Consider the following 57,671-nt stretch of genomic DNA (forward strand, 5'->3'; position numbering starts at 1 on the left):
CCAATTGTAGAGCGTCGTCTCCGAAACCGCGTATTTGCGCGCGAGGTCCGCCGCCTTCGCGCCGGCTTCCTGCTCCCGCAAAATCCCGATGATCTCCTCTTCCGTGAACCGTTTCTTCTTCATCGTGTCCGTCCTGCAATCGGCCGGACTCTAATCGATGCTGGTGGAGTTTTTCAGGGGCAGGTCAGTTGCAGACCAGGGGCGAATTGCTTCCAGCCCAGCAGTTCTATGCGCTCGCGGAGTGAGCCGCGTCACTCTCACACGCCCGCGTCCAAAAAACAAAATTTGCGACAAAGCGCCTCGGCCTCACGCCCGCCCGCATCCATTTGACGTGACATCGCCGAAAGCCGGCGTTGTCGCCACGGCTTCGCCGAGCGACCGCGCCAGCTCGTTTACGAAAAAGTCTCGTGATTAATGGCTGATCATCCAGGGCCTCGCAGAAGGGAAAGACTTGGCCCCCTCCCCAGAGGTTTTCGACGCCCCGCCGCAACAGGCGCAGCCGGCTCCGTGCGACGATGACCGCCGTGGCGCATAGCGGCTCCGCTCATTCGCCTCGAACGCGCCTCGGCTCGCCGAGCTCATCAGCGACGTGCGCGGCGCCGTCAGCACGACACGCGGTGCCGAGGCGCCGCAATCGGGACAGTCGCAAGGCTCGAGATAATCCGCCATCGGGCGCATTGTCGTGAACGGTCCACAGGCGTCGCAGAGATATTCATAGATCGGCATGACCGCCTCATTTGTCGGGAACGATCGGCATCTGGACCGAGCCGTCGAGATATTTGATCGGACCCGCCGCCGACGGCGAGATATCGAAGTCGAAGATTTGGGTCGGCAGCCACAGGGTCGCGCAGGCGTTCGGCACGTCGACGACGCCCGAGACATGCCCCTGTACCGGAGCCGTGCCCAGGATCGAATAGGCTTGCGCGCCCGAATAGCCGAACTTCTTCAAATATTCGATCGCGTTCAGACAGGCCTGGCGATAGGCGACCGTCACATCCAGATAGTGTTGGCCGCCGTGCTCGTCGACAGAAATGCCTTCGAAGATCAGATAATCATTGTAGGTCGGGGTAATCGGGCTCGGCTTGAAGATCGGATTTTTGATTCCGTATTTCGACATTCCGTCCTTGATGACGTCGACCTTCAAATGCAGCCAGCCGGCCATCTCGATAGCGCCACAGAAAGTGATCTCGCCGTCACCCTGGCTGAAGTGCAGATCGCCCATCGACAATCCACCGCCCGGCACATAGACGGGAAAGTAAATTTTCGAGCCGCGCGAGAGATCCTTGATGTCGCAATTGCCGCCGTGCTCGCGCGGCGGCACGGTACGCGCGGCCGTCGCCGCGGCCCTCGCCTTGGCCTCGCCTTCGAGGCGGCCGAGATGCGCCGTCGGCGCGAAAGGCGGATTGGCGAGCCCGGGAATGCGCGTCGGATTGGTCGCAATCAGCGCTTCCTCGCGCGTGTTCCATGTCTCCAGCAGCTTAGGGTCGGGCAAGCAGCCGATCAGGCCGGGATGGATGAGGCCGGCGTAGCGCACGCCCGGCACGTGACGGGATTTGGTGAACAGTCCCTCGAAATCCCAGATCGATTTCTGTGCGAGCGGAAACTGATCTGTCAGAAAGCCGCCGCCGTTCTGCTTGGAGAAGAAGCCGTTGAAGCCCCATTGACTCTCCGGCTTCGCGCCGATGTCGAGCAGATCGACGACGAGGAGATCGCCGGGCTCCGCGCCTTTGACGCCGATCGGTCCCGACAGGAAATGCACGATCGATAGATCGATGTCGCGCACGTCCGAGGCGTCGTCGTTGTTCTTGATGAAGCCGCCGGTCCAGTCATAGGTCTCGATGATGAAGTCGTCGCCCGGCTTCACCCAGGCGACGATCGGTATGTCCGGGTGCCAGCGATTGTGCACCATATCGTTTTCGAATGCGGATTGGGTCAGATCGACCTTGATCAATGTTTCGGCCATTGTTCTCTCCCTTCGTGGTTAGCCGGTCAGACCGACAGAAAGTTTGCGACCTTCGTCTCGTCGATCGTCGCCCGGCTCTCGGAATGGACGATCTCGCCGTTCTCGAGCACCAGCACGCGATCGGCGATGTCGAGCGCGAAGGACAGGACCTGCTCGGAGACGACGATCGACAATCCGCGCGTATCGCGGATCTTCTTCAGCATTCGCGCCATCTCGCGAATGATCGAAGGCTGTATGCCTTCCGTCGGCTCGTCGAGCAGCAGCACTTTGGGTCGCGAGGCGAGCGCGCGCGCGATAGCGAGCTGCTGCTGCTGGCCGCCGGAAAGATTGCCGGCCTTGCGCCGTCTCATATCCAGCAGCACGGGAAACAGCTCGTATATGTCTTTGGGAACCTCGCGCTCGCCCGTGACCGTCAATCCGGTCTCGATGTTCTCTTCGACCGTCATCGCCGGAAAAATCATCCGGCCCTGCGGCACATAGGCGAGGCCGGCGGCGACGCGCTGGTGACTCTTCAGCGCAGTGATGTCGCGATCGGAGATTCGCACGGCGCCGGCGGTCGTGCGCGCAATGCCCATCAGCGCCTTCATGAGCGTCGTCTTGCCCATGCCGTTGCGTCCCATGAACGCGACGATCTCATTCGGCGCGACCTCCGCCTCGAGGCCGTGAATGACCTCGCTCTCGCCATAGGCGACCCGCAATCCTTCGATGGCCAGCATGGCGCTCCTCAATGTCCGAGATAGACTTCGACGACCTTCGGGTCTGTCTTCACATGCTCCATCGAGCCTTCCGACAGCACCTTTCCCTGGTGCAGAACGGTGACGCGATGTGCGATGTCCTCGACGAACTTCATGTCGTGCTCGATGACGAGCACTGATCGGCCGACGATGATCTTGTTCAAGAGCTCCGCCGTGTTGCGCCGTTCGGAGACGCTCATTCCTGCGACCGGCTCGTCGAGCATCAAGAGCTCGGGGTCCTGAATCAGCAGCATGCCGATTTCCAGCCACTGCTTCTGCCCATGGCTGAGATATTCGGCGCGCTCGGCCAATTGATCGGCGAGATAGATCGTCTCGGCGATCTCCTCTATGCGCTCGCGAACCGCCCGATCGCGACGAAACAGCAGCGCGCCGAGCACGGAACGGCCGCGCGGATAGGAAATCTCCAGATTTTCGAACACGGTGAGATCGTCATAGATGGACGGGTTCTGGAATTTGCGTCCGACCCCCGCCTCGACGATGCCGTTCTCGCTCATGCGAGTGAGCTCCTTGTCGCGAAAGCGAATCGACCCGGAGGTGGCGCGCGTCTTGCCGCAGATGAGATCGAGCACCGTCGTCTTGCCAGCGCCGTTCGGGCCGATGATGACGCGAATCTCGTTCGGCTCGACATAGAGCGACACGTCGTCCACGGCCTTGAAGCCATCGAAGGAGACCGACAATGCTTCGACCGAGAGAAGGAAATCCTGATGTGTCGACAATGGCGTCACTCCGCGAGTTCATGATCGAGAGAGCGCGTCATCGGCGTGCGCCAGAGAGCCCGCAGCTTCGCGACGAAGCTTCTCGCGAGGCGCGGCGCGGAGCTGCGATAGACTCCCGCAAGGCCCTCCGGGAACGACAGCACCACGACGACGAACAGCGCTCCCAGTCCGAACAGCCAAAGTTCGGGAAAGCTTTCGGACAGTCGCGTCTTGGCAAAATTGACCAGCAGCGCCCCGCATACGGAGCCGAGGATCGATGAGCGTCCGCCGACCGCCGTGTAGATCACCATTTCGATCGACGGAACAATTCCGACGAAGGACGGCGACATGAACCCGACCTGCAATGTGAACATGGCGCCGCCGAGCGCCGCGAGCGCCGCCGCGAAGCAGAAGGCGAATATTTTGAAGCTCGAGACGGAGTAGCCGGAAAAACGCACGCGGTCCTCCTTGTCGCGCATGGCGACGAGAATGCGGCCGAGCTTCGATCGCGTGACGAGCTGCGTTGCGACGATGGCGGCGAGCAGCAGCCCGCATTCGATATAATAGAGCGTGAGCTTGGCGCCATCCGAGCGAATGTCCCAGCCTTTGAGCGTGCGCAGATCGGTGATGCCATTGATGCCGCCGGTGTAGCCCTGCTGGCCGACGATCAATATTGTGAGGATCAGCGCCACCGCCTGAGTGATGATCGCGAAGTAGACGCCGCCGACACGTCGCTTGAACATCGCCGCGCCGATGATGAAGGCGAACAGCGTCGGAACCAGCACCACCGCCGCGAGCGTGACGCCGAGATTCTCGAACGGCTTCCAGAACCACGGCAGCGCGGTGAGCTGATTCCAGTCCATGAAGTCGGGAATGCCGGGCGTCGATTGGATTTTCGTGTTCTCGACGCTCGACGCTTCGAGCTTCAGGAACATGGCCATGCAATAGCCGCCGAGACCGAAGAAAATTCCCTGGCCGAGGCTCAGAATTCCGGCATAGCCCCAGCATACGACGAGGCCGATCGTCACGAAGGCGTAGGTGAGATATTTTCCGACGAGATTGAGCCGGAAGATGTCGAGAGCAGCCGGCAGCATGACGAGGATGAGCGTCGCGAAAGCGAGGAGGCCCAAGAGCTCGGACCGGCGGAAAAGCGCATTGTCTCCACGGAGTTTCATCGCCGCACCTTGGTTGCGAACAGGCCCTGCGGACGCAGCATCAGAATGACGACGACGCCGATCAGCGTCGCGACCTGCGCCATGGAGCCGGAGGTGAAGAATTCGAGCGTCGATCGCGACTGCGAGATCGTGAAGGCGGATGCGATGGTGCCGATGAGGCTCTGCGCTCCGCCGAAGACAACGACGAGGAAGGAGTCGACGATGTAGAGCTGGCCGGCGGTCGGCCCTGTCGATCCGACCATGGTGAAGGCCGACCCTGCTATTCCCGCGATTCCGCAACCGAGCGCGAAGGTCGCGCGGTCCACTTTCTGCGTGTCGATTCCGACAGCGCCCGCCATCACTCTGTTCTGGACGACCGCGCGCACTTGGCGACCGAGGCGAGACTTGTAGATCAGCAGAGCGACTCCGGCGGTGATGACCGCTGTCAGCGCCATCACGAACATACCGTTGATCGGCACCTCTATGGTGGAGGTGATCTGCCAGGACCCGAGCATCCAAGGCGGCAGCTCCACGCCGACCTCGCGCGCGCCGAAGATGGAGCGATAGAGCTGCTGGAGAATGAGGCTGAGGCCCCAGGTCGCGAGCATCGTATCGAGAGGGCGCTTATAGAGACGGCTGATCAGCGCCCATTCGACCATGGCGCCGAGCAGCGCCGCAGCGAGAAAGGCGACGATCATCGCAACGAAGAAATAGCCTGGAAACAGCGCCGGAAGATACGTCTCGAAGAGCTTGGAGGTGAGATAGGTCATATAGGCGCCGAGGATCATGAACTCGCCATGCGCCATGTTGATCACGCCCATCTGACCGAAGATGATCGCGAGGCCGAGCGCCATGAGCAGAAACACCGAGAACAGGATAAGTCCGGCGAATCCTTGCATGACGAAGATCGAGCCGAGATCACTGAGCGAATAGTCGCCGAGCATCCGAGCCTCCATATGTCGTGAGGAAAAGGGGCGGCCGAAGTAAATCGGCGGACCAGTCGCCCGGTCCGCCGATCCTTCATTGATAGCCTTTCGGGAACGGATCCGGCTGAACGAGCTCGGCGGTTTCGTAGATCACCTCATATTGTCCATCGGCGCGCGCGCGCCCAACGCGCGTCTTCGACCAGAGATGATGGTTCTCGTGAATCCGCACATAGCCTTCCGGCGCGCCTTTGAATTCGACACCGGGCGAAGCGGCGGCGACCTTGTCGATATCGAACGAGCCGGCCTTCTCCACGGTGAGCTTCCACAGCCAGGGACCGAGATAGGCGGCCTGGGTAACGTCGCCGATCACGGTTTTGTCGCCCCATTTCTTCTGAAAGGCGGAGACGAAGCCCTTGTTATTGGCGTTGTCCAAGGACTGAAAATATTTCATGCAGGCGTAGGCGCCGGCGATATTCTCACCGCCGATGCCGTCGATCTCGTCCTCGGTCACGGAGATCGTGAGCAAGGTCTGCTTCGACAGATCAATGCCAGCCGCCTTGAGCTGCTTGTAGAAGGCGACATTGGAGCCGCCGACGATGATGGCGTAGATCACATCGGGCTTGGTCAGCTTGATCTTGTTGATCACCGAATTGAACTGTGTGTGCCCGAGCGGGAAATATTCCTCGCCGACAACCTTGGTTTTCAGCACGTTCTCGATATGCTTGCGGGCGATCTTGTTGGAGGTGCGCGGCCAGATGTAATCGGATCCGAGCAGGTAGAAGCTCTTGGCGCCCTTCTGCTTGGTCACCCAGTTCAAGCCGGCGATGATCTGCTGCGTCGCCTCCTGACCCGTGTAGATGACGTTCTTCGACTGCTCGAGCCCCTCATAGAAGGTCGGGCAATAGAGCATGCCGTTGTACTGCTCGAACACCGGCAGGACCGCCTTTCGCGAGGCGGAGGTCCAGCAGCCGAACACGGCGGCGCATTTGTCGTTGACCAAAAGCTTCTTGGCCTTTTCGGCGAAGGTCGGCCAGTCGCTGGCGCCGTCCTCCTGCACAAATTTGATTTTGCGGCCGAGCACGCCGCCTATCGAGTTGATCTGCTCGATGGCCAGCTTTTCCGCCTCGACGGAGCCGGTCTCGCTGATCGCCATGGTTCCCGTGACGGAATGCAATATTCCGACAGTGACCTCGCTATCCGTCACCGCCAGCCCAGTCGTGTTGGCGGCGGAGGCCGCCAGAGCCGGCCGTCCGATGAAGCCGAGCGCAGGTGTCGCCGCGAGCGCCGAAAGCATTTGACGGCGGGATAGATTGCGCGCGTCGCCGGATTTGGTGGTCATAAAGTCTCCCCTCACACTGTCGGGACGAGCCCGTCCTCCGGCAAAGACTGGCTCTCCGCCGGGCCGCGCGGCCATACGTCGATTCGCGTATTCGCCTACGCATATCGCGCCGCTATCCTCGCGATCGGGTCGAATGGCGCAGGGCGTGGGGTCCGCGTCGGCGCCGCGGAAACGGGCGTCGCGAACGAAATACGGGCGGTGGATTCGTCGTGGCGAGGCGTAGTTTCGTCGGCGCCCGGCGAAGCGCGGGGCGCAGGGGCGATCGGAGATGACGGCACAGCAGCGGATCGTTCGGGTCCGACGCGAATACAATAAATGGGTCGCCGATCAGACCCTCGAGGACTACGCTCTGCGCTTCACCGCCGAACGCGCGCGCCGATGGTCGCCGTTTCGCGTCGCCAACACCGCCATTGCGTCAGTGTCCTTCCTGGCTCTCGAGGCCATCGGCGCCGCGATCACTTTGACTTGCGGATTCACCAATGCCGCGGCGGCGATCATCGTCGTCAGCGTGATCATCTTCGTCACCTGCGTGCCGATCGCCTATTATGCCGCGCGCTATGGCGCGGACATCGATCTTTTGACCCGCGGCGCAGGCTTCGGCTATCTCGGATCGACGATCACCTCGATCATCTATGCGAGCTTCACCTTCATCTTCTTCGCCATCGAGGCCGCGATCATGGCCAAGGCGCTGGAGGCGGGACTCGGCGTGCCGGATGCTCTCGGCTATCTCGTCTGTGCATTCGCCGTGCTGCCGATCGTCACGCATGGGTTCACATCGATCAGCCGATTCCAGATGTGGACGCAGCCCCTTTGGATCGCGCTCCATGTCGCGCCTTTCGCAGCGATCGCGCTGCAGGATCATGCGACGCTATCCGCTTGGACGAAATTCACCGGCCGCATCGGGCCGCTCGACGGGAAGCTCGATCTCACTTTGTTCGGAGCCGCGTCCGGCGTCGTCTTCGCGCTCGCCGCTCAAATCGGAGAGCAGGTGGATTTTCTGCGTTTCCTCCCCGGAGCCGCGACGGTCGGAAGGGCGAGGTGGTGGGCGTCGCTCATCGCCGCCGGTCCCGGCTGGATCGTCGTCGGCGCGGCCAAAATGCTGGCCGGGTCGTTTCTGGCCTATCTCGCCTTCAAGCACGGCGTCCCGCCCGAGAACGCCGGCGATCCGACGCAAATGTATGTCGTCGCCTTCGGCTATGTGGTGCGCGACGAGACGATCGGCCTCGGACTCGCCACCACTTTCGTCATTGTCTCGCAGCTGAAGATCAATGTGACCAACGCTTATGCGGGATCGATCGCCTGGTCGAACTTCTTCTCGCGGCTGACGCACAGCCATCCCGGCCGCGTCGTGTGGCTGGTGTTCAACATCGTCATCGCGGTCGTCTTGATCGAGCTCGGCGTCTATCGTGCGATCGAAGGCATTCTCGGCTTCTATTCACATGTGGCGGTCGCATGGATCGGCACGCTGTTCGCGGATCTCGCCATCAACAAGCCTCTCGGCCTCAGCCCGAAGGGCATCGAGTTCAAGCGCGCCTATCTCTATGAGATCAATCCGGTCGGCTGCGGCGCGACGCTTTTCGCCAGCGTTTTGTCGATCGCCGCGCACGCCGGGGCGCTGGGCGAAACGTTGAGCGCCATGTCCTGCTATCTCGCTCTCGCTGCGGCGCTCGTCGCCACGCCTCTCATCGCCTATGCGACGAAAGGCCGATTCTACATCGCCCGGCGTGAGCGGACGCCGGCCTCGGCGGAAGCGCAAAAATGCTGCATCTGCGAGCATGAGTTCGAGCCGCAGGACATGGCGAGCTGTCCCGCCTATGCCGGCCCGATCTGCTCGCTATGCTGCACGCTCGACGCGCGCTGCGGCGACGCCTGCAAGCCGGAGACGCGGCTCGCGGACCAGCTGCGACGCTCGCTCGCGCGTGTGCTGTCGGAGCGTGCGGCGGAGATGCTCGGCTCGAATGTCGGGCGTTATCTCGTCATCTTCGTCCTCATCATTTGTCTGCTGGGCGGCGCGCTCTGGCTCGTCTATTGGCAGGCGGTTCTGGATGCGCGCATCGCACCCGCGCTCATCGGACCGCCTCTGCTCAAGGCCTTCGTGATCTTGAGCTTGATCTCGGGAATCATCTCCTGGTTTTTCGTGCTGGCGCAGGAGAGCCGGTTGGTGGCGCAAGAGGAGACGCAGCGCCAGACAACGCTGTTGATGCAGGAGATCGAGGCGCATAAGAACACCGACCGCGCATTGCAGAAGGCGAAGGAGGCGGCGGAGGCCGCCAATATCGCCAAAAGCCGCTATGTCGTCGGCTTGAGCCACGAGTTCCGGACGCCTCTCAATTCCATTCTCGGCTATGTTCAGCTGCTCGAGCGACGGACGCCGTCGGTTCCCTCCGACCCAAACGCTCTGCGCACGATTCGTCGTTCGGCGGAGCATCTGGCCAGTCTCGTGGACGGACTGCTCGACATCGCCAAGATCGAGGCCGGCCGCATGGAGGTGCATCGCGACCATGTGCGTCTGCCGGCGGTGCTGCGGCAGGTCGTCGACATGTTTCGGCTGCAGGCGGAGGCCAAGGGCGTGGCGTTTCGCTACGAGGTTCGAGGCTCGTTGCCGAAATGGGTGCGGATCGACGAGAAGAGGCTTCGGCAGATTCTGCTCAATCTCCTGTCGAACGCTGTGAAGTTCACCGAGGTCGGCGAAGTTCGATTCACGATCGTCTATGACCGCGACATGGCGACATTCGAGGTCGAGGATACAGGTCCCGGCATAGCTTCGGATCAGCACGAGCGAATATTTCGTCCGTTCGAGAGACTCGAATCCGTCGGACGAAAATGGGCGCCGGGAACAGGGCTCGGCCTCACCATCACCAAGCTCATGACCGAGGTGCTCGGAGGCGCGATCTCTTTGCGCAGCAGCGTCGGCCACGGCAGCCTGTTCTCGGTCAAATTCTATCTCCCGCAATCGGCGCCGCCGATCATTTCGGCGCGGCCGGATTATTCGCAGATCAGCGGCTATGACGGCGCACGCGTCACTGTGGTCGTCGCGGATGACGAGGCGAGCCATCGGGAGCTGGTCGCGCGCCTGCTCGCGCCGCTCGGCTTCGTCGTTTTTACTGCGCGGGACGGGACGACCTGTCTCGATCTGGTCGAGCGCGTCGCTCCGCAGCTCGTGCTGCTCGACATCAACATGCCCGGGCCATCGGGTTGGGAGGTCGCTCAGACGGTGAGGCGTCGCAAAGGGCGAGACGTGGCGATCGTCATGCTTTCGGCGGACGCCGAAAAGGAGCTCGATGTCGACATCGATCGATGCACATACGAAGGCTATCTCGTGAAGCCTTTCAAGCTCGGCGATCTGCTCGACCTCATCGCCGCGACCTGCGATCTCGTCTGGCGATTCGGCGCGTCGCGGCCTGACGCGGAAGCCCGCGACGCCGGGGCGCGACGGCGGCTGCCGGTCGATGATATCGTCGCGCTCGCGGAGATCGGCCATGCGCGCGGTGTGACTGCGTTGCTGAAGAAGTATCGAGCCGAGTTTCCAGAGGAAGACTCGCTCGTCGAGACGCTGAGCCGGCTGTCGATCGAGATGAAATTCGACGAGCTCGTGACCGTCGCGCGGAGGTCGCAAGTGCGCTCGGATCAGCGAGATCAGATGGAAGCGAGAGATGAAGTCTAGTGTGATCCTCATCATCGACGATGACCCCGGCGCGCTCGCCTTCCTTGCGACGGCTATAGAGGATCGCGGCGCGACGGCGCTCGTCGCGCGAAGTGGGGAGTCGGCTCTCGCCATTTTGGAGCGCTTGACGCCCGACATTATCCTGCTCGATGCTGTAATGCCGGGGCTGGATGGATTCGAAGTCTGCCGCCGTCTCAAGCGGGACGACCGTCTCGCCGGCGTGCCCGTCATCTTTATGACCGGGCTCAGCGACACCGATCACGTCGTTCAAGGTTTCACCGTCGGCGGCGTCGACTATGTGACCAAGCCGATCGTCGTCGAGCAATTGCTGGTGCGGCTGAGTGCGCATATGGCGACGTCCCGCATGGCCCTGCGCGCTCGATCTGCGCTGGACGCCTCCGGCCGTCATCTTTTGGCGACGGACCGACGCGGCTCGGTGATTTGGAGCACGCCGAAAGCCCGCTCGCTGCTCGATCTCGACATGGAAGACGACGACGTCACGGTCTCGCGCCGAGCCGCGCAATTGCGCGCGCTCATGCCCGATGGGCGCGCGAATGCGCAGAAGGAGGCGATCATCACCACCAGGGCCGGCGTCAGAATCCGCATTCTCTATCTCGGCCTCGTCAGCGGGGACGAGCTGCTGTTCTGCCTGACGGAAGCCGATGAGAGCGGCGCGGAAGGCGCGCTGTCGCGCGCTCTGTCGGTCACGCCGCGCGAATCCGAAGTGCTGCTCTGGCTGTCGCGGGGAAAATCGAATGCGGATATCGCCGCAATTTTGGGACTGAGCCCGAGAACCGTGGACAAGCACCTCGAGCAAATCTACAAAAAGATGGGCGTCGAGAACAGAACAGCTGCCGTTCGCATGGCGATTCAGATTATCGAACGCCTTTGAGAAGCGTCATCATGCGGCGCAGCGCCGAGCTGGTCGCAATTTTGGACCGCGTCCTACCGATCGGCAGGAGACGAGGGCGGACGCGTCCTCATCGGGCTTTTTGCTCCGCGAGCGCGAGGCAGTAGGCTCGCCAGCCGCCGTGGCCTGTGACGTCGGCGGCGTCGCTCAGAGCGGCGGGCTCGACGAGAAATCCCTTCGGCGCAGACCCGTCTGCGAGGCGGATTGTTCCGATGCAGAGCGGCGGCGGAACGGCCGCGACGAAGCGGCCGAAAGCGGCGACGTCCAGCGTCCAGACCTCGATTTCCACGCCGCCCGAGCCGGTTTCGTCCCGGATGAGACCTGGCTTCGGCGGCGTTTGGCCTGCAAGCGCATAAAGCCGGTAGCCGGGTTCCGTGCGTGTCGCGCGCGCGAATCTCGCACCGAGCGCCGTCAAATCGCCATTGAGCGGCATGCCGGAGAGATGCGCGCCGACGACGACGATCTCGATCCGCTCTCCATCGTCGGGCGGAGTCGCAATGCGCGGCCGCCTTCGCCAGCTGGTCGCGCCGAGCCCTTCGTCTGCGTGCAAGTCGCGCGCGAGCGCCGCGACGAGGGCATCGCGATTGGCCTGCGCCAATAAGGTGACGCTCGCCGGGCGGCCATCAGCGAGCGCGCCGACGGGAACGGCGACGCCGCAGAGATCGAGCAAATTGACGAAATTCGTGTAGGTTCCGAGCCGCGTGTTGGCGTCGAGCGGCTCCGCCGCGATTTCCGCGAGCGTGTAATGGGTCGGCGCCGTGGGGACGCAGAGAAGATCGACCGACGCCAGCAGCGGCTCGATGCGCGCCTGCAGCGCCCGCAGCGCATAGGCGCTCTCGAAAGCGTCGACTGCCGACAATCCGCTCGCGCCGCAGATGATGGCGCGAGTGACGGGATGCAGCGCCGCCGCATTGGTCTCGATGAACGCGCGAATCGCGGCGTAGCGCTCGGCGACGAAAGCGCCGCTGTAGAGCAGATCGGCGACGGCGTGGAAATCTTCGAAAGGCAGCGGCATGATTTGGCAGCCGAGCTGCTCGAGCCGCCCGAGCGCAGCGTCATAGGCCGCTCGCATTCGCGCGTCGCCGAAGAAGCGCGGCTCCGCCGGGACGCCGACGCGCAGCCGCGGAGGCCGCGCGCCGAGCGGAGCTTTCGGGACTCTCTTGGAAAACGGATCGCTGGCGTCATGCGTCGCCGTGATCTCGAAGACGCGATAGGCGTCCTCGACAGTGAGAGCGAAGATGGAGACGCAATCGAGCGACCGGCAGGCCGGCGTGACGCCCGAGGTCGAGAGCGCCCCTAGGGTCGGCTTCAAGCCGACGATATTGTTCAGCCCCGCCGGTATGCGCCCCGAGCCCGCCGTATCCGTCCCGAGCGCGAAGGCGACGATGCCTCGAGCGACGACGACGGCCGAGCCCGAAGACGAGCCGCCTGGCGCGAGCGTCGGATCGATCGCGTTGCGCGGAACGGGGTAGGGCGTTCGGACGCCGACGAGACCTGTCGCGAACTGATCCATGTTCGTCTTGCCGATGCAGAGCGCTCCCGCGCGCTTCAGCAGAGCGACGACGGTCGCGTCTACCTGTGGGACATGAGAATAGGCCGGGCAAGCGGCGGTTGTCGGCATTCCGGCGACGTCGATATTGTCCTTGACGGCGAAAGGAACGCCCCAGAGCGGGATGGCGGGGTCGAAGGCGCCGAGCGCGGCCGCCTCGCGCAGCAGCGCCTCCTTAGGCGCGAGATGGATGAAAATACCTGGATCCGCCGCCGCCTCGAGCCGGTCATAGACGGTCTCGACGACCGCGAGCGGCGAGAGGCCTCGCGCATAAGCGTCGAGAAGGCTTTCGATGTCGAATTGCAGCATCATCGCTCCGAATCGAGAATCTCGACAGGCTTCGTCCAATGGATCAGCACGACGCAGCCGTCCTTCGACCAGACCGAATGCGCGGTGCCGGGGACGTTCAGCGCCACGGAGCCGGCGCGCAGCTCGCCGGTCTCGTCGCTCTGCGCGCCGTCGAGAACGACGATGGTCTCGAGGCCCATATGCCTATGTCTGGGGACGCACGCGCCCGGCGCGTAGCGGAGCACGGCGAGCGAAGGGTCGTTCGGTGTCTCGCCGCGTTCGAGCCAGCAAATGTCGACGCCATCGCGAAAAGGCGAGAAGGTGAGCGCGCGCCAGCCGCCGGCGAGGAGATCGGCGTAGCATCGATCAGCCATCGCGCAGCCCCGCGAGAATTTGCTCGGTCTTCGCTGTCCATCCGATGATCGCGCCTTGGGCGCGGATCATCTCCAGCGTAGCGGTCTCGAAATGCGGAAAATAGCTCGCGGTCGCATCTTCGGCGAGGAGGCATTCATAGCCGCGGTCATTGGCTTCGCGCATCGTGGTCTGCACGCAGACTTCCGTGGTGACGCCGGCGAAGACGAGCTGCCGAGCGCCGAGCTGCGTCAGCTCTTCTTGTAGTGAGGTCGCGTAAAAGGCGCCCTTGCCTGGCTTTTCGATCACGATCTCGCTGGGGAGAGGGGCGAGCTCGGGCAATATGGCGGCGCCGGGCTCGCCGGCGATCAGCACACGGCCCATCGGACCCGGATCGCCGATGCGCAGGCGCGGAGCGCCGCGGTCGCGCTTGGCGGGAGGGCAGTCCGACAGGTCGGGACGATGACACTCCATCGTATGGATGACGGGAAGGCTGCGCGCGCGAAAGCTCAGCAGCAAACGCAGCACGGTCGGCACGATGGCGCGAAGCCGGGAGACGTCGTTGCCGAGGCTCTCGCCGAAGCCGCCGGGCTCGATGAAGTCACATTGCATATCGATGATGACCAGCGCGAGCGCGCTCGGCTCGAACTCGAAGGCGAACGGCTCCGCCATGATTTTCGCCATCAGCACCTCCCCGCCATATGCCGGCCGATCTCATGCGCATCGGCGGTCGCGATCGGAGTCTCGTAGACGATCGCGCCCTCCGACATGACGAGAATTCGATCCGAAAGCTCCAGAAGCTCGTCGAGGTCCTCGGAAACCAGCAATACGGCGGCGCCGGCGTTGCGGGCTTGCATGATACGAGCGCGAATTTCCGCCACCGCCGCGAAATCGAGGCCGAAGCAAGGATTGGCGACGATGAGGAGATCGACGTCTCCGGTCAGCTCGCGTGCGAGGACGGAGCGTTGGACATTGCCGCCGGAAAGCGTCGCGATCGGCGCATCAAGGGAGGCGGTCTTGACCTCGAAGCGATCAACGAGCCGTTCCGCGTCGCGACGGATCGCCCGACCGTCGAGCCAGCGCCGTGACCTTCCGTCGCGATCGAGATCGAAAGTTCGGAAAGCCAGATTTTCGGCGACGCTCATCAGCGGCGCGCAGGCGTTGCGCAGCGGCTCCTCGGGAATGAAGCGCACATTGAGCTCCTTCATTTCGGCGCGCGTCGCGCCATAGCGCGAGCCTTTGACCCTGATCTTGCCGGATTTCGGCGCGCGCTGGCCTGCAAGGACGTCGAGCAGCTCCCTCTGCCCATTGCCGGCGACTCCGGCGACTCCGACGATTTCGCCGGCGTGAAGGACGAGATCGTCGATTTCGATCGATTTCAGCCCGGCGCTGTCCGGCGCCCGGAGCGTTCTTATTTCCAGCACGGGCTCCGCCGATTCGGCGACGGCGGCGCGGGCGTCGAGCGTCGCGATCTTCTGCTCGCCGATCATCATCGCCGCGAGCGCGGAACGGTCGAGCGCGCTTATCGCGCCGCCGCCGGCGCGCCTGCCTTTGCGCAGCACGGTGACGTCGTCGGCGAAGGCGAAGACTTCGCGGAACTTGTGCGAGATCATCAGCGCGGTGAGCGCGCCGCTGCGCGTCAGCGCGCGCACATGGCCCAGAACTTCTTCCGCCTCGTCAGGCGTCAGCGCGGAAGTCGGCTCGTCGAGGACGAGAAAGCGCCGTCCGAGATAGAGCTGCTTCGCGATTTCGAGCTTTTGCCGCTCTCCCGCGGAAAGCGCGCCCACCGGCCGGTCGAGCGGGACGCGGAAGGGCATGGTTTCCATGAATTGCGTGAGCGCGGCGCGCTCCTTTCGCCAATCGATCACGAAGGGCGCATCGGCGCGCGCGATCACGAGATTCTCGGCCCCCGTCAGCGACGGCGCCAAGGTGAAATGCTGATAGACCATGCCGAGCCCGAGTGTCGCCGCGTCGCGCGGGCCGAGGATCTGCGCCTCGCGGCCGTCGACGAGCATCTGCCCGTCGCTCGGCCTCTGATAGCCCAGCATGCATTTGACGAGCGTCGACTTGCCCGCGCCATTCTCGCCGAGCAGAGCGTGGAAGGAGCCCGCGGCGACGCGCATGGACACGTCATCGAGGGCGAGGAAGCCGCCGAAGCGCATCGTCATGCCGAGCGCTTCGACCTCGATCGCGCGTCCTGTCGCGGAGCCACTCATTCGAGCCTCACGGAAGCGCGGCGAGCAGCGCGGCGGAGGTCGCCACCGCGCCGAAGACGCCGCCTTGCATCTTGATCATCTCGACCGCGGCGCGATGATTGCCATGGTCGGTGGCGCCGCAACAGTCTTCGAGGAGCAGACATTCGAAGCCACGGTCATTGGCTTCACGCATCGTCGTGTGGACGCAGACATCGGTGGTGATGCCGGTCAGCACGATGTTTTCTATGCCGCGCTGCTTCAAGATCAATTCCAGATCGGTCGCGCAGAAGGAGCCCTTGCCCGGCTTGTCGATGATCGGCTCGCCGTCGAGCGGCGCCAGATCCTCGATGATTTCCCAGCCCGGCTCGCCACGCACGAGAATGCGCCCGCACGGGCCGGGATCGCCGATGCCGGCGCCGATCCGGCGCGAGCGCCACCGCTTGTTGGCCGGCAGATCGGCGAGGTCGCGTCGATGCCCTTCGCGCGTATGGATGACGTGATAGCCCTTGGCGCGCATGGCGCCGAGCACGGATTTTATGGGCTCGATCGGCGCGCGCACGAGCGAGAGATCATAGCCCATCGCATCGACGTAGCCGCCCTTGCCGCAGAAATCGATCTGCATGTCGATGACGACGAGCGTCGTATTATCGGGACGCAGAGCGCCATTATAGGGCCAGGGATAAGGGTCGGCGGCGATATATCGTTCCGCGGCGGCGCGCTCGTTCATGGCGTCGTCTCCTGTTCATCTCGTGATCGACAATTCGCACGGCGCTCCGGCGAGCGCTCGTCCGGGAGAAGAGGTCGCGATCATGATCGCGAGCGTCAGCGCGTAAGGCGCGGCGTAGAACAGATAGTAGCCATGGGTCACGCCGACCGATTGCAGCGCCGGGCCGAGCGCGCCGGCCCCGCCGAACAGCAGGGCCGCCGCGAAGCAGCCGAGCGGATTCCAACGCGAGAAGACGACGAGCGCCACGGCCATCAAGCCTTGGCCGGACGAGATGCTCTCATTCCAGCTGCCGGGGTAATAGAGCGAGAGATAGCCGCCGCCGATCGCCGCGAGGCCGCCGCCCGCCGCCGTCGCGAGCAGGCGCACGCGATCGGGGTCGATTCCCATGGCGCGCGCCGCGTCCGAGCTGTCGCCGACGGTTCTGAGAATGAGGCCGGCGCGTGTGTTGCGAAAGGCCCATTGCAGGAAAACGGCGAGCGCCGCGCCGATGACGAACAGCGCGTTCACGTCGAGCGCGGCGCGCAGCTGCGGAATGTCGGACCAAAAGCCCAAGGAAATGGCTGGCAAGCGCGGCGCGGAAGGTTGGATGAACGCCTTGCCGAAGAAGAAGGCGAGCCCAGTTCCCAGCAGCATGAGCGCAATGCCGATCGCTATGTCGTTCACGCGCGGAAACTTGCAGATCCAGCCGTGCAGCAGGCCGGCGGCGATTCCCGAGACGCCGGCGGCCGCGACGCCGAGCCAGGGCGAATTCGATAGCACGGCTGTCGCGTAGGCCGACATTGCGCCGAAGATCAGAATGCCTTCGAGCCCTATGTTGGCGCGCCCGGCGCGCTCGGTGATCGTCTCGCCGAGCGACACGAAGATGAAGGGCGTCGAGACGCGGATCGCGCCGCCGACGATGGCGAGCGGCACGCTCCAATATCCAATGTCGGTCGTCTGCATCGCGTCAGCCTTTCCGCGCCCAGCGCTCGGGCGTAAAAATATGGAATCGCCCGTAGAGCGTCTCGGCGAATAGAACGACGATGAAGACCATGCCTTGCAGGACGAGGATCGTGGCGTCCGGCAGCTCCATGCGGCGCTGGATGAGCCCTCCAGCGGCGCCGACTCCGCCGAGCAGCATGGCCACGGGAATGATCGCGAGCGGATTTTGCCGCGCGAGAAAGGCGACGAGGATGCCCGTGTAGCCATAGCCGGAGGCGAGCGACGCATTGGCGGCGCCATGGACTGCGGCGACTTCGATCATTCCGCAGAGGCCCGCAGCGGCGCCCGCGAGCGCGCAGAAGGCGACGATCAGCGCGCCGACCGGCAATCCCTGTATGCGCGCGGCGCGCAGGTTTCCGCCGGAAATTCGTGCGGCGAAGCCCCAGGAGGTCTTCTCGATCAGGACGGAAGCGAGAAAGCAGCAAGCAATGCCGACGGCCAATCCCCAATGCACATCGGTTCCCGGAATGGCGCCGATGCGGTCTGCGTCCGGCAGCGGGGCGGTGGACGGCTTGTTGAGCGAAGCGGAATCTCGCAAAGGGCCTTCGACGAGATGATTCATGAGCGCGATCGCGATATAGGCCATCAGCAGGCCGGAGATCGTCTCATTGACGGCGCGGTAATGACGGAGAGCGCCGATCGCGCCGATCCAAGCGCCGCCGGCCGCCATGCCGGCGAGGGCCATGGCCGCGATGACGAGCGGCGCCGGCGCCGATGAGAGAGCCGAGCCTGTCGCCGCGGCGGCGACGCCGCCGAGCGCGATAGCGCCTTCGCCGCCGATGATGAGAAGCCCGAGCCGCGCCGGAAGAGCGACGCAAAGTCCGGCGAGTAGCAGAGGCGCTGTGCGCGACAACATGTTCTGGACGGAGAACCAGCTGCCGAAGCCGCCGCGCCATAGCAGCTCGAAAAATTGCGCCGGCGATTTGTCCAGCGTCAAAAGAAGCAGGCTGAACAGCCCGCAGCCCGCGAGCAAGGAGGCGGCGACGATGACGAGCGGCTCGGCTCGGCGAGCGATCCAGGCGCGCTCCGTCGCAAAGTCGCGGCGCTCGCCTCGTCTCGCCGGGTCGTCGGTGATCGTCTCGGTCATGTCGTCCGCTCCATGCGCGCCCGAGGCCAGGTCAGGAGATCGCCCCGATGACGCCTTCGACGAGATAATTCATGCTCTCGAGCTCGACGGCGGTCTCGAGATATTTCTTGCCCGCGGGCACGACCAGCGCGCCCTTGTTGTCCTTCAGCGGGCCGGCGACGATCGCGTAGCCGCCCTTGGTCATTTCGGCCTTTTTCGCCTCGAATTGCCGCCTCGCCGCATCCGGCGCCATGGCGCCGAGGGGGCTCGTCTTGACGAAGCCCTCCGCGAGGCCGCCGCGCGTGAAATTCGGCAAAGGCTGGCCGGCCAAAAATTTCTCGACATATGTTTTATAGACTGTCGCCCAGTTCCATTCGGCGCCGGTCAAATAGCGCTCTGGCGCGAGCGGACGTTGGTCCGCGTGATAGCCGCAGACATAGGCGCCGCGCGCAGCCGCCGTCTGAACGACGACCTTGGGGCTGTCGACATGGCAGGTGACGACATCGACGCCCTGATCGAGCAAAGCGTTGGCCGCTTCCGCTTCTTTGACCGCGAGCGACCACTCTCCTGTGAAGATCACCCTGCAGGTGATGTCGGGATCGACGGAGCGCGCGCCGAGCAAAAAGGAATTGATGTTGAGAAGCACCTGCGGAATCGGCTTGGCGGCGACAAAGCCGAGCTTCTTGGTCTTCGTCATATGGCCGGCGACGACGCCATTCAGATATTGGCAGGAGCCGATATAGCCGAAATAGGAGCCAGCATTTTTCGGATTCTTGTCGGTCCACAGTCCCCCGCAGTGGCGGAACTCCGTCTGGGGATATTTGCTCGCGGCCTGCAGCACGAAGGGATTGAAATAGCCGAAGGACGTCGGAAACAGCAGCGACGCGCCCTCGAGATTGATCATCGACTCCATCGTCTTGACGACGTCGATCGTCTCCGGGACCTTCTCTTCCTCTATGACGGTGACGCCACGCAGCTTCTTCACCGCCGCGGCGCCCTCGGCATGCGCCTGATTATATCCATAGTCGTCCTTCGGGCCGACATAGATGAAGCCGATCGTCACGGTCGCCGCGGCCGCGGGCCGCGCGCCCAGCGCCGAAGCCGCCAGCCCCGCCGCTGCGCCCTGGAGGAGATGCCGCCTGTCGAAAATCATGCGTCGCGTCATGGAGAGCTCCTTTCCGCCCCGCGGCGGCTCTGCAATGTGTATGCAATTGATAGTCCATACGCAGAAATCTAATTGTTTCAATAACTGTAATAAGTTATAACTTACTCACTGCCCTATCATTCGGCATTTGCATGCAGTTTATGCCGAAGATTTGGTCATCAGCGCACGGAAGCGGCGATGGAGGATCGGCTCATTGTCATCGGAAGAGGAGCAGGCGAGACCGAGCGAAAGCCGACGGAAGCTCGTGCGCGCGGGCACGACCGTCGACCAGATGGTGCGGGCCATTTCGGATCGCATCGTCACCGGCGGCATGCATCCGGGCGAAAAGCTGGACGAAGCTTCGCTGGCCGACCGTTACAAGGTGTCGCGCACGCCGGTGCGCGAGGCGTTGAACCGACTCTCGGCCATGGGTCTCGTCGAACGTCGTCCCAATCGCGGCGCCATCGTCGCCGTCGTCTCGCGCGCGCATCTCGCATCCATGTTCGAGAGCATGGCCGAACTCGAAGCGATCTGCGCTCGCTTTTGCGCCGAACGCATGACCGAACAAGAGCGCCGCACGCTGGAGATCGAGCATAGAGCCGCCGCCGAGCTTGTCGCGCGAGAGGCGGAAGCCGACTATGAGCTCTTCAATTCGGACTTCCACACGCGTCTCTATCGCGGCGCGCATTCGCCGCATATGTGCGAGCTCGCTTCGCAGACGCGTCGCCGGTTGGCGCCGTTCCGTCGCGCGCAATTTCGGTTCGACGGGCGGTTGCAAAAATCCTGGCGCGAGCACGACCGCATCGTCCAGTCGATACTCGCGCGCGACGCGGCGGCCGCCGGATCGGCCGCCCGAGATCATTTGACCGTCGTCGGCGCGGCGAGCGTGATTTTCGTCAACGACGATGTGATCGCCACGAACTCTTGAGCAGGCCCGATTAAAAGACAACGCGACACGGGAATACGACCGCCGCTTCCGCCACCACACGTAGACCCCGGTAACCGAAAGCGATGTGACCGAAAGGCCACTGGTGAAGATGAAGAGCCTGTAGGGAAGACCGAAGGGCTCTGTCGCGAATTTTTCTCGCGGGTCCGTTGGGGCTATGATCGCCGGGCTGGGGCAGGCTGAATAGTCCGATGATCGATTTCAAGGGCAGCCATTTTGAACGCGACGTGATCCTATGGGGCGTCCGGTGGTATGTGGCGTATCCGATGAGCTATCGTCAGCTCGAGGAAATGATGGATGAGCGAGGCGCCGAAGTCGCCCATTCCACGCTCAACCGCTGGGTCGTCAAGTATGCGCCTTTGCTGAAGAAACAGTTCCGTGCTCGCAAGCGCGCGATCGGATCCAGCTGGCGTCTCGATGAGACCTACGTGAAAGTCAAAGGCTGCTGGAAATATCTCTATCGGGCGGTCGACAAGGCGGGCGCGACGGTGGATTTCCTGCTGACAGCCAAGAGGGACCGCAAAGCTGCGTTGCGCTTCTTACGCAAGGCGATCGGCCGGCATGGCGGGTTTGTCGTAAATTTTTTGTCGCGGGTCATTTTGGGCTATGACCTCCGGCATCAAGCACTTCAGGCCGTCGACCACGGCGATCAGTATGTCGCCGACGCAGCGGTTTTTCAGCTCGTTCATCCCCCCAAGCCAAAATTTGGCGCCCTCCGCGGTTTCGATCCAAAGCCCCAAAATGTCCTTCGTTCCGTCTGCCGTGACGCCGAACGCGAGATAGACCGCCTTGTTCCGAACCAAGCCCTCATCGCGGATTTCACGCGCAGCACGTCGAAGAAGACCAAGGGATACATCGCCTCGAGCGGCCGGTTCCGCCATTCGGCGACGGTCTCCAGCACGGCGTCGATGACCGTCGACCAAGCCACCCTTGGAAAAAACCTCCTTCGGATCGCGTCCCGACAACAATTGGTCCAATGTGTCCTTCTTAATCGCAATAGCTCGCCTCCTGCGGTTCTACTATGGCCTCACACACAAGATTCCTGACAGTCCCGGACTTTTTGCTGCACGCGAAGCAAGATGTCGCCGCCGCCAAAGCGTGTTTCCGTGGCGCGTTCGCGCGCCACGGACCGCCGCCGCGCAAAATCAGGCTCGACGGATATCAGGCGTCACATCGGGCGGCGCGTGAGGTTCTCGCACAGCATCGTCGCGGCGCGCCGACTCGAATTCGATCTTCGAAATACCTGAATAACCGAATTGAACAGGATCACCGATCCACCAAGCTTCGTTTGGGGCCGATGCTCGGGCTCGAGCGATTCCGACATGCGGCGATCACCATCGTCGGCGTCGAGCTCATGCATCGCATCAGAAAGGGGCGATCCGCGCTGAGCAGATCTAGAACCGCCGGGACGACTGCGCCGAAATCTGGAGTGCGGTGCTCGCTGCCTGATCCTAACGAACTGCCTGACCCCATCGCGTAGCTATCGGCAAAAATTGCACGGAAACCGCTTTAGTCATCGCCGCCAAGGTGGTGCGCCGGCGCTTTCCGAAGCGTCAACAGCGCAACAGATATGATAGAGCGAACTCGCAGGAGCAAAATCGTTCTTCACGCATCCGTGGGCGTCGAATTCATCGATCCAGCTGCCCGAGAGAGCTGGCTCGAGAAACCGTTCGTGCATCGCGTCCAGGAAGTCCTTCGCCGTCGGGCCGCAGAAACGCTCCTGTCGCGCACTCATCACCAAGGCGGCCTTTGCCGCCTCCGTATAAAACCAGAGGCGCGTCGAACGATCCACGGCTCCGCCAATCGTCCCGCGCGCGAAGATTTCGCAGTTGGAGTCGACGCCAACGTGCAGCGCCGTGTCCCAGAGTCGATCCAAAGCGTTCGCCAGATCGAACCGTTGCAATTTTTCGTAGCGATCCAATAGCCAGATCCACTCGAAGTGATGGCCGGGCTCGAAAGGAAAGTGAGGGCTGTCGAGGGGACGCCATTCATTGTCGAAAAACTCGACGACGACCGAGCCTTGACTTTGAAGAAAGCGCGCAAAGAACAGGTCGCGCACTGCCGTCGCGCGTTCGAAATAGCTCGATCTTTTTGTCGCATCGAAAAGCGCAAGTAGCGCCTCCAGCAAATGCATGTGCGGATTTTGACGACGGTGGCCGCGGGAGTCCGGGAGCGTCTCGATATATCCACCATGCGCCGAGGCCATGTATCCGTCCAGGAAATCCAGTGTCTTATCCGCTAGCGCAATATAGGCGCGATCCTGTGTCGTCTCATAGGCCGTCGCCAAGCCTAGCAGGACGAACGCATGCGTATAGAGATCGCGACGACTATCGACGACTGCGCCGTCACGCGCGACAGAAAACGCCCAGCCACGCGCGCCATCGACGCCGTAATATCGCCTGACCATCGAATCGGCCGCCCGCGAGACCAAGTCCTCGCTGTCCGAAAGCCAGCCGTTTCTATGCGCTGTCCCAAAAGCGTAAATCTGGCGAGCTTGCACCATAGCTCGCCTCGGCGTGTCGAGCAGAGGCTCTCCTCGAGAGGAGAGACGTTCGACAAACGAATCCGTATCCCGATCCCATCCGACCGACGACCATAAGGGAAGAGCTTTCTCCTTCAACCAGGCGCAGACGGAGCACGGCGCCACCACTCTCGTCATATCATTCCTCTCGGGTTCGTGACGTTCGGCGTAGGCGAATAGACTTGCGCGCGATCGACGCATGTCGACGGTAGGTTCTCTGAGCCGCCGGGCGAGCACGTCTCCACGCCGATCGGCGCCCCTACGATTTCGCGCGAGCATGACGCTCGGCAACACGCTCGATCTCCGGTCGTATAGACTCATAGAGATCGCCCCCTGGGAACAATAGTCCTCGGATCCCTGCACGCCGCGCCGCCTCTACGTCACTTTCTTTGTCGCCAACGAGAAAACTCATAGCGACGTCGATCGGCCAGTCTTCCAATGCCTGCAGGATCATGCCCGGATTGGGCTTACGATCTGGATGATCCGGGTGCCGCCATTCGATATCGATGGCTTCGGGGTGGTAGGGGCAGAAATAGAACGCGTCGATGTGCGCGCCCGCCGCAGCGAGCTGCTCGGACATGGCCGTATGAAAGCGTTGGACATCCTCGATGCGAAAGAGCCCGCGCCCAACGCCCGATTGATTGGTGACCACGATGACCAAGCCCCCCGAGTCATTGACGCAACGAATGGCTTCAATGGCGCCCGGAATCCAATCGAACTCCTCCGCACGATGGCTATAGCCAAAATCGCGATTGAGCACCCCGTCGCGGTCAAAGAACACGGCAGGACGACGTCGAGCGGAAAGGTCACGACGCGCTTCGAAGAGAGAGTCTGGCGTTCCGATATCGATGAAATAGCCTTCGAACTCTGCCCCGGCCAGCGTGCGCGCTTTCGCGAGTCGAGGATAAACGTTCAACTCCATCGAGCTCGGCCACTCTCCGACGCAGCCTAATATCTCCCGTCGAAACACGCCGACGCCGCCATTGATCAACGCCGCCCCGGCGCCACACTGCTTTTCGTGAAAGGCGACGACATATCCATTCTCCGTTACCACGCTGCCGTAACGGCTCGCATTCGATGTCCGACGGAGCGCGAGCGCGCCCATGAGGTTTGGATCGCTCTCTATCAACGCCGTGAGCCGCCGCAAATTGACGTCGAACAGCGTATCGCCATTCACCAGCAAAAAAATCGGGTCGAGCAATGGCTCCGCATTCTTCAATGCGCCCGCTGTTCCCGCCGGAACGCTCTCGACGATCACACGGACAGCCGCTCCGTGAATGGAGCGGCCATCGTAGCGCTGCGCTATTTTGTCGGCCAAATGTCCCGCGAGCAATAGAATATCCTGGAACCCGTGGCGAGCGATTTCGAACAGCAGAAGGTCGAGAAACACCATATCTTCGTCGATGGCCATGAGCGGCTTCGGAGTTGCGGCCGCTAAGGCGCCGAGACGAGTTCCCTTGCCGCCGACCAATATTACCGCCTGTTTCGTCACCATCGCGCCGCGAACCTCTCGTCTGGGCATTCCATCGAAGGTCAGGTCGTTCGCTTCTGAAATTTGGACCAGGCCGCTTTCGAAAGCTCTTTCCAGGCGCCAGCGAATATATCGTGTGACGGAAGAGAGAGCGCTCCCGCCCAATGCGCCAGATAAATCTCTTTGCCATCGGGATCGAGCGGCTTGCCATCTCGGAAGGTGATTCCGGGCGCCTTGTAGAAATTCTCATGCGAAGCATTGTCGACGCAATGTGGCAATAGCGCCGTCTTCAACCCACGCCGATGCACGACAAAATTCATCAGAGGCTGCGCGAACAGCTGACCTCGCTTGCGAATGTCGTGAAACATCTCGACGTCGCTGTCGATCGTTGCGAGAACATCGGAAAGCGTGAGGAAGCGGCTCGACGTCACCCAAAATCCGTCGTTGAATAAGAGAGCGTCGTCCAAGAAGGCGTGTCTTTTTCGATTCTCGTTGTAGACATAGTCGAAGCTCGGCGATGCGACGATGAACTCGACCTTCCCCCTTTCGAGCCGACCGAAAACCGGCCTCAGATCCCGAAAAAGGATCACATCGACGTCCACGTAGGCGACCTCGTCGAGAGGCAGTACGAGCGCCTGCAGCTTACGAAGCCGGCGTCGATTCGCGTTGAAGATCCCGGGATAGAGTTGATAGGACAATCGATCGATTTCAACCGGCTCGCTTTCGACAATCGTCGCGCCATATAGTTCCGCCGCGCGTTTGGTTAGAGACATATTGTCATCGTAGGGGATGAGATAGAGCGGAAGCGAGGAGTTCGTGACGCTATAGCTCTCCAAGAACGGTAGCAACCAATCGATCACTTTGTCATTGGCGACAATCGAGACTCCATATCGTCGGTCGGCGGCGGGCGATTGATCGAACTCGGTCTCGTTCATCTGTAGTTCCGTATCCTATGCGGACGAATATCCCATTTGATCGACGCCAGGAATCGCGGCTCGAAATTGCCGCTGCGTTCCAACCGCGAAAGCCCCGACGTTCGAGTAGAGGGTACGCCGCGCGATGCATCCGTCACACCAATTTCAGCTGAAGCAGAAAGTCCTGCGTATGGCGAAATTAAGACTGCATCCCGAAACAATGTCGCGCTTTTCCGACTCTCTACAAGATGTCGCTTTTAACTCGAATGCGACATCATCTGGAAACACAGTTCCCCGGCTAAGGCGCTAAAGGGGCGCGGGTGGCAGTTCCAAAGAAGGCTTCTTGAACGACATGCCGCGCTTCGAGAGAACGAACAATCCGAGCCCCACCCGGTTATTCGGCCGGAAGCTCGATGGGAAAACGGTCGCCATCGTTCATCCAGCTTGGTCGTCATGTGGAACCTATCGCGTCATTTGCGCCCAGGCCCTGGCCTATCGCGCGCTCGGCGCGCGCGTCCTGTCGATCGCTCTGATGGATGCGCCGACCGCCCAGGCGCCTCGCGGAAAGCGGTGGCGGAAGTATTTGAGCGAAACTCACGATCTGCCGGTCGACGAGCGCTATTTTTCCGGTCCGCCCACTCGAAGCTTGGCGAGCCTCTCCTTGCTCAAAGACGGATGGTGGCCGCTCATCCACGGGGACCAAGCGTCGTGGCTGATCGAGCTCGTCGAGCGGACGCCATTACCCAACGGCCTCGACGACGAAGCGATCGACCTGGTTCACGCCAATCACTTCTTCACATTGCCGTTCGTGCGGCGATTGGTAGGAAAACGTCGAGCGCCCGTGGTTCTCGAGACGCATGACGTCCAAGCCTCTCAATTCCTGCTTCGTAACCGAGATGGGTTCTTTATTTCCCCGCAAATTGGATTCGACGCGCTTCTCGCTATCGAGCTCGAGTGGATGAGAACAGCGGACATTTGCGTGCATCTCAATTACGAAGAGTGCGAGCTGTTCGAGCGCTTGCTGCCGCAAATGCGTCATGCGCTCGTCTACCCTGCGGTTCCGCCGGCGGCGCAATCGCGAAGGAGCGAGAGGATCATAGCTGTCGCGAGCGGACACTATCCGAACTATCTTGGAATCAAATGGCTGTTGGAGGAGGTTCTGCCTCTGGCGCCGCAGGTTTCGATCGACATCGTCGGCGATATCGATCAAGTGATCAAAGCCCGCGACAAGCGACTGTACGACGCATATCGACATCTATTTTTGGGTCGCGTGCCGGAGATCGAGTGGGTCTATGAACGCGCAGCCTGCGTTTTGCTGCCCACACTGGGAGGATTCGGGCTGTCGATCAGGACGGTGGAAGCTCTTTCCAGCGGTGCGCCCCTGATTGCGACGCCGCTTGCATTTCGTGGCCTGAATGTCGATTTGCAAGAGATTCGCAACGTCACCGTCGCCGCGGATGCGCCGAGCTTCGCCGCTGCGATGCGGCACGTTCATGCGCGCTCGAGCTGCGGCGATGGCGTCACGCCGAATTGCACGAGCGACACCCGCCGCTTTTTCGATCGAGTGTTCGGTTTCGATGCTTATGTCGAGGCGCTCTCGGGAATAGCTGCAGAGATGTTAGTCGCATGAACCAGTCCTTCTTCTTCCGTCCGGCGCACTCGGCGTCACTCGTCGACAAGGAAGTGGCCGTGGTGCATCCGGCGTGGCATTCCTGCGGAAGCTACCAGTCGATCCTCGGTCAAATCGCCGCGTATCGTGCAATGGGCGCACATGTTTCGACTATCGCGGTCAGCACCGATCCCGGTTTCGTTCCCGGCCGCTCCTGGATATGGCGGTCCTACCTCGAGTCGACGTCGGAACTCGAAAGCGATGCGCGCTTCGTCGGCGGCGCCCCCCTCCGCACGGTTTTGCACCCCAAATTCCTTCGCGATGCCGTTTGGCCGTATGCGCATGGCAATCAGGCAATCATCCGCACGGCTCTTGCGGAGCGAGCGCTGTTCTCCAAAGATCTCGAGAGACGATCGTTCGATCTCGTGCACTGCAATCACTTTTTTTTGATGCCTGTGGCCGTGCGTCTCTCCCGGGGACGCTCGCCTATTCTTCTCGACAGTCACGATCTGCAAGCGCGTCAATTCATGCTGATGAATACGAAGATCGGGTGGCTGCGTCCACATGCGAGCTACGAGTCGATGCTCGCAGTCGAGCTCGAGAGCATGCGGCGCGCCGATCTGCTCTTGCATGTGAATGTGGAAGAGCACGAAGCTTTCGCGCTACTGCTTCCGGAGAAGCGCCATGCTCTCCTCTACCCGGCAGGTCCAGAGGCGCCGGTCGGCCCGGGTGGCGATGACATCGTCATCGTAGCGAGCAACAATACCGCCAATGTCGAAAGCGTCGTCTGGTTTCTGCGGCAGGTTGCGCCGAAGATCGCGGGGATCAACATCAGAATCGTCGGCAATGTCGATAGCGGCGTGCGATCGGAAGCGCCCGAGGAGTTCGGACGCTATCGCGATTGGTTCGTCGGACGCGTGGACGATGTCCGAAGCGTCTATGGAACCGCTCGCCTCGTTCTTCTACCGATGGTCCAGGGCTTCGGGCTGTCGATCAAAACGCTGGAAGCGATGGCGAGCGGATTGCCAATGATCGCGACCTCCGCCGCTCTACGTGGAATGCACGATGACGCCGCCTCTCTCGGAGAGGTGACAGTCGCCGACGACCCGGAGGCATTCGCACATGCGCTGCGGGAAAAAGCGCGAGAACGCAGTCCGTCAGAAGCGCAGCGACGAATGAGCGGGGTGAGAGCCTATTACGACGCGAATTTCTCCTTGTCGGTCTATGAACGAAATCTCGAGGCTCTGGTGGCATCGACCCTGGGGAACGGATGTCAGCCATGAAATCTCTCGCTAACGGCTCAGACCTCCTTCGGCCCGGAATACGCAGCGTCCAGGCGACGGCCGTCTCGACCATTCGTTCGCGCGCGCCATTGCGCTTGGGGTTCGGTGGCGGCGGCACGGATCTTTCGCCATTTTGCGATTTGCATGGCGGCGCGGTGTTGAACTGCACGATCGATCGCTACGCATATTGCTATGTCACTCCGCGGAACGATATGAAGGTGATCTTCGACGCGCGCGACAAGGGGGTAACCGAATGCCACGCGTTCGGTACGCCGATCGACAGCTCGTTTGGTTTGCGGCTCCATAGAGGGATATTCAATCGATTTCTCGAGGATGGCGTCCTATCGCGATCTACAGGCGTCACCATAGTGACGACGGCGGATGCGCTCGCAGGTTCTGGGCTCGGAACGTCGTCCGCGCTCGTCGTCGCTATGTGCGAGGCAATGCGGGAATATGCGGGCGCGCCGCTCGGACGTTACGAGCTGGCGCATTTGGCGTTCGAGATCGAGCGTCGAGAGCTTCGGCTCGCAGGCGGCAAGCAGGATCAATATTCGGCCGCCTTCGGAGGGGTCAATTTCATCGAATTCTTCGACCAGGATCGCGTGATCGTGAATCCGCTGCGCGTGCATAGGAATATCTTGCTGGAGCTCGAAGCGTCGCTGGTGATTTGCTTTACCGGGCTGTCCCGAGATTCCGACGCGATCATCGACGCCCAGATCAGCAGAATCGTGTCGAAGGACGCTGGCGTCGTCGAAGCAATGCTGTCGCTCAAAGAGGCGGCGTTCGCGATGAAGCGCGCATTGCTCGCAGGTGATTTATGTGCTTTTGGAGACACGTTGAATCGGTCTTGGCTGTCGAAGAAAAGCACCGCTGCAACGATTTCGAACGATCTCATCGAGCGACTGCTGAAGATCGGGCATGACGCCGGCGCCTATGCCTGTAAGGTGTCGGGAGCCGGTGGAGGAGGTTTCCTTTTGTTCATGACGCCGCCCGAGCGCAAGTCGGAACTGATCGGTGCGCTCAATGTTGCCGGCGGGGAAGCGACACCGGTGCGTTTGACCGAAGATGGCGTCGAGGCTTGGACGCAGCCTTGAGATAACGACTTCCGCCGGTCCTGACGGCGTCGCGGCTCGTCGCGCGGCGGTCGCACCCACTAGATCGGAAATACAATTCTGGCGATGAGGCCGTGCGGCTCGCGGTGGCGGAGGTCGAGCCGGCCCCGATGCGCTTCGACGATTTCTTTGACGATAGAAAGTCCGAGGCCGACGCTTCCGGGCCGCGCGGAGCGCGAAGGGTCGAGGCGAACGAAAGGTTCGAGAATTTCCTCGATGCGTCCGGCAGGAACGCCGGGACCGTCATCGGCCACGTCTAGCACGATGCGAGTTCCGTCCGTCGAAGCGGAAACGTCGACGCGATTGCCGAAATGAATGGCATTTTCGATCAGATTGGTCAGGGCGCGATTGATCGCGTTGGGTCGACAGAAAAAGCGAATGTCGGCGCCGCCTTCATAAGCGATCCGGGCTCCCGTTTCTTCGAATTCGTCACACAAGGTCGACAAAAGAGCGCCGAGATCGAGCCATTCCTTCTCTTCCTCGTCGAAGGCGCCGTTGAGAAAGGAGAGTGTCGAGGCGACCATCGAATGCATCAGATCGACATCGCGCAGAAGCTTGCTTCTGAGACTTTCCATTTTTCCAGCTTGCAGCTGTAGGCGCATGCGCGTGAGAGGCGTCCTGAGGTCATGCCCGACAGCCGCGAGCATGCGCGTGCGTTCGCTCATAGAGCGCATGACGCGCTCCTGCATCAGATTGAAGGCTCTCGCCGCGCGTCGTATTTCCAGCGGCCCCTCTTCCTGGATGGGCTCCAGCGTGATCTCGCGTCCGAAGGCGTCGGCCTTGTCGGCGAGACGACGCAACGGTCCGGTGACGCGCCAAACGGCCCAAGCGGACAATGCGGCGAGCGCGACGCAGAGAAACAGCAGGGCTCCCACGAGCGGAAAAGTGAGCCACGGAAAATATTGTGCTCCCGGGTTGCCGGTTCGGACCTCCAGCGTTCGTCCATTCAATGGTAACAGCGCTTGAAGATCGGTCACCGGGTCGCCGGAGCCGCAAGAGCGGACAGTCGGTTCGGAAAGAGCATGGTCGAATTTCGATCGCAGCGCCGATTGGAGATTCTGAGCGTCCTTGTCGTTGCCGTCGCAAATGACCGGCGCGGACGTCAATTGGACGACGAAATCACTTCGGCGCGCGCGGGCGACGATAGCCGCACGCGCATCCTCCGGCGCTCCGAGGACGCTCTCGAAGAGGAACGCGATTCGATAGGCGCTCGGCCAAGGCCATGGCGGCGGCGGAGGGAGATTGGTGTTGATGGTCGACAGAATGGCGAGGAAGAGAAAGAAGGTCGTCGCGGAAGACACGGCGATGATCGCAATGATCTGACCGAGCGTCGTCGCGAAGAAGCGCTGAATCATTCGATCGAGACTTCCGGCTGGAAAGCGTATCCATCCGCGCGCACCGTATGGATGACATCGGTGAACGGATCGTCGCCAGAAAGCTTGCGGCGAAGACGGCTGACAAGGAGATCGACAGATCGCGGCGCAATGGCGAAACCTTCGCCACGCGAGAGATTTATCAGCTCCTCTCGTGAGAGAATTCGGCGCGTGTTCCGGCAGAACACCAGCAGCAGATCGGTCTCGGCGCCGGTGAGTGGCACGCGCAAGCCGGTTGGCGAGCGCAGGAAGCGGCGCTGCGGATGGAAGGCATAGCCGGAAAAGCGCAAGACCAGCTCCGCGTCGAAACGTTCGCCGACCGGTGGGCGGCGAAGCACGGCTCGAATACGCGCCAGCAGCTCGCGAAGATCGAAAGGCTTGCCGACATAATCGTCGGCGCCGAGCTCCAACCCGACGACTTTGTCGACCGGCTCGCTCAGCGCCGTCAGCATGATGATGCGCGGGCCGCCAGACAAACGCAGGCTGCGGCAGAACTCGAATCCATCCGCGCCCGGCAGCATGACGTCGAGGAGAACGAGATCGATTTCCTCCCGCGCCAGGATCGGCCCGGCTTCCTCGGAGCTGCCGCAAGCCATGGCGACGAAGCCCTTGGCTTGCAGAAAGCTGGCGAGAAGATCGCGTATCTCGAGATCGTCTTCGACAATGAGGATGTTGTGGGTCTTGTTCAACGCTACTTCGGACTCCCGAGACCGCGCGCCGAGGTCGCCGAGGCGACACACATGGATAGGCGCGTTAGGGCCGATCGGCAATATTCGACCTGTGTCGATACTGACACATTGCGTGAAAATATCAAATAAACAAGCAATTAGTTGAGAACTGCCGAGGCTTGGTTTCATATGTGGGCCGATGACCGGGCAGCGTCGCCTCGGCCTTGGGTTTCGCCCGTTCTCATGGAAAAGCGCCTCTCATTCTACAGAACTTCCGATCGCCCGGCCCGTGCGATCGGAGCGACTGCTCGCCGGTGGCTGAGCCCGATCGTGGCGTTCGCCGTCATCGCGGGGATTGTGCTTCTGCGAGCGCCATGGAAAAGCCCCGGCATGGGCGCGCCTGGCGGCCTCCCCCCGGTAGGGTCCCCGGGCCTCGCATCCGCCCAATCGGTCTCCGTCGCGACCGTGACGAAAGGCGATGTGCCGATCATTCTCACATCGCTCGGCACATTGACCTCGATCGCGACGACGACTGTCAAATCGCAGATCAGCGGCTACCTCACCGAAATCCATTTCCACGAGGGGCAGATGGTGGAGAAGGGCGAGCTGCTCGTCCAGATCGATCCTCGCCCCTATGAAGCGACGCTCGCCCAATACCAAGGGCAGCTCGAGAAGGATCAGGCGCTGCTCGACAATGCGCGTCTCGATCTGCAACGCTACCAACGTCTGATAAAACAGGATTCGACATCCAAGCAGACGGTCGACACCGCAGCGGCCACGGTCCGCCAATATGAGGGGATCGTGCGCAGCGACCAGGGGCAGGTCGACGCGCAAAAGCTGAACCTCGCCTATTGTCGTATCGTTTCGCCGATCCGAGGCCGCGTGGGACTGCGCCAGACCGACCTCGGCAATTACGTCACGCCTGCGGATACGAACGGCTTGGTGGTCGTCACTCAGGTCGATCCGATCTCGGTCGTCTTCACCTTGCCGGAAGAGAGCTTGCGCAAGCTCATGAAGCGTTTGCGCGAAGGCGCGCGTCCGGCCGTGACGGCCTATGACCGCGCCTTTGCGGAAAAGCTCGCCGTCGGCGTTCTCGACGCGGTGGACAATCAGATCGACACGAGCACCGGAACCGTCAAGCTCCGCGCCTTGTTCGAGAACGCCGACGGCTCGCTGTTTCCCAATCAATTCGTCAATGTCGAGCTGCTGCTCGACACTCAGCGCGACGTGATCGTCGCGCCCGCGGCCGCCATGCGCGCCGGCGCGCCGGGGACCTTCGTCTATCTCGTCAACCCCGACGACACGGTTTCCGTGCGCAAGATATCGACCGGTGCGACCGCCAGCGGAAGCGTCGTGATCCTGTCCGGTCTGGCGCCGGGCGATCGCGTGGTCGTCGAAGGCGCCGATCGCCTGAGCGAGGGCGCGAAAATTTGCATCCCCGGCGCGCAGTCGGCGCGCTTGGGTCTGGCGCTCCCATGAATCCGTCGCGCTTGTTCATTCTGCGGCCGGTGGCGACGACGCTACTCATGACGGCCTTGCTCTTCGTCGGCGTCGTCGCCTGGCGTTATCTTCCCCTCTCTGCGCTTCCGACCGTCGAATATCCGACGATCCAGGTGCAGACCTTCTATCCGGGCGCCAGTCCGGAGGTCATGACCTCCGCCGTCACGGCGCCGCTCGAGAAACAGCTGGGGCAGATGGCGAGCCTGCGTCAGATGTCCTCGAAGTCCTCGGCCGGCGCCTCCGTCATCACGCTACAATTCGATCTGTCGCTGTCGCTCGATATCGCCGAGCAGGAGGTGCAGGCGGCGATCAACGCCGCGACGAATCTGTTGCCGAGCGATCTCCCGACGCCGCCCGTCTACGCCAAGATCAATCCGGCCGACGCTCCGATTCTCGTCATCGCCGTGACTTCGCCGACGACGCCGCTGATCGAGCTCCAGACGCTCGCAGACACAAGGCTCGCGCAAAAGATCTCGCAGCTCGCTGGCGTCGGCCTCGTGACGCTCGCGGGCGGCCACAAGCCGGCGGTTCGCGTGCGCGCCGATATTCGCGCCTTATCGGCGCATGGGCTCAACATCGACGATCTGCGCACGACGCTCGGCAATATCAATGTCAACACGCCGAAGGGCACGCTCGACGGAGCGCGTCGCTCCTATACGATCGACGCCAACGATCAGATTCAAGATCCGCGCGATTATCTCGATTCGGTGATCGCCTATAAGAACGGCCGTCCTGTCAGGCTCGCGGATGTCGCGAAGGTCGAGCGGGACGCGGAGAACACGCAGCTGCGGGCCTGGGTGAATACGACGCCGGCGATTCTGCTCAATGTCCAACGCCAGCCCGGCGCCAATGTCATCGATGTCGTCGACGCAGTCAAAGCGTTGCTGCCGCAGCTGACAGGCGGTCTCCCTTCCTCGGTTCGAGCCGAGGTTCTGGTCGATCGCACCACCACGATCCGCGCCTCGATCGCCGACGTCGAATTCGAGCTCGTCCTCGCGATCGCCCTCGTCGTGATGGTGATCTTCCTATTCTTGCGCAATCTGCGCGCGACCCTCATTCCGAGCCTTTCGGTTCCGCTTTCGCTCGTCGGAGCATTCGCCGCAATGTATCTGTGGCGATTCAGCCTCGACAATCTCTCCTTGATGGCGCTGACCATAGCGACGGGCTTTGTCGTCGACGATGCGATCGTCGTCATCGAGAACATCAGCCGTCACATAGAAGCCGGCATGCGCCCCTTCGACGCGGCGCTGAAAGGCTCGCGAGAGATCGCCTTTACCATCGTCTCCTTGACCGTCTCCTTGCTCGCCGTGCTGATCCCACTTTTCTTCATGAGCGACATGATCGGCCGTCTGTTCTATGAGCTCTCGGTGACGCTCGCCTCGGCGATCGTCATTTCGGCCGTCGTGTCCTTGACTTTCGTCCCGATGATGTGCGCGCGGCTCTTGCGCGAGCGGCCCATGCAGTCAGAAGCGCGCGCTAGCGACAGGGGATGGTTCGATTCTCTGCTCGCCGGTTACGACCGAGCGCTCGCTGTCTCCCTCGATCATCAAAATGTGACGCTCGCCGTCGCCGTCGCCACTCTTGTCCTGACGGCCGCGCTCGCTCTTGTCGCGCCGAAGGGGTTCTTTCCGGTACAGGACACGGGCGTCATCCAAGGCGTCACCGAGGCGGCGCAGTCCATCTCCTTTGCACGCATGAGCGAGCTGCAGACCGATCTCGCCAAGGCGGTCCTCGAAGACAAGGATGTCGCCGGCCTATCCTCCTTCATCGGGATCGGCGGCGACAACACGACGCTCAACAGGGGCCGCATGCAGATCATTCTGCGTCCCAAATCCGAGCGACGCCTGTCGGCGCGCCAGATCATCCGCCGCATTCGAGAGCATGTCGCCAAGGTCGCTGGCGTCGCGCTCTACATGCAACCGGCGCAGGACCTCACCGTGGAGACCGACGTCAGCGCGACGCAATATCAATTCATTCTCGACAACCCCTCGTCGACTGAGCTCGGCGCCTGGACGCCGAAGCTCGTCGCCGAGCTTCGCAAGGCCTCCGGGCTGGTGGATGTCACCAGCGACCTCCAGGACGACGGCCTCGCTGCGATGATCGAGGTCGATCGCGCGACGGCGGCGCGCTTGGGCATCACTCTGGCGACGATCGACAACGCGCTCTACGACAGTTTCGGCCAGCGCATCGTCAGCACGATCTTCACGCAAGCCAACCAGATGCGCGTCATTCTCGAGGCCGATCCCGACCTTCGTCGCGGACTCGACACTTTCGATTCGATCTATCTGCCCTCGGGGACGGCGACCAGCGGACAGGCGCCGCTCTCCGCCATGGCGCGCGTCGTCGTCGGCCGCAAGCCGGTCCTGATCGGGCATTTTGCGCAATTTCCGGCGACGACGATCTCCTTCAATCTCGCGAGCGGCGCGTCGTTGGGCGAGGCGATCACGGCGGTCGAGAACGCCGAGCACGCGATCGGCTTACCGGCGAGCTTCGGGACGCATTTTCAAGGCGCGACCGCCGCCTTCCGATCTTCCTTGACCAATGAATTCTATCTGGTGCTCGCCGCCGTTCTCGTCATGTATGTCGTGCTCGGCGTGCTCTATGAGAGCTTCGTCCATCCTCTGACGATCCTTTCCACTCTCCCTTCGGCCGCCCTCGGCGCGCTGCTGGCCTTGGCGATCACCGGCTCCGATCTCGACGTCATCGCCATCATCGCGATCATTCTCCTGATCGGCATCGTCAAAAAGAATGCGATCATGATGATCGATTTCGCCATCGTCGCAGAGCGCGACGAGGGCCTGCCGCCGCGCGAGGCCATTCGCCGCGCCTGCCTTCTGCGCTTCCGGCCGATCCTGATGACGACGATGGTCGCGCTGATCTCCGCCGCGCCTATGGCGCTCGGCTCCGGCAATGGCTCGGAGCTGCGCCAGCCGCTCGGCGTCGCCATGATCGGCGGCCTCGCCGTCAGCCAATTGCTGACCCTCTTCACGACGCCCGCGGTCTATCTCGCCTTCGATCGATTGGCCGCACGATTGCGAGGACGTTTCGGCGCAGAGCGGCGGGAGAGCCTCACATGAGCATGGCGGCCCTCTTCGTCGGCCGCCCCGTCGCGACGACGCTGCTCACGCTCGCGATCGCCGTCTCCGGACTACTCGCCTTCGGAACTCTGTCGGTCGCCCCGCTTCCCAAGGTCGACTTCCCGACCATAATGGTGCAGGCGCAAATGCCGGGCGCGAGCCCGGAGACGATGGCGGCCACTGTGGCGGCGCCGCTCGAGCGGCGCCTCGGCCAGATCGCCGACGTCGCCGAAATGACGTCCGAGAACGCCGTGGGCTCGACGCGAGTCATTCTTCAGTTCGGTCTCGATCGCGACATCAATGGCGCGGCGCGCGATGTCGAGGCCGCGATCAACGCCGCGCGCGTCGATCTTCCGACAGCGCTGCGCGCCAAGCCGACCTATCGCCGATTCAATCCGGCCGAGGCGCCGATCCTGATCCTGGCGCTCACCTCCAAGACGCTCACGCCCGGTCAGCTCTACGACAGCGCGGCGACCGTTCTTCAGCAGCGCCTTCTCCAGGTCGATGGTATTGGCAATATCGATGTCGGCGGCAGCTCTCTCCCAGCCGTGCGCGTCGATCTCGATCCCCGGGCTCTGTTCGACTACGGGATCGCCATGGAGGAGATCCGGGCTGCGCTCTCGGCCGCGAACGCCAATAGCGCCAAAGGCGCGATCGACGAGGGCGAGCGCCGCTTCCAGCTCTATGCGAATGATCAGGCCACGCGCGCTCGCGACTATGCCGATCTCGTCGTCGCCTATCGCGACGGCCGGCCCGTGCTTCTGCACGATATCGCAAAAGTCGAAGACTCAGTCGAGAATGTTCGCAACATCAGCTATGTCAACGACAAATCCGCGGTCGTAATGATCCTGTTCAAGCAGCCGGGCGGCAATATCGTCGAGATCGTCGATCGCGTGAAGAGCTTGCTGCCGCAGCTGCGCGCCGCTTTGCCCGGCGATATAGAGCTGAGCCTTTCCGGCGACCGCAGCGTCACCATACGCTCGTCGCTCGCTCATGCCGAGCAATCTCTCGTTATCGCATTGGCGCTCGTGGTGCTCGTCGTCTTCGTCTTTCTGCGCAGCGCGCAGGCGACGCTGATCCCCGCGGTGACTGTGCCCGTGTCGATCCTCGGGTCCTTCGCCGTGATGAAATTTTGTGATTACAGTCTCGACAATCTTTCGTTGATGGCGCTGACGATCGCCACCGGCTTCGTCGTCGACGATTCGATCGTCGTCCTCGAGAACATCGCGCGGCACAGGGAGGCCGGCGCCTCGCGCATAGAGGCCGCCATTCGCGGGGCCGGCGAAGTGAGCTTCACCGTGGTCTCGATGAGCGTCTCCCTCGTCGCCGTGTTTCTGCCGATCCTTCTCATGGGCGGCCTCGTCGGTCGACTGTTCCGGGAATTCGCGATCGTGCTGTCGATCGCGATCGGCGTGTCCCTGCTGCTCGCGCTCACGGCGACGCCGATGCTATGCGCGCTCTTCCTCGCGGGAAAGGACGACCGCCCCGCAGGCCGTCTCGCGCGCGCGACCGGCGCCGCGCTCGACGGCCTGCGTCACGGTTATGATCTTTCTCTGCGCGGCGCGCTCGCCCATCCACGCCTCGTCCTCTTCTCTTTGCTTCTGACTGTGGGCTTCAATATTTTCCTTTTCGCCGTGGCGCCGAAGAGCCTATTTCCGCTCGAGGACGGCGGATTGTTGATGGGCGGGGTCCGCGCCGATCAGAGCATCTCCTTCGACGCGATGCGTCTCGAGGTCGAGCAGACGCTCGCGATCATGCGGGCCGATCCCGCCGTCGAGACGGTGACTGCCTCCATCGGGGACGGCGCCGTCAATCAAGCGCGAATGTTCACGACGCTCAAGCCGCTCGAAGAGCGGCGAGACTCGGCCTTCGCGGTCATGGCGCGATTGCGCCCCAAGCTCGCGGCTATTCCCGGCGCCGATGTGATGATGTTTCCGCGGCAGGAGCTGTTTCTCGGCGGCCGCATGAGCTTCGCGCAATTCCAATACACGCTGCTCTCCGACGACGCCGCCACGCTTCGGAGCTGGGCGCCGAAGCTCTATGCGGCGATGAAGCAGCAATCAGCGCTCGTCGACGTCACATCCGATCAACAGATCGGCGGCCTCGAAACCAAGGTCGTGATCGATCGCGCGACGGCGGCGCGCTATGGCGTGACGCCAGACGTCATCGACGCGACGCTCTACGACGCCTTCGGGCAGCGGCAGGTATCGACCATCTACCAGGAACAAAATCAATATCACGTCGTCATGGGAATCGCGCCGCGCTATCTGCAGGACCCTTCCTCGCTCGAGCAAATCTATGTCAGCACCTCGGGAGCGACCGCGAGCGGAACGACCTCCACCAACGCCACCTACGGCACCGTCTCCGTCGCGTCCTCGCAGCCGACGTCCGTGATCGCCCCGGCGCGCAACAAGGCGACCAATTCGATCGCCACGAGCAGCGGTGGCCGTGCGTCGAGCGCGGCCGCCGTCAGCTCCAGCCGCGCAGCCATGATTCCGATCAGCGCCTTCGCGCGTCTCGAGCCATCGACGACGCCTGTCCAGATCAACCACCAGGGCCAGGCCGTCGCAACGACGATCTCATTCAATCTCGCGCCGGGCGCGACGCTCGCCGACGCGACCGCGGCCGTCGACAAGGCGGTCGGCGACATTCATCTGCCGAACGCGATCCACGGCGCCTTCGGCGGCTCTGCCGGGGCGTCCCAATCGCTCATTGGAACCATGCCTCTATTGATCGGAGCGGCGCTCCTCGCCGTCTATGCCGTGCTCGGAATTCTCTACGAGAGCTATGTGCATCCACTGACGATCCTTTCGACGCTTCCCTCCGCGGGCGTCGGCGCCGTGCTCGCATTGATCCTCGCCGGCGTGGATTTCAGCGTCATCGCGCTCATCGGCGTGTTCCTGCTGATCGGCATCGTCAAGAAGAACGCGATAATGATCGTCGATTTCGCTCTGCAAGCCGAGCGCGACGGGCTGTCGCCGGCGGAAGCGGTTCATCGCGCCTGCCTCGCGCGCTTTCGTCCCATCATGATGACGACTTTCGCCGCTCTGCTCGGCGCCGTGCCGCTCGTGCTCGATCACGGCGTCGGGGCGGAGCTGCGGCGTCCGCTCGGCGTCTCGATCATCGGGGGGCTGATCGTCAGCCAATTTCTGACGCTCTATACGACGCCCGTCGTCTATCTCTATCTCGGACGGCTTTCGCTGTGGTCGCACCGGCTCTGGCGGCGCGCCTTTCCGGGATCGAGCGTCGCGGAGCTCGCGGAATGAGGCGTCCATCTATGTTCTTCGGGCTCTGCGGCGCCGTCATGTCGCTTCAGGGCTGTTTGATGGTCGGTCCCGATTATGTGCGGCCAGAGGTCGTCGCGCCCGGCGCATTCAAAGAGGCGCCGAAAGGCTGGAAATTCGCCGAGCCGGCCGACGGCGCCGATCGCGGCTCTTGGTGGCGCGTATTCGAGGACCCGATCCTCGACGCGCTCGTTCCACAGGTCGCGATCGACAATCAGAATTTGAAGGCCTATGAGGCGGCCTATCGCCAAGCGCTCGCCGTGGCGCGGGAGGATCGGTCGAGCCTATTCCCGAGCGTGTCGACCAGCGTGTCTTCGACGCGCGCGCGCAGTTCCGGATCGATCGCCACGACACAGAATGCGCAAGGCACGGCGAGCTGGGAGATCGATCTCTGGGGAAAGATCCGCCGGCAGATCGAGAGCGCCGAAGCGGGCGCGGGAGCGAGCGCCGCGGAACTCGCCGATCTCACGCTTTCCGCGCAAGCGACGCTCGTCACCGATTACTTCGCGCTGCGCTACCAGGACTCGCTGGCGCGGCTGCTGAACGAGACGGTGAACGCCTATGAGCGGAGCCTGACGATCACACAAAACCAATATGCGGCGGGCGTCGCCTCGCAGTCGGATGTGATCACCGCGCAGACCCAGCTCGAGACGACACGCGCCTCGGCGATTGGCGCGGAAGTCTTGCGCGCCCAATATGAGCATGCGATCGCCTTGCTGACCGGCAAGGCTCCGTCCGCCCTGTCGATTCCGCGCGGGGAGCTGCCGCGCGCCGTCCCGACGCCCCCCGCCGCGCTTCCGTCGTCCCTGCTCGAGCGTCGGCCGGATATCGCCGCGGCGGAACGCAAGATGGAACAGCAGAATGCGCTGATCGGCGTCGCAATCGCGGCCTATTTCCCCACCATCGACCTCACCGCCGCCGCCGGCTATGCCGGCGCTTCGCCGCTGGTCTCGGCCAGCAACGCCGCCTGGTCGCTGGCGGCGAGCGGCAGTCGGCTGCTGATCGACGGCGGCGCGCGGGAGGCGACGGTCGACGCCGCCCGAGCGTCATATGAGCAGAGCGTCGCCAATTATCGTCAGACAGTGCTCGCGGCCTTCCAGGCGGTGGAGGATCAACTTTCAAATCTTCGTATCCTCGCGCGACAATCCGCGGCGCAGGCGGCAGCGGTTCGAGTCGCGCGGCACGCGGTGGAGATCTCGCTCAACCAATATAAAGCCGGCGCCTCGGCCTATACGGCAGTGGTCACGGCGCAAGCCGCCGCGCTCGCCAATGAAGAGACCGAGCTGCAAATTCGGCAGAGCCGGCTCGCGGCGAGCGCAAATCTGATGAAAGCGCTCGGAGGGGGCTGGAGCGCCGTGCTCTCGGAGCGTTGAGCAAAACTTTGGAGATTGGGAGAGGCGGGCCTTTGCATAGAGCCCGGCGCGATCGCGGCTTATGATCTCGATAGTGGGACGCCATGGCGTGAGCACATCGACTCGAAACCAGCGCGGGCGCCAGGCGGCCAACCTCGTTCACGGCCGATCTCTGTGAACATGTAGGCGCACCCTGGGAAGAAAGCGTCCTTGGCGGCCTGGTCGGTGTCGCCGACGAAGCCCATAGCGTGAACGCCGATCTGGAGCGTCTCGTCCGCATGGCCGGCGCGGCGACCCGCCTGCCGATGGAGATCGACGAGCGGGCGGAAGCGCCGGAAGCGCCGCGTCGAGAAATTCTTCGCGATGATGTTCGCCGACGCCGAACACATCGAGTCCGACGCGGTCGTCGATCTCCGCTTCGTCGAGCAGACACGCCATCCGCTTGGCGGCCGATATGATTTTCCCCGTCGCAGGATCGGGGATGATCGCCGCGAAGCTGTCGACGCCGATTTCCATGTCGCTTCCTTTGAAAATCAGCTGCGCGGGACAGCGCGTCGGCCCCTCGCGATGCTTTTCGACGAGAAACCTGTCGAAAAGCAGCGTGGAATGGTCGACTTCGACGCCTCGCTCTTCCATCATTTCCTCGAGTTGACGATAGCTCATCGGATACGCCACATACCACCGGACGCCTCACAGGATCACGTCGCGTTCAAAATGGCTGCCCTTGAAATCGATCATCGGACTATTCCGCCTGCCCCACGCCCGGCGATCATAGCCCCAACGGACCCGCGAGAAAAATTCGCGACAGAGCCATGAAAAAAGCTTGACGCATTTTACCACCCGCAAACGTCTATACCTGCGAGCAAGGTGAGGCACAGCGACGAAGCGTCGTCGCCCGACAGGCGACACGTGGACCGTGCAGGAGTCGCATGATGACGCTGAGCCCGCCAGAATTGATCGGGGGAGCATGACGGACCGCGTTATCATAGACAAGGCGAGCTCTGGATCGGCGGTCCTACCTGATGACGAAACCGACGGCGCCTATCTTCAACGTAGGAGGCAGCGTGAATCCAACGCGCGCACCGATCCGTGCAGGTTGCCGATTGTCGGCCGCTCCAGACACGTACCATGTGTCGAGGACACAAACGCGCTCGACCGCGTGGCCTGCGCCGGCGCGCGCGCTCTCGGCCACAAGCATCCTGTTGTCGCAGCGGACAATGGCGACGCCCTCGACGTGGACTGCGTCAGGACTGCGCTGAGCGCCGCGCTCCCCGATTGCATGGTCCCGCGCGTCTATCGAACGGCGACGTTGCGCGAACTGGCGCGCGCGATAGATGCGGCCGCGTCATTCCGAACTTTAGCTGTAACCGCTCCTGTCGACGAAGAACTCTAGGAATTCGGGCGATGAACACAACGCAGCTCCTACAGGAAATGCAGACGCGGCGAATCGACGTCACTCTGAAAGAGGGCCGTCTCCAATTCAAGGCGCCAAAAGGCGCACTGACGGAGGAGATCAAAAAAGCGCTCGGCGCCCATAAGGATGCGCTCATCACAGCCCTGAACGTCGGAGCTGGAAAGGCGCCGCCTCCAATTTTCCCGGCGCCGCTATCACCGTCATATCGCGTGTCGTTTTCACAAGAGCGACTGTGGTTTCTCGATCAATTCGAATCGTCGTCCTATGCGATGCCGACGGCCGTCCGCCTGTCGGGCCATCTCGAGCTCGACGTGTTCCGCTCTTGCGTCGAGGAGATCGTCGCGCGCCACGGGTCATTGCGGACAGTGTTCGAAAGCATAGAGGGCGAGGCGCGTCAGCGCGTGCTCGGAGCAGATGCGGTTGCGCTCGCCTGCCCAATCGTCGATCTCGGCGGCGTCGCGGCGCAGGAGCGGACAGCAAAGGCCCTTTCTCTGGTCGAGGAAGAATCCCGCCGTCCCTTCGATCTAACGGCCGGCCCGCTGCTGCGCGTGCTCGTCATCGATATGGGATCGTCCGATCCGCACGAGCATATCGTCGTCTTCACCATGCATCACATCGTCTCCGACGGTTGGTCGACCGAAGTTCTGCTGCGTGAGTTCGCCGCCCTCTACGAGGCGCGCCTCGCCGGACGCGACGTGAGCTTGCCGGAGCTGCCGATCCAATATGTCGACTACGCCGTCTGGCAGAGAGAATGGCTCGCCGGCGATGTGCAGGACCGGCAGCTCGCCTATTGGCGTGAAGCGCTCGCCGGCGCGCGCTTCACGCTCGATCTGCCGACCGACCGACCTCGCCCGCCCGTCCAGGACAATGCTGGCCGAACACTGAGCTTCATGGTTCCGGCCGCCTTGGCGGGGAAGCTGCGGGAGCTGACGCGCGCGCGAGGCGCGACGCTCTACATGACGCTGCTCGCCGCCTTCTTCATTTTGCTCGCGCGCTGGAGCGGCGAAAAGGATATTTGCGTCGGAACGCCCGTCGCCAATCGCCGCTGGGTCGAGCTCGAAGGGCTCATCGGCTTCTTCGTCAACACGCTCGTCATGCGCGGCGATCTTACGGGCGATCCGGATTTTTTCTCCTTCCTGGCCCGCGTTCGCGCCATGTGCCTCGGCGCGCAGGAGCATCAGGATCTGCCCTTCGAGCGTCTGGTCGAGGCGCTCGCGCCGGCGCGCGATCTTTCGCGCAACCCGCTGTTCCAGGCGATGTTCAGCCTGCAAAACGCGCCAGCGCGCGCCTTCTCCCTGCAAGGCCTCGATATCGAGCCTTTCGAGGCGGATAGCGGAACGTCGAAATTCGACCTGAGCTTCGAATTCTCCGAAGAGCCGGATGGAAGTCTCAACGGCGCGGCGCAATATGCGACAGCGCTGTTCGATCGAGAGACGATCGAGCGGATGATCGCGCATTATCTGCGGCTGCTCGACCAGATCGTCACGACGCCCCATGCGCGTCTCGGCGAATTGGAGATGCTCCCTCGGGCCGAGCGTGATCTCCTGATCCATGGCTTCAACGCGACATCGGCCGACTTCCCCCGCGATCTGTCGATCGTGGACCTGTTCGTGACGCAAGCCCGGCGCAGCCCCGAGGCCGTCGCGCTCTCCTGCAAGGGCGAGACGCTGAGCTATGACGCGCTCGACCGGCGATCGAACCAGCTGGCGCGAATGCTGATCGAGCGCGGCGCGGGGCCGGAAAAAATCGTCGGCCTCTGTCTCGAGCGCTCGGTCGAAATGGTCGTCTCGCTCATCGCCATCCTCAAATCGGGCGCGGCCTATCTGCCGCTCGATCCAGACTATCCTCGAGCGCGCCTCGCCTTTATGATCGACGACGCGAAGCCGCTCGTCACCATCGCCGACGCATCGCTGCAGGAGCGCCTGCCCGAAGCCGCGCCGCGCCTCATCCTCGACGCAACGGTCGACGCCCACAGCGACGCCCCGCTCCGGCCTCGCGCCAACCCTCAAAATATCGCCTATGTCATCTATACATCGGGCTCCACGGGGAAGCCGAAGGGAATCGCGATCCTGCATCAAAATGCGGTTGCGATGATCTTCTGGGCGCGCACGCATTTTCACGGCGATGGTGCGAGACGAATGCTCGCCTCGACGTCGATCTGCTTCGATCTGTCAGCGTTCGAATTGTTCCTGCCCCTATGCTTCGGCGGCGAAGTCATTCTCGTCGAGAATGCGCTCGCGCTCCTTTCCTCTGGCCATCGGCTCGAGCCGCAGATCGTCAACACCGTGCCCTCCGCCATGCGCGAGCTGCTGCGGCTCGACGCGCTGCCGTCCTCCATTCGCTACGTCAATCTCGCAGGAGAGCCCTTCCACCCGACGATAGCGCGCGCGCTGCTCGCCGAAACGCGACTAGAAGGCGTCTTCAATCTCTATGGCCCGTCGGAATGCACAACCTATTCGACCTTCCAGCGCCTGGCCGACAGCGACGCCGATCATCCGCCAATCGGCGGACCGATCGACAACACGCAGGTCTATCTTCTGGACGCGCGCCTCGAGCCGGCCCCGCTGGGCGTCGCAGGCGAGCTCTATATCGGCGGCGAAGGCGTCGCGCGCGGCTATCTCGGCCGTCCCGAACTCACTGCCGAAAGATTTGTCCCAGATCCTTTCGGGGCGCCGGGGACGCGCCTCTATCGCACAGGCGATCTCGGCCGACGCCGATCGGACGGGCAGATTCTCTTCCTCGGCCGCATCGACCATCAGGTGAAGATTCGCGGCTTTCGCATCGAGCTCGGCGAGATCGAGGCGGCGCTCGCCGAGCTGCCCGACATCCGCGCCGCGGTCGTCGTCGCGCACGAGGACGCGGGCGGCGACAAGCGCCTCGTCGCCTATGTGGCGGCGGACGCCTTCGACGCCTTCGATGTGGACTGCGCTAGGATTGCGCTGCGGGCCACGCTCCCCGATTACATGGTCCCCGCGGCCATCCTCGCGCTCCCTGACCTCCCCCTCAACGCAAACGGAAAAATCGACCGAAAGGCGCTGCCCCAAATCAGCGAACGCGCCGACAAAGCCGTCGAGCCGCCCAGAACCCAGACCGAGTGGATCATTCTGCAAGCGTTCAAGGAAGCGCTCGGACTCGAGCGCGTCGGCATGCACGACAATTTTTTCGAACTGGGCGGCAATTCGATCCTGGGACTGAAACTGGTCGAACGCATCCGCCGGTCGCTCAGCGAAGATATGTTCGTCGCCGCCATCTTTCGCGCGCCGACGCCAGCCATGCTCGCCCGCCTGCTCAGTGATGGGCTGCAGACGCATTCATCGCCTCTCGTGCGGCTCTGCGGGGCGGCCGGGCGTGGGCAGGTCTACTGCCTTCATCCCGCGGGCGGCTCCATCGTGCGCTATCGGCCGCTAGCGCTTCGACTCGAAAGCATTTGCAGCGTTTACGGCGTTCAATCTCGGACCCTGCTCGAACCGAACTACCGAGCACATTCGATTCGCGAAATGGCGCAAGACTATGCGGGCTTGCTGCGGGAGCTCCAGCCTGTCGGCCCCTATCGTCTCATCGGCTGGAGCGCGGGCGGCGCTCTAACTCTCGCGACCGCGGCAGAACTCGAGCGCGATGGTGAAGCCGTCGACTTCATTGGCCTGCTCGATCCCACGATCGACCTGCAGAAGGAGGAACCCGGCGCGTCGATGATGGACCATCTGCAGAGCTTTGCCGAATTCCAGGACATCCGTCTCGAGCTGACGGAGGAAGATCGGCGCGATCTCACCGAAGCCGGCGCCGGACTCGACGAGCGCGCGCGCTTTATCGCGGCGGGCATTTGGGGGCGCGACCACGGCCTGTGGTCGGAGGTTTCGACCGAGGTGCTCGCGCTTCTCTATGACGACAGCGTGGCCTTTCGCACAATGCTCTGGGAATATCAGGTCGAGCCGCTCGACGCCGATCTTCATATCTGGTGGGCGAAGCGCGCCGATTTCATTTCCGATCGACGCTGGACGCGGGGCGTGACGCATTCGAAGATCCTCGAGACGAGCCATGAACGGCTTGTCGTCGATCCAGTGGCGCATCACGACATCGCGGCGACACTCGGGCGCATCATACGCGCCGCCGCGAGGCCAGCGTAAGGGCTCTGGCGCAAACGGCGGGAGACGGGCATACTGGCTCGATACGCGGAGCGAATTTCCGTGGTGAGCGCGATGTCGAGCGTTTTGCTGCGCGCCAAGCGCGATGTCGCCGCGGCCAAAGCGTTTTTCCGTCGTGCGTTCGCGAGCCACGGACGGCCGCCGAGCAAAATCACGCCCGACGGATATCAGGCGTCACATCGGGCGGCGCGCGAGCTTCTCGCACAGTATCGAGGTGGCGCAAGGACACGAATTCGATCATCGAAATACCTGAAAAAATCTGATCGAACAGGATCACCGATCCATCAAGCTTCGTTTGGGTCCTATGCTCCGGTTCAAGCGATTCCGACATGCGGCGATCACGATCGCCGGCGTCGAACTCATGCATCGCATCAGGAAGAATCAATTCGCGCTGAGCAGATTTAGAGCCGCCGGGACAACTGCGCCCGAAATCTCGAGTGCGGTGCTCGCGGCCTGATCCGAACGAACTGCAAGGACCCCATCGCGTAGCTATCGGCAAAAATTGCGCTGCAACCGCGCAGCTAAGTCGGCATTTTTGAGCCAGACGAGCTGCGCAGCGCCGACTTCGGGGGATTGTCGACCATTCTCGCGCCTCTTACTCGGCTCCGATGGTCTCTTGGGAATGATGGCGCGCCATTTGCGTCGGCGTGAGGATTGGCGCGATCGTCTCGATTTCGCGGCCTTCATGCTCGAAAGCAATGCGCTTCAGCGGCGCGCGATAGAGCGAGCAGAGATTGTCCTCGGTCAAAATCTCGCGCGCCCGGCCGAAGAGGTAATCGCCTTGCCCGCGCATCAGCAGCGCATCGTCGGCGACCGCCAGAGCGTGATGCGGGTGATGCGTCGTCATCACGATCGTCAGTCTGTCGTTGCGCGCGAGGGAGGAGATGCGTTCGAGAACGAGCGACTGGTTCTCGAGGTCGAGCGCGGAGGTCGGCTCGTCGAGAACGAGAATATCGGCTTCGGCGACGAGAACCCGCGCGAAGATGATGAGCTGACGCTGGCCGCCGGAGAGCTCGCCGAAAGGCCGCTGGGCGTAGTCGGCCATGCCGAAGCGATCGAGCGCGGCGAGCGCGGCCTCCTCGTCGTCGCGCGAGGGCTGCGAGAACAAGCCGATCTTTCGCGCACGCCCCATGAGCGCCATGTCGAGTGCGGTATAGTCGAAGGTGACCTCGAAGAGCTGCGGAACGAAGGCGATGCGCCCATTCACCGAGAGGCCGCCCTCGCAGGGCTTCAGCGCTCCGATGAGGAGATGCAGCAGCGTGGTCTTGCCGCGCCCATTGGGGCCGAGCAGCGCGAAGACGCTGCCGCGAGCGACGCGCGTGTCGCAATGGCGCAGCACCCATTGGTTCGGCCGATAGAAATAGCCGAGGTTGGTAAGGGAGATCGCCGGCTCACTCACGCATCCAGCCTTTCGATTGAGTCTTCCAGAAGAGGAAAGCGAAGATCGGCGCGCCGACCGCGCTTGTCAGCAGGCCGATCGGAATCTCCTGCTCGGTCGCGCTGCGCGCGATATCGTCCATGGCGAGGAGATAGATGCCGCCGAGATAAGCGGACGTCGGCAAGAGGCGCGTATGTTCCGGCCCGACCAGCATGCGCGCGAGATGCGGCACGATGAGCCCGACCCAGCCGACGCCGCCGGAGACGGAGACCTGCGCGGCGACCAGCAGAGCCACGAGGCCCATCAGCCCCCAGCGCAAGGCTTCGACATTCACGCCCAGCGCTTTCGCGTCCGTCTGGCCGAGCGAGAGCAGATTGATGCGCCAGCGCAGGGCGACCAGGGCCGTCCCCGCAAAGAGAGTGACGCCGGCGACGATCGCAACTTTCTCGTAGGTCGCGCCGGCGAAGCTGCCGAGCAGCCAATAGACGATGGAGGGTAGCTTCACTGTCGGATCGGCGAGCGTCTGCAACAGGCCGACGAGCGAGCCGCAGAAGCCGCCGACGATGACGCCGGAGAGCACGAGAGCGAGCGTGCTGGCGCGTCCCGTAAGCCGGGCCAGCGCGAAGGCGGCGGCGAGCGCGGCGAGGCCGGAGCCGAAGGCGAGACCGACGATGGCCAGCGGCGGCCAGGACAGCATTATGGCGGCGACGCCGCCGAGCGCGGCCCCGGAGGATACGCCGGCGATCTCCGGCCCCACGAGCGGATTGCGGAACACGCCCTGCATGGCGGCGCCCGACATAGCGAGCCCCATGCCGCAGAGGGTGACGAGTAGAACGCGCGGCATGCGCACGATCTCGACGACGACCCAGGGAGCATTCTCATAGTCGCCGACGGCGTTGATCGGGAAGGTGGTGAAGACAATGCGCGCGACATCGGCGAAGGGAACCGGATAGCGCCCCAGCGTCAGTGAAAACAGCGCCAATAGAGCAATAGCTATCAAGAGAAGGACGGGAGCACAGTCAGCGCCTGGCTTGCGAAGCATTTTCGACATGATCCTCATCATAAGGTCCTTGCACGTGTGCTCGATATGCGCTGTCTATGTAATTACATTATATTTAGTTTTCGGCGAGAAAAAGCCGCTTCTTTAAGCTCAAGCGTCTACGACTGAAAATTAAAGCCGCTTGTCGTTACGATCCATCGATCGGGATTGGAGCTTTGGATGGGGAACCGCGGGATTGCGTTCAGCGCGATGCGGGGGTCCCTCCGCGCCGAATGGCGGACGGCTTTGACGAAACGGGGGAAGCCTCGGGCTGGAGACTAACGCCAGCAAAAGCATAGGCGTGCAGTGGTTTGCGAATAGACTGCGGCTATCTAGGAATAGACTCCGCGTCGCGCCGAAACTCGGTCGGGATTGTCGTAGGCTTCCATCGGTCTCGAACGCCAAATGGGAGGCGGTGGCGGGACTCCAGCCTCAACGACCGAATCGTGCATATGTTGTGTTACATAGCGGACAAAATATCTATTCATTTACAGACAAATAAAAAATCATTGACTGCTTTCAGCTATACTGTTGGCTATATGGCGTCGCCGCTTCGATCGAGCTTGCCGTGCCTCGCAACCCGCTGCTTCCGAAACCACAGAAAAAGCCGATCCGATGGCGCATCGGAGCTCACAAAGGCACGATAGGCGTCCCCGCAATGGCCGCCGCGCCGCCCCTCACGACGGTCGAAGAGACCCGCGAGCCCTTCTACAAAAAGGATCCTCGCGGCCGGAAACCAAAATCGCCCGCGAAGCCCCGCTCGACTCGCGACCTCCGCCGAGATTCGGGTCATTTCGAGACTATCGAAACGCGCACGCCACCCTCGTATCCGAGCGCTGGAAAAATCGACTTTTGCTCGGGCGGGCTGCTCGGCCACACGATCGCGAGTTGGGCGTCGGCGCTGGACATGGTCCCGCTCGATCACGGTCCGGTCGGCTGCGGCGCCTATGGGCAGACCATGCGCTTGATCGCGCCCGGCTATTTCCAAGGGGTCGAGAGCTTCGGCGCGCTTCACGCCTGCATGGATCTTCGAAGAGAAGATATCTGCGACGCCGGCGACCGCCGCCTCGCACGCGCGATCGACGAGATCGCGGAATTGTTTCCGCTGGCGCGCGGGGCCGTCATCGCCAGCGAAGAGCCCATGCCAGCGCTTGGCGCTAATATCGCCGGAATAGCGAAGGCCAAAATGGCGGAGCAGCGGAAGCTGATTCTGCCGCTCGGGGGCTATCGATCCTGGGTGGTCGAGACAGCGGCAGCGCTGCGTTCCGCCGAGCTGCTGCATCCGCTCACGACGAGCATCAGCAAGCGTGTGGTTCTTCCCTATTCCCGCGAGGCGACGGCGCTCGTCTGGATCGTCAGCAAGCTGCTCATGGAGATCGGCCTCGAGCCCGTTCATGAGATGACGCAATCATCAGCGATCGATCTCGCCCGCGTGAGCGATTGCAAATTGGTGATCGGCTTCGCGAGCAAGGTCGACGCGCTCGACGAGCGATTGCGCGGCGGCTATGCCGATCTGCTGCAACGATGGTTCGCGACGCCGATCGTCTGGACATGCTTCGAAAGCCCGTCCATGACGACGGCCTCGCTGCGCGCCATCACGAAACGTTTCGATCGCCGCGTCGCGCGTCGCGTCGATGCGGCGATCGTGAAGGGCGAGGCGCTCGTAGCGCAAACGGATCGAGCGCTACCGGCCTCGGCTCGAGGGGAAGCTTGTTCTGTTCTTTCGGCCGATGACCGAGGGCGCAGCTCGAGCCCTATCGTCTTCTCGGGCTCCGCATCGGTGACGCATCCGGCTGGACAGGCAAGACCGGAAAGCAGCGCGCCCCGCGCCTGAAATGCGATCGCGACACTCACGATGAGAGAGCTATCGATTCGTACATATCTGAGGCGAAGCCCGATCTCGTGCTTCATTTCGGCAATGGCGAAACGCGAGGCGAATATGAATGGCGCAAGCGTGGTCAGGTGGCGCTTCCCTTCTCGCCTTTCTTCAACCGAAAGGGCAACGCCTTCTGGGGATATGATGGCTTTGCCTGTCTCGCGGCCGCTCACGACCGCGCGATGAATGCGACTTGGCGGGGGCTTGTCCCGCCGCCTTGGTGACGTTTCTGCGTCGATATTTTCAGCCGGGATCGGAACTCCGAAAGTCGCATGTTCGCGGCGCGGTTACGCGCGTCCGTGCGGCTTCCGTCCATGAGTTCCGTGTCACGGATCACGATTCGCAGTCTGGCCGCCGAGCGGCAACCACGGGGTGCTGAAGGATGAAGACCACGACACTATCTACGATTGGCTCGATCGCTCGCGCTCTGCTGGCCAGCGCTTCGGTCGTCGCCATCACGGCCTCGCTCGGCCGAGCGGTCGCGCAGGAGGCGGCGACGCTTCCTCCGATCGATGTCGCCGCGGCGCGCGCGACCAACGATCACAACCGCTCCGGCGTGGATGGCGGCGCCGCGGCCGGCTATCGCTTCGGCGCGACGTCGACGACCGGCCCTTGGGGCGAAAGGGCGATACAGGATACGCCCTATTCGGTTTATTCGGTGAGCGCTCCCTATATCGAAAATCGCGTCTTCTCGACGACGGACGAAGTCTTCCGCGGCAATCCGCTCACCCAGCTCAATATGGGGCAGGGGCGCGGCTATGGCTCGGCGATCTTTATTCGCGGCGTCAAGCAGCAGGGCGGCTTCAGCCAGATCGACGGCCTCAACATGTCGGGCGTCAGCGATCTTGTCATGCCTTTGGAGGACAAGGAGCGCGTCGACGTTCTCTCCGGCCTCTCCAGCTTCCTCTATGGGCCTGCGCATGTGGGCGGACTCGTCAATTTCGTCACCAAGCGGCCGACGCTGACGCCTTTCTCGAGCGTCACTTTCGGCAATTACGGCGGCTCGCAACCTTTCGTACATGTCGATCTCGGTGGCCCGTTCGAGAAGGGAAGCGATTTCGGATATAGGCTCAACTTGGTGAAGAGCAGCGGCGAAACCGCGATCGACGATAATTTCGTCGACAGATGGCTCGTCAGCGGCGCGCTCGATTGGCGACCGCTGCAACAGCTGCTGTTTCAGCTCAATTATTCGCATCAGCATATTTACGAGAAAGGCACGCTCGCCGATTGGGGATCGTTCAACGGGACTTTTCCGCATTTCAGCGCGAGCATTCTCGACCCCGCGAAAAATTACGGCCAGCCGTGGACGTTCAACAAGAACGATATGGACGTGCTCGGGGCCACTGTCACCTATGATGTGATGCGTAACATTAAATTCCGCGCCGCCTATCAATATGTCGATATAGAGAGCGAGAACCTCTACGCTGGCGACAATATCTCGTATAGCAACGGCTCATACTCCTGTTCGCTCGCATCTCTCTATAATGCGCCGCATGTGCAGCGCAATCAGGCGTGGTACGCCTTCACCGACTATGACCTCGATCTTCTCTCGATAAAGGCCAAGACGACATTCGGCCTTTATGGATCGAGCTACTCACGACGCCAGCATCAAGACAACACGCTCTTCAAAGGCCTCGGCTCCTTTCCTGTTTCTGCCGATCCCGTCTATGTCGCGCGTCCCACTTTCACCAATGGCGCGCAGCCTTACTTCCGGCAGCAACAGCTGGACCAGACGAATTGGATCATCGGCGAGGACATAGCCTTCAACGAGCAATGGTCTCTGCTCGCAGGCGCGAGCCTCGCCGACATCAAGGCGACGAATTTCAACACCAATGGAACGGTATCGAGCTATTTCGACAAGACGAGGCTCACGCCGACCGCCTCATTGATCTATAAGCCGCTGCCTTGGCTCACGGGCTATGGCACCTATATTCAATCGCTCGAAAATGGCGGGACGGCCTCGACCAGCTTCTCCTCATTGCCGGTGACCAACGCCAGCCAGGCGCTCAGCCCGACGACCAGTGAGCAGGTCGAGATCGGCGCGAAAGCCAATGTCTCGCAAATTCTGCTCACCGCCGCTTTGTTCCAGATCGACAAGACCAACACTTATTACAAATCGAATGGCGGCAGCTATACTTTCATCAATGACGGGCGGCAACTTCATCGCGGTCTCGAAATGACGGCGACGGGCAAGATATTGGGCGATCTGACCGTCACCGGCGGCTTCACGCTTCTCGATGCGAAGATCGCCCAGACCAACACGTTCTATCTGCTGGGCCAGCCTCCCTCTGGCTCGGCAAAAAAACATGGGGAAGCTCTACGTCGAATATTGCCTGCCCTTCGTGCAGGGGCTGACATTGACCGGCGGCTTCAACTATGTCGGCCCGCAGGTCGGCAATGTTTTTGCGCCGACGAATGTGCGCGCGATCGAATGGCTACCCTCTTACGTGACCGGCGACATCGGTCTACGCTATGAGGAGACGCGCATCTTTGATACGGAGACGATCTGGCGCCTCGATGTGACCAATATCGCCAACGCATCCTATTGGCAGCAGACCGAAATGCTCGGTGCGCCGCGTACAGTCGCTGTTTCGGCGACCGCAAAATTCTAAAGGGACGAAGGTTGCGCTCTTTCGCGACGGTGAGCTTCGCTTTTCTGCCGATCCTATGCCTGGGATTGGCAGCCGGAGACCCGCATGTCGCGTCGCCTTCGCCACATCGATCGATCAAGGATATGAAAGGCCGCGACGTCACCGCCGCGGTCCCGGCGCAACACGCCCTCATCTTTGCGCCGGTGTCCTCGATCTATCTCACCATAGATGGAGATCCAGGACATATCGCCGCTGTCAGCAGCCCACGATTCGGCGGCAACGAATTGAGCCGTGGGTTGCTGCGTCGGGTGTTTCCTGCGGTGCGTGACCTTGCGCGCGCGCCGACGCTAGGAGGCGACACTGTGGCGCCCGGCGACCCGGAAGCTATTCTGCTGACGCGAAGCGATGCGATCATGTCATGGTCGTGGTTCGCCGCTCCCTTGCTGAGGATCGGCGCACCCTTGGTTCAGCTCGATAGCCGAGCGTCTGGCGATGTGTCGCGGAGCGTGGAACAGCTCTGGCGATTGATCGGCGCCATTGCCGACAGGCAAGAGCGCGTGGACTTCCTGATTCGTCGTCATCAGGCGGAACTCGACGCCTTTTCGAAGGATCGCCCCGCTGCGCCAGTTCGTCGCAAGGTCGCCTATCTCTTCCAGATCGACCCGCTGATCATGGCGTTCGGCGGAACGGGAATCGACGCCGATCTCGATCGGGTGAATGCGGACAATATCGGTGCTTCGCTGCATTCGCCTCATATGACGATCGAGGAGCTGATCGTGCGCGAGCCGGAGGTCATCATAATTTTCGCCTATCCGAGCGACGACGCGGTTCGTCGCTTGCTGGATAATCCTGCGCTACGATGTGTGCCCGCCGTTCGATCGCGAAAAGTCTATCGCGAGCCGCATGGGGGAACGCGCATGGAAGGAATGGTCGAGGAGCCGATCATGTTGCAATGGATGTCGGAAGTCATCTATCCGGAGTGGGCCGGGTGGCGATTTCGCATGAAGCTGCGGCAGGCCTATGCGGAGGTCTATGGCGTCGTCCTCACCGACGATGGGATCGACGAAGCCCTGGTTTTGCGAGAAAATGCGGGCTCGGCGGAATACGCCCGCTTCCTCGCTTCGAATGACGCGGAGCGACACTGAGTCATGCCACGAGAAATCATCGTCACCGGCATTCATCTCCACGCCAACGCCACGGCATGCTTCCATCATTGCCGCTATTGCCAGCTGAAGAGCTATAGGCTGCGACCGGCGCCATTAGAACGTTTTGTCGCCCTGGTCGAACGCTTCATCGAATGGCGTAATGACGGACACGAAGATTTCGAGATCGCGCCTTGGTATGGGAACAGCCATGATTACACATTGGCGACGACCAAAGCTCTTCGCGAGCTGGAGAAGAACCTCGGCTGGAAAAGCCACGTCGTTCTGCTCGGCGGCGTTGCGCATCGACCGCGACGAGAGATGAAGCAATGGCTGGTGGAGCGGCGCGTTCTCGGGATCGACACAGTGGTCGCGACGTTCAGCGGCCACGGCGCTCGTCACGATCATTGGAACAATATGGCCGGCAATTACCAATTCCAGCTCGACACTCTGCATTTGGCTGCGGAACTCGGTCTGAAGCTGCAACAGCGGATCTTGTTGATCCGTGACAGTGTTCCGAGCTTGGACGAGCTGCTGGTTGATCTGGACCGCATTCCAGCCGCGTCCCACGAGCGCTGGGCTATTCCGCTTTTCTATTCCGGCGTGGCGCGTGGTGTCGAGGAGCAGCGTCTCACCGAGCAGGAAATAGATTCGCTTCCCGCGCGCCTCAAAGACTATCTTCGTGATGACAGGCCTAATTGGCGGTCGGAAAAAAGTGGATCGAGCATGTTCGCCGGTCGCCCGATGACGAAGCGGAAGCCATGGCCATCAGCCTCCCGCTCGATGAGCAAAGTCTCGATTGGGCCGAGGCCCGTTCCTGCGATCAAATCATCACGGAGCTCGAAGCTCGCTGGCGTGCGGCCCATCTTACCGCGCCGTCTCGCAAGGAGCTATGCGCGGGTTATGGCGCCATCGCCAATGATAGGCTGTATTTTAATGTGCAGCAGATGGAGAAGGCTTGGTTCGATCGTTATAAGAAGGACAATGTTTGTCGGTTCGATATCAGCGCCACAAAATTTTCGTGAGTTCCGCGGGTCCATTGCCGCGCGCGCCGGGCGACGGTGGGGATGCGAGGCTGCCGAGCATCTCGAACTTGCAGCGTCGGTCGGGCCATCGCCCGACGAGCGTGTGTTGGAATGGCTCGTGACGAGCCTGATAAGCTCGTCGAGCCGGCTTGGCGGCGCTCACACTTCTGGCGGAGGGGCCAGGTTCAAACTGTCCTTTCCACAACCAGGTTAGCACTGCTATTGCGCGGCAACTTCCATACGACGTTCATGCGCGGTCCAACGCTATATTCCGGAATTCGAAAAACCGTGGAAACGCTTCCCTCACCCAGTCGGCGAATCGATGAGACCCGTTCGGCATTGCCTCGAGGGCTCTCGACCGGCGAGGACAATCGCTGCGCCAGCGTCATCGTCGCGGCCGAGCGGCGCTTCGCCCAGGCGATCAAGGGCGTCCGAGGTTCAGTTCTCTCGTGAGCTTCTCCCAGCTGTCGACGCCCGCGGCCGCATAAATCGCAGCGAGATGTTTCTTCAAAGCTTCGTTGCTGATTCCCGTTTCGGAGAGGCTGTCTCCGCGCGATCCTCCGAGAGCCGCGACAAAGGCGATTTTCTGTTGAAGCGGAGAAACGTCGAGTGCGAGCACACGATCGATCGTCTCGAGCCGTCGAGGCTCTTCCAGTTCGAACGTGACGAGAACCTGCTCGGCGCCGCCCTCCGGAGCCGTCAGCCGACGCGCCGTCACCTCGAGGCGGCCGCCGGGGATCGGCAGCGTCTCGCGCACGATCGCTCGGCCTTGGAGCCGTGCGCACAACTCGCGCACGACGCGGGGCGGTGAGCGGATGGGTCCGCAAAGGCGGATCTCTTGTCCCACGAGCGTGCACATCTTCAACAACAATTCGGCCTCTTCATCGAGCATCGCTAAGCGCTCGCCGGAGACATCGATCAGCATGTGTCCCCTTCTTGCGCTGCAACTCCAGACTTGTTGTCTCACAGGCGAGGCGATGGCCTGCTGCAAATAGGGGGTGACCTGTTCCAGCGCGGCCGCGTCGGTCGTCTCGAAAGCGCGTTGACCGCCGCGAAACAGCAGCACGACGGCGCGCGCGCGTCCGTCGAGATCGATTCTCAGATCGAGACTGTGATGATGGCCGCTCGCCCTGACCAATAGGTTGAAGGTGTTGGAAGAGAAATAGGCTTTGCCCGGCCGCGCGATGCGACCGACGCGCGGCCCCGGCGTACGCGCCAGCGCCGTTACGTTCAATTCGGCCGGGCCGATGAACAGCCGCTCGAATTCATTGACGAACAGGTCGCGCGCGCTCTCCGGCGAATCCTCATGGAAGAAGCCCTGGGGAAGGCCGTTCTCGTCGAGCCAGAAAATCGACGCCGCATCGGCTCCGACCAACTCGCGAATCTGGCGGCAGGCTGCGGGGGCGATCGGCGCGATCCCGGTCCCGGCGCGGCACAATAGATCGAGCGCATGTAATTTGCGCCGGGCCGTGTTCTTCTTGGCGGGCATTATCGCGCGGACCTCCCCGCGCGGGGAATAGCATTCAACACTCTGAACGCCTAGACCTCGCTCCCGGCAAAACGGGCAGGAGCAGGAATATGTCGAAATGCGAGTTGTTCTTTCCCGCCGTCACACTGATCGCGCTGGCGCTCTGCGCCGAATCGGCCTGCGCCGCCGATCTTCGCGGATCGCAGGATCATCCTCTGGTCGGCCGCTACGCCGGCTCGGAGATCACGGTCTATAAGCAATCTCAGTTCGGCGAAGCGCGACTGCTCGACCGTCCGATGGATCTCAAAGCTTCCGGCGACAAGTTGGCCGGCGTCAGCCTCACGCTGCAGGGCAGGATCACCACTATACGCTATGACGGGCCGAAGGATCGCTCGGCTCTCGAAATCGAACAAAATTTCAAATCCTCGCTCGAGACGAAAGGGTTCGAAATTCTGTTCGAATGCGGCGATCGAACCTGCCTCGGCGGCGAAAATTCCTATTTTCGTCTCGGCGGGGAACTCGAAGGGGCCATGGTCAATGCACGCTTCGGCTCAGGCGTGCGTTATGTGCTGGCCAAGCTCGCGCGCGCGGAAGGGGATGTCTACGCCGCCATATTGGTGGGCGAAAGCCGGAGCGCTCCGATCATCTCGGTCACGACCGCGGAACTGAAGCCGATCCAAGTCGACCGAATTGTCTTTCTCGACGCCGGCGCGATGGCCTCCGGGCTCGGGGCCTCGGGCCGTGTCGCACTCTACGGCATATTCTTCGACACCGACCAG

At 62.3% G+C, this 57,671-nt stretch carries 42 protein-coding genes and 5 pseudogenes (1 of these 47 running past the window's edge); 20 read left to right on the forward strand and 27 right to left on the reverse strand.

The window, feature by feature from the left end:
* From EDE12_RS15605 to urtA, 8 genes are all read right to left on the reverse strand, one after another.
* The coding region (locus EDE12_RS15605; protein WP_166671863.1) for a transposase at positions 1-123 on the reverse strand (123 nt) is incomplete at its 3' end.
* 288 nt (positions 124-411) lie between these two features.
* Positions 412-726 carry a zinc ribbon domain-containing protein gene (locus EDE12_RS15610; protein ID WP_024882101.1) on the reverse strand — a complete coding sequence of 105 codons (315 nt, stop codon included), beginning with the start codon at positions 724-726 and terminating at the stop codon, positions 412-414.
* A 7-nt stretch (positions 727-733) separates the two neighbouring features.
* On the reverse strand, positions 734-1,963 hold the full coding sequence (gene fmdA, locus EDE12_RS15615; RefSeq protein WP_026597727.1) for a formamidase: 1,230 nt from the start codon (positions 1,961-1,963) through the stop codon (positions 734-736).
* A 26-nt stretch (positions 1,964-1,989) separates the two neighbouring features.
* Positions 1,990-2,679, reverse strand: coding sequence for an urea ABC transporter ATP-binding subunit UrtE (urtE, locus tag EDE12_RS15620; RefSeq protein WP_024882099.1), 690 nt, complete (start codon positions 2,677-2,679; stop codon positions 1,990-1,992).
* A gap of 8 nt (positions 2,680-2,687) precedes the next feature.
* On the reverse strand, positions 2,688-3,434 hold the full coding sequence (gene urtD, locus EDE12_RS15625) for an urea ABC transporter ATP-binding protein UrtD (protein WP_198022879.1): 747 nt from the start codon (positions 3,432-3,434) through the stop codon (positions 2,688-2,690).
* Between the two features lie 5 nt (positions 3,435-3,439).
* The gene (gene urtC / locus EDE12_RS15630; RefSeq protein WP_036290045.1) at positions 3,440-4,588 is read right to left on the reverse strand and encodes an urea ABC transporter permease subunit UrtC; all 1,149 of its coding nucleotides are present in this window, start codon (positions 4,586-4,588) and stop codon (positions 3,440-3,442) included.
* Entirely contained in the window at positions 4,585-5,511 is a 927-nt protein-coding gene (urtB, locus tag EDE12_RS15635; RefSeq protein ID WP_026597726.1) for an urea ABC transporter permease subunit UrtB, read from the reverse strand. The genes urtC and urtB overlap by 4 nt, the downstream gene beginning before the upstream one ends.
* A gap of 76 nt (positions 5,512-5,587) precedes the next feature.
* A complete protein-coding gene (gene urtA, locus EDE12_RS15640; RefSeq protein ID WP_026597725.1) occupies positions 5,588-6,832 on the reverse strand; it encodes an urea ABC transporter substrate-binding protein in 1,245 nt (414 codons plus the stop codon).
* 268 nt (positions 6,833-7,100) lie between these two features.
* Here urtA and EDE12_RS15645 point away from each other — a divergent pair, with 268 nt between their 5' ends.
* A complete protein-coding gene (locus EDE12_RS15645; protein ID WP_026597724.1) occupies positions 7,101-10,496 on the forward strand; it encodes an ATP-binding protein in 3,396 nt (1,131 codons plus the stop codon).
* On the forward strand, positions 10,486-11,388 hold the full coding sequence (locus EDE12_RS15650; RefSeq protein WP_036290041.1) for a DNA-binding response regulator: 903 nt from the start codon (positions 10,486-10,488) through the stop codon (positions 11,386-11,388). The genes EDE12_RS15645 and EDE12_RS15650 overlap by 11 nt, the downstream gene beginning before the upstream one ends.
* A gap of 88 nt (positions 11,389-11,476) precedes the next feature.
* Here the strand turns inward: EDE12_RS15650 and atzF are convergent, their stop codons facing one another.
* The 8 genes from atzF to EDE12_RS15690 are packed head-to-tail and all read right to left on the reverse strand — an operon-like array spanning position 11,477 to position 19,728.
* A complete protein-coding gene (gene atzF, locus EDE12_RS15655) occupies positions 11,477-13,267 on the reverse strand; it encodes an allophanate hydrolase (protein WP_024882092.1) in 1,791 nt (596 codons plus the stop codon).
* Positions 13,264-13,617, reverse strand: coding sequence for a cupin domain-containing protein (locus EDE12_RS15660; protein ID WP_024882091.1), 354 nt, complete (start codon positions 13,615-13,617; stop codon positions 13,264-13,266). Before EDE12_RS15660 ends, atzF begins: the two co-directional genes overlap by 4 nt.
* A complete protein-coding gene (locus EDE12_RS15665; protein WP_024882090.1) occupies positions 13,610-14,278 on the reverse strand; it encodes an isochorismatase family cysteine hydrolase in 669 nt (222 codons plus the stop codon). The genes EDE12_RS15660 and EDE12_RS15665 overlap by 8 nt, the downstream gene beginning before the upstream one ends.
* Complete coding sequence (locus tag EDE12_RS15670; RefSeq protein WP_026597723.1) at positions 14,278-15,810, reverse strand: ABC transporter ATP-binding protein; 1,533 nt, start codon at positions 15,808-15,810, stop codon at positions 14,278-14,280. Before EDE12_RS15670 ends, EDE12_RS15665 begins: the two co-directional genes overlap by 1 nt.
* A gap of 7 nt (positions 15,811-15,817) precedes the next feature.
* The gene (locus EDE12_RS15675) at positions 15,818-16,516 is read right to left on the reverse strand and encodes an isochorismatase family cysteine hydrolase (protein ID WP_026597722.1); all 699 of its coding nucleotides are present in this window, start codon (positions 16,514-16,516) and stop codon (positions 15,818-15,820) included.
* A 15-nt stretch (positions 16,517-16,531) separates the two neighbouring features.
* Positions 16,532-17,458, reverse strand: coding sequence for an ABC transporter permease (locus EDE12_RS15680; protein ID WP_024882087.1), 927 nt, complete (start codon positions 17,456-17,458; stop codon positions 16,532-16,534).
* Between the two features lie 4 nt (positions 17,459-17,462).
* On the reverse strand, positions 17,463-18,584 hold the full coding sequence (locus EDE12_RS15685; RefSeq protein ID WP_036290037.1) for an ABC transporter permease: 1,122 nt from the start codon (positions 18,582-18,584) through the stop codon (positions 17,463-17,465).
* Between the two features lie 31 nt (positions 18,585-18,615).
* Positions 18,616-19,728, reverse strand: a complete 1,113-nt coding sequence (locus tag EDE12_RS15690) for a BMP family ABC transporter substrate-binding protein (protein ID WP_024882085.1) — start codon at positions 19,726-19,728, stop codon at positions 18,616-18,618.
* A 271-nt stretch (positions 19,729-19,999) separates the two neighbouring features.
* Here EDE12_RS15690 and EDE12_RS15695 point away from each other — a divergent pair, with 271 nt between their 5' ends.
* Both EDE12_RS15695 and EDE12_RS15700 read left to right on the forward strand, forming a co-directional pair.
* Entirely contained in the window at positions 20,000-20,635 is a 636-nt protein-coding gene (locus EDE12_RS15695; protein ID WP_036290093.1) for a GntR family transcriptional regulator, read from the forward strand.
* A 209-nt stretch (positions 20,636-20,844) separates the two neighbouring features.
* Positions 20,845-21,207: pseudogene (locus EDE12_RS15700) on the forward strand (IS6 family transposase); the annotation flags it as partial.
* Positions 21,208-21,279: 72 nt separating this feature from the next.
* Here EDE12_RS15700 and EDE12_RS15705 read toward each other — a convergent pair.
* A pseudogene (locus tag EDE12_RS15705) lies at positions 21,280-21,572 on the reverse strand (transposase); the annotation flags it as partial.
* Positions 21,573-21,674: 102 nt separating this feature from the next.
* Here EDE12_RS15705 and EDE12_RS15710 point away from each other — a divergent pair.
* On the forward strand, positions 21,675-22,133 hold the full coding sequence (locus EDE12_RS15710; protein WP_083967391.1) for a DDE-type integrase/transposase/recombinase: 459 nt from the start codon (positions 21,675-21,677) through the stop codon (positions 22,131-22,133).
* A gap of 33 nt (positions 22,134-22,166) precedes the next feature.
* Here EDE12_RS15710 and EDE12_RS15715 read toward each other — a convergent pair whose 3' ends face one another.
* The 3 genes from EDE12_RS15715 to EDE12_RS15725 are packed head-to-tail and all read right to left on the reverse strand — an operon-like array spanning position 22,167 to position 25,580.
* On the reverse strand, positions 22,167-23,495 hold the full coding sequence (locus EDE12_RS15715; RefSeq protein ID WP_083967390.1) for an AGE family epimerase/isomerase: 1,329 nt from the start codon (positions 23,493-23,495) through the stop codon (positions 22,167-22,169).
* Complete coding sequence (locus EDE12_RS15720) at positions 23,434-24,669, reverse strand: HAD-IIIA family hydrolase (RefSeq protein WP_026597719.1); 1,236 nt, start codon at positions 24,667-24,669, stop codon at positions 23,434-23,436. Before EDE12_RS15720 ends, EDE12_RS15715 begins: the two co-directional genes overlap by 62 nt.
* A 38-nt stretch (positions 24,670-24,707) precedes the next feature.
* Entirely contained in the window at positions 24,708-25,580 is an 873-nt protein-coding gene (locus EDE12_RS15725) for a hypothetical protein (protein WP_024882079.1), read from the reverse strand.
* 331 nt (positions 25,581-25,911) lie between these two features.
* Here EDE12_RS15725 and EDE12_RS15730 point away from each other — a divergent pair, with 331 nt between their 5' ends.
* From EDE12_RS15730 to EDE12_RS15740, 3 genes are read left to right on the forward strand one after another with little or no spacing between them, the layout of a single operon-like run.
* Complete coding sequence (locus tag EDE12_RS15730; protein ID WP_245275698.1) at positions 25,912-27,189, forward strand: glycosyltransferase; 1,278 nt, start codon at positions 25,912-25,914, stop codon at positions 27,187-27,189.
* Positions 27,186-28,451: a glycosyltransferase gene (locus EDE12_RS15735; RefSeq protein ID WP_051465594.1), complete on the forward strand. Its 1,266-nt coding sequence runs from the start codon at positions 27,186-27,188 to the stop codon at positions 28,449-28,451. The genes EDE12_RS15730 and EDE12_RS15735 overlap by 4 nt, the downstream gene beginning before the upstream one ends.
* Positions 28,448-29,545 carry a GHMP kinase gene (locus EDE12_RS15740; RefSeq protein ID WP_198029856.1) on the forward strand — a complete coding sequence of 366 codons (1,098 nt, stop codon included), beginning with the start codon at positions 28,448-28,450 and terminating at the stop codon, positions 29,543-29,545. The genes EDE12_RS15735 and EDE12_RS15740 overlap by 4 nt, the downstream gene beginning before the upstream one ends.
* Before the next feature lie 59 nt (positions 29,546-29,604).
* Here the strand turns inward: EDE12_RS15740 and EDE12_RS15745 are convergent, their stop codons facing one another.
* Positions 29,605-30,918: an ATP-binding protein gene (locus EDE12_RS15745; protein WP_036290034.1), complete on the reverse strand. Its 1,314-nt coding sequence runs from the start codon at positions 30,916-30,918 to the stop codon at positions 29,605-29,607.
* Positions 30,915-31,625, reverse strand: a complete 711-nt coding sequence (locus EDE12_RS15750; RefSeq protein ID WP_026597716.1) for a response regulator transcription factor — start codon at positions 31,623-31,625, stop codon at positions 30,915-30,917. The genes EDE12_RS15745 and EDE12_RS15750 overlap by 4 nt, the downstream gene beginning before the upstream one ends.
* A 369-nt stretch (positions 31,626-31,994) precedes the next feature.
* Between EDE12_RS15750 and EDE12_RS15755 the strand changes: the two genes are divergently transcribed.
* From EDE12_RS15755 to EDE12_RS15770, 4 genes are read left to right on the forward strand one after another with little or no spacing between them, the layout of a single operon-like run.
* Entirely contained in the window at positions 31,995-33,083 is a 1,089-nt protein-coding gene (locus EDE12_RS15755) for an MdtA/MuxA family multidrug efflux RND transporter periplasmic adaptor subunit (protein ID WP_280949676.1), read from the forward strand.
* On the forward strand, positions 33,080-36,181 hold the full coding sequence (locus EDE12_RS15760) for an efflux RND transporter permease subunit (protein ID WP_026597715.1): 3,102 nt from the start codon (positions 33,080-33,082) through the stop codon (positions 36,179-36,181). Before EDE12_RS15755 ends, EDE12_RS15760 begins: the two co-directional genes overlap by 4 nt.
* Positions 36,178-39,447 carry an efflux RND transporter permease subunit gene (locus tag EDE12_RS15765; protein ID WP_026597714.1) on the forward strand — a complete coding sequence of 1,090 codons (3,270 nt, stop codon included), beginning with the start codon at positions 36,178-36,180 and terminating at the stop codon, positions 39,445-39,447. Before EDE12_RS15760 ends, EDE12_RS15765 begins: the two co-directional genes overlap by 4 nt.
* On the forward strand, positions 39,444-40,838 hold the full coding sequence (locus EDE12_RS15770; protein ID WP_051592307.1) for an efflux transporter outer membrane subunit: 1,395 nt from the start codon (positions 39,444-39,446) through the stop codon (positions 40,836-40,838). Before EDE12_RS15765 ends, EDE12_RS15770 begins: the two co-directional genes overlap by 4 nt.
* Before the next feature lie 92 nt (positions 40,839-40,930).
* Here EDE12_RS15770 and EDE12_RS22260 read toward each other — a convergent pair.
* Both EDE12_RS22260 and EDE12_RS22265 read right to left on the reverse strand, forming a co-directional pair.
* A pseudogene (locus tag EDE12_RS22260) lies at positions 40,931-41,333 on the reverse strand (hypothetical protein); the annotation flags it as partial.
* Positions 41,334-41,414: 81 nt separating this feature from the next.
* Positions 41,415-41,555 (reverse strand): annotated as a pseudogene (locus tag EDE12_RS22265) (IS6 family transposase); the annotation flags it as partial.
* Between the two features lie 666 nt (positions 41,556-42,221).
* Between EDE12_RS22265 and EDE12_RS15780 the strand changes: the two are divergent.
* Positions 42,222-46,355 carry a non-ribosomal peptide synthetase gene (locus EDE12_RS15780; protein ID WP_026597711.1) on the forward strand — a complete coding sequence of 1,378 codons (4,134 nt, stop codon included), beginning with the start codon at positions 42,222-42,224 and terminating at the stop codon, positions 46,353-46,355.
* A gap of 274 nt (positions 46,356-46,629) precedes the next feature.
* Positions 46,630-46,830: pseudogene (locus tag EDE12_RS22480) on the forward strand (DDE-type integrase/transposase/recombinase); the annotation flags it as partial.
* A gap of 138 nt (positions 46,831-46,968) precedes the next feature.
* Here the strand turns inward: EDE12_RS22480 and EDE12_RS15790 are convergent.
* Together EDE12_RS15790 and EDE12_RS15795 are read right to left on the reverse strand one after the other, a co-directional pair.
* On the reverse strand, positions 46,969-47,772 hold the full coding sequence (locus EDE12_RS15790) for an ABC transporter ATP-binding protein (protein WP_036290030.1): 804 nt from the start codon (positions 47,770-47,772) through the stop codon (positions 46,969-46,971).
* Positions 47,765-48,793, reverse strand: coding sequence for an iron ABC transporter permease (locus EDE12_RS15795; RefSeq protein ID WP_036290077.1), 1,029 nt, complete (start codon positions 48,791-48,793; stop codon positions 47,765-47,767). Before EDE12_RS15795 ends, EDE12_RS15790 begins: the two co-directional genes overlap by 8 nt.
* 904 nt (positions 48,794-49,697) lie before the next feature.
* Here EDE12_RS15795 and EDE12_RS22270 point away from each other — a divergent pair.
* From EDE12_RS22270 to EDE12_RS15815, 5 genes are all read left to right on the forward strand, one after another.
* Positions 49,698-50,624, forward strand: coding sequence for a hypothetical protein (locus EDE12_RS22270; protein ID WP_245511937.1), 927 nt, complete (start codon positions 49,698-49,700; stop codon positions 50,622-50,624).
* A 424-nt stretch (positions 50,625-51,048) separates the two neighbouring features.
* The gene (locus EDE12_RS15805) at positions 51,049-53,142 is read left to right on the forward strand and encodes a TonB-dependent receptor (protein ID WP_348630684.1); all 2,094 of its coding nucleotides are present in this window, start codon (positions 51,049-51,051) and stop codon (positions 53,140-53,142) included.
* Positions 53,114-53,278, forward strand: a complete 165-nt coding sequence (locus tag EDE12_RS22525) for a hypothetical protein (protein WP_348630685.1) — start codon at positions 53,114-53,116, stop codon at positions 53,276-53,278. Before EDE12_RS15805 ends, EDE12_RS22525 begins: the two co-directional genes overlap by 29 nt.
* A gap of 122 nt (positions 53,279-53,400) precedes the next feature.
* Entirely contained in the window at positions 53,401-54,402 is a 1,002-nt protein-coding gene (locus tag EDE12_RS15810) for an ABC transporter substrate-binding protein (protein WP_026597798.1), read from the forward strand.
* 3 nt (positions 54,403-54,405) lie between these two features.
* Positions 54,406-55,638 (forward strand): radical SAM protein, encoded by a 1,233-nt coding sequence (locus EDE12_RS15815; RefSeq protein ID WP_245275697.1) that lies wholly within the window; start codon positions 54,406-54,408, stop codon positions 55,636-55,638.
* Positions 55,639-55,845: 207 nt separating this feature from the next.
* Here the strand turns inward: EDE12_RS15815 and EDE12_RS15820 are convergent, their stop codons facing one another.
* Positions 55,846-56,913, reverse strand: a complete 1,068-nt coding sequence (locus EDE12_RS15820) for a hypothetical protein (protein ID WP_036290071.1) — start codon at positions 56,911-56,913, stop codon at positions 55,846-55,848.
* Between the two features lie 89 nt (positions 56,914-57,002).
* Here EDE12_RS15820 and EDE12_RS15825 point away from each other — a divergent pair, with 89 nt between their 5' ends.
* Positions 57,003-57,671: the 5' portion of an OmpA family protein gene (locus tag EDE12_RS15825; RefSeq protein ID WP_051592332.1), read on the forward strand. Its footprint extends 297 nt past the window's final position; only the first 669 of its 966 coding nucleotides appear in the window; its start codon is at positions 57,003-57,005; its stop codon lies off the right edge, out of view.

The organism is Methylosinus sp. sav-2, from assembly GCF_004366495.1.
Classification (GTDB): Bacteria; Pseudomonadota; Alphaproteobacteria; order Rhizobiales; family Beijerinckiaceae; genus Methylosinus.

Coding starts and splice junctions, on each gene's coding strand:
- EDE12_RS15735 (WP_051465594.1), top strand. CDS start 27,186: ATGAACCAGTCCTTCTTCTTCCGTCCGGCGCACTCGGCGTCACTCGTC.
- EDE12_RS15685 (WP_036290037.1), bottom strand. CDS start 18,584: ATGACCGAGACGATCACCGACGACCCGGCGAGACGAGGCGAGCGCCGC.
- EDE12_RS15725 (WP_024882079.1), bottom strand. CDS start 25,580: ATGAACGAGACCGAGTTCGATCAATCGCCCGCCGCCGACCGACGATAT.
- urtB (WP_026597726.1), bottom strand. CDS start 5,511: ATGCTCGGCGACTATTCGCTCAGTGATCTCGGCTCGATCTTCGTCATG.
- EDE12_RS15660 (WP_024882091.1), bottom strand. CDS start 13,617: ATGGCTGATCGATGCTACGCCGATCTCCTCGCCGGCGGCTGGCGCGCG.
- atzF (WP_024882092.1), bottom strand. CDS start 13,267: ATGATGCTGCAATTCGACATCGAAAGCCTTCTCGACGCTTATGCGCGA.
- EDE12_RS15820 (WP_036290071.1), bottom strand. CDS start 56,913: ATGCCCGCCAAGAAGAACACGGCCCGGCGCAAATTACATGCGCTCGAT.
- EDE12_RS15665 (WP_024882090.1), bottom strand. CDS start 14,278: ATGGCGAAAATCATGGCGGAGCCGTTCGCCTTCGAGTTCGAGCCGAGC.
- EDE12_RS15670 (WP_026597723.1), bottom strand. CDS start 15,810: ATGAGTGGCTCCGCGACAGGACGCGCGATCGAGGTCGAAGCGCTCGGC.
- EDE12_RS15650 (WP_036290041.1), top strand. CDS start 10,486: ATGAAGTCTAGTGTGATCCTCATCATCGACGATGACCCCGGCGCGCTC.
- urtA (WP_026597725.1), bottom strand. CDS start 6,832: ATGACCACCAAATCCGGCGACGCGCGCAATCTATCCCGCCGTCAAATG.
- EDE12_RS15690 (WP_024882085.1), bottom strand. CDS start 19,728: ATGACGCGACGCATGATTTTCGACAGGCGGCATCTCCTCCAGGGCGCA.
- EDE12_RS22270 (WP_245511937.1), top strand. CDS start 49,698: ATGGTCCCGCTCGATCACGGTCCGGTCGGCTGCGGCGCCTATGGGCAG.
- EDE12_RS15795 (WP_036290077.1), bottom strand. CDS start 48,793: ATGCTTCGCAAGCCAGGCGCTGACTGTGCTCCCGTCCTTCTCTTGATA.
- EDE12_RS15695 (WP_036290093.1), top strand. CDS start 20,000: ATGGTGCGGGCCATTTCGGATCGCATCGTCACCGGCGGCATGCATCCG.
- EDE12_RS15610 (WP_024882101.1), bottom strand. CDS start 726: ATGCCGATCTATGAATATCTCTGCGACGCCTGTGGACCGTTCACGACA.
- EDE12_RS15765 (WP_026597714.1), top strand. CDS start 36,178: ATGAGCATGGCGGCCCTCTTCGTCGGCCGCCCCGTCGCGACGACGCTG.
- EDE12_RS15730 (WP_245275698.1), top strand. CDS start 25,912: ATGCCGCGCTTCGAGAGAACGAACAATCCGAGCCCCACCCGGTTATTC.
- EDE12_RS15720 (WP_026597719.1), bottom strand. CDS start 24,669: ATGGTGACGAAACAGGCGGTAATATTGGTCGGCGGCAAGGGAACTCGT.
- EDE12_RS15710 (WP_083967391.1), top strand. CDS start 21,675: ATGGCCTCACACACAAGATTCCTGACAGTCCCGGACTTTTTGCTGCAC.
- EDE12_RS15675 (WP_026597722.1), bottom strand. CDS start 16,516: ATGAACGAGCGCGCCGCCGCGGAACGATATATCGCCGCCGACCCTTAT.
- urtE (WP_024882099.1), bottom strand. CDS start 2,679: ATGCTGGCCATCGAAGGATTGCGGGTCGCCTATGGCGAGAGCGAGGTC.
- EDE12_RS15810 (WP_026597798.1), top strand. CDS start 53,401: ATGAAAGGCCGCGACGTCACCGCCGCGGTCCCGGCGCAACACGCCCTC.
- EDE12_RS15745 (WP_036290034.1), bottom strand. CDS start 30,918: ATGATTCAGCGCTTCTTCGCGACGACGCTCGGTCAGATCATTGCGATC.
- EDE12_RS15815 (WP_245275697.1), top strand. CDS start 54,406: ATGCCACGAGAAATCATCGTCACCGGCATTCATCTCCACGCCAACGCC.
- fmdA (WP_026597727.1), bottom strand. CDS start 1,963: ATGGCCGAAACATTGATCAAGGTCGATCTGACCCAATCCGCATTCGAA.
- EDE12_RS15715 (WP_083967390.1), bottom strand. CDS start 23,495: ATGAGTCTATACGACCGGAGATCGAGCGTGTTGCCGAGCGTCATGCTC.
- EDE12_RS15780 (WP_026597711.1), top strand. CDS start 42,222: ATGAACACAACGCAGCTCCTACAGGAAATGCAGACGCGGCGAATCGAC.
- EDE12_RS15770 (WP_051592307.1), top strand. CDS start 39,444: ATGAGGCGTCCATCTATGTTCTTCGGGCTCTGCGGCGCCGTCATGTCG.
- urtC (WP_036290045.1), bottom strand. CDS start 4,588: ATGAAACTCCGTGGAGACAATGCGCTTTTCCGCCGGTCCGAGCTCTTG.
- EDE12_RS15680 (WP_024882087.1), bottom strand. CDS start 17,458: ATGCAGACGACCGACATTGGATATTGGAGCGTGCCGCTCGCCATCGTC.
- EDE12_RS15805 (WP_348630684.1), top strand. CDS start 51,049: ATGAAGACCACGACACTATCTACGATTGGCTCGATCGCTCGCGCTCTG.
- EDE12_RS15740 (WP_198029856.1), top strand. CDS start 28,448: ATGAAATCTCTCGCTAACGGCTCAGACCTCCTTCGGCCCGGAATACGC.
- EDE12_RS15645 (WP_026597724.1), top strand. CDS start 7,101: ATGACGGCACAGCAGCGGATCGTTCGGGTCCGACGCGAATACAATAAA.
- EDE12_RS15760 (WP_026597715.1), top strand. CDS start 33,080: ATGAATCCGTCGCGCTTGTTCATTCTGCGGCCGGTGGCGACGACGCTA.
- EDE12_RS15755 (WP_280949676.1), top strand. CDS start 31,995: ATGGGCGCGCCTGGCGGCCTCCCCCCGGTAGGGTCCCCGGGCCTCGCA.